Below are 57,671 nucleotides of genomic sequence, written 5' to 3'. Positions count from 1 at the left end.
TATTAAAGCAGTTAATATTGATGAGATTGGGGGAGAGTTGCTAAAAAATGGATTAAAAGAAGTAAAGATTGTTAATGAAAACAATGAGCATAATTTAGAAAGAGCAATCACTTTTGTAGATGGGGTATTAACCATTAATCACAGCCCAATTATGAATGCTGATAAGGTGGAAGAGAAAACGGAAAGAATTGTACACCTTTTAGAAACTCATTTAGAAGAATTTGCAGGAAGCGAAGCTAGTGTTGAAAGTACAGAAAACCCAAATAATATTGTAGGAGGAAAGGTAGATAACACTATAAAATTAAGTTTGCCTCAGTTGCACAATCAATATGTAGCTTTAGCCTTTGAAAAGCAAGATAACTTAGCTGATGTTATTGAAGATTTACCATGGAACTGTGATATGCTTCAGGGTACGGTAACTTATGGTGACCTTACCTTTAAAATGCAAGTATTAGGAACCTACTCTCATAATGAACAATCATGGTTGTGGGCTTGGGCAAATAAACAAAGTGGTATTCCAGAACAATTTTTAGAAGCTTCATTACAAATGAAAGCTCTTGGTGAACGTCATGGAATAGAAGATTTACTATCATCAAAAATAGAAACAGAACACGATCCTGGTCATTATTTCTCATTTGTAGCAACAGGGGTAAATCAAGCAAGTTGCTATGCTCCATTACCTTTTAAAGGGCTAACTGTATATGTATTGCTATACACTGATGTAGTGGATGAAAAAGAGATAAATATTCCGGCTTTAATCTGTTCACACTTCTCAAAAACAATAACTCGTATGGATTTTGAACACAAGCACGCATTGTTTTGCTATTTAGTTCAAAAAGGATATGAGGTTGAGGTATCAGGAAACAATATTGTTGCTAAAAAAGGAGAGGATCAAATTTTAGGAATTTTTGACCTAAAAGGAAGATTACTAAAACTGTCTAACTCAACAGTTCCAGTAGGAGCTTAAAAAAGAAAAAAGTATGTACCAATCTACCACATTATCAGAATTAGAAAAAGAACATCAAGAAGCGTTAAATCAGGCGCAAAATAAAATGATGGAGGATTTGAATCTTGCTCAACAAAATGGTGACAACGATTTAATCCATCAAGCAAGTGTTCATTTTCAAAATATAGCAAAAGAATTAGCAGAACAATACACAAAACGTATTGAAGAAATTAACGAGTTAAACCTTAAAAATGTTACTGAAAACATTCAAGAGGTATACGATAATTCTAGAGCAGAAATTGATTTAAATGCTTTGGTTTATGACGGTGATCGAGATTATGTTTTAAAGTTTCAAGAAGATGAGTTGATTCAAAAAACTTTAGAAAGAATAAAAGAAAACAACCCCGTTTTTAAGTCGAGAAGACACTTGCTAAAATCAAGTTTACGATTAACAAAAATGTTAGCTCCTGTACTTCATGAAATTGGGAATCATTGTAAAGAGGTATTGAAACTAAAAGCAGATATTGAGTTTTTCGTGTATCAAGAAGATAAATTTAATGCATCGTGTTATCCGCCAGATGAAGATAAATTATACATTATTTTAACTTCAGGAATTTTAGAGCGTTTTAGTAAAGACGAATTAGCTTTTGTTATTGGGCATGAAATTGGGCATGTATTATTTGAGCACTTTAACTATCCTGTAAAACATATTTTAGACGAAGGAGCTAACGATTTAGCACCAATTCATGCCATGAAGTTATATGCATGGAATCGTAACGCAGAAATTAGTGCCGATAGAGCAGGTTTATTATGTTGTAAGAGTTTTGAAGCAGCTGCAAGAACATTCTTTAAATTATCATCGGGAGTAACTTCTAATTCTTTAGATTTTAAATTGAACGAATACATTAATCAGTTTTCAGATTTAGAAGAAGTTTTAAATGACGACACGCACGATCCTTCAGATTGGTACAGTAGTCACCCATTCAGTCCACTTCGTATTAAAGCGTTAGAGTTATTCAATAAGAGTAAGACATATGAGTTATTTAATCCAGCAATTAATGGAGAAATAACAGAGGAAGCGATGGAGTTAGAAATACAGCGAATTATGTCGTTGATGGAGCCAGAAGACTTAGGAAATGAAACTGAACATTCAGAAAAAATTCAACGCTTTATGTTCTTAGGAGGTTATATGATTTCAAAGGCAGATGGTGTTGTGGATGACTCTGAAATACAAGCATTGAGTAGTGTTGTGTCACCATCGGTTTTTGCTCAATGTATGTTAACCATTAAAGGATTAACAGAGCAAGACATTATTGATGAAATTATAACGTTAGCGAAAGAGCTAGATATTGTAATTTCTGTAATGCAAAAATTAAATATTCTAAGAGATTTATCTATTATTTCTTATGCTGATGGAAGTATAGATGCTGCTGAAGTTGATGTACTCTACAATTTAGCAAGACAATTATATATAAAAACTGAATTTATTGATAGAATAATCAGCGACGCTCAGGGTGTTGACTAACAATATGATTTTTGTTTATCCATGTTAGCTAAACCATACATATTAACCGTGTATGGTTTGGCTTATGTTATATATTAAAAGTGCCCACCCAACAATTAGTAGTAAACCTCCTAAAGGAGTAATAGGGCCTAAAAACTTCATTTTTTTACCTTTCGCATCTGATAATACTAAGCCATAAATACTAAAGGAGAAAAGTATAATTCCAACTACAAAAGCGTAATATATTGCCGAACTAGGAGCGTCAAAATAACTTCCAACAAATAATAAAACTAATGCGTGGTACATTTGATATTTTACACCTGTTTCAAATGATTTTAATTGCTCTTCATTTAAAACTTTCTTTAAAGCATGTGCTCCAAAAGCACCAAATATTACAGCGAACATACCAAATAAAGCGCCTGTAATTAATACAATTTGTTGTGTCATATTTTTTTAAGAATTAAAAAGAAAAACCAATACTTAAAGCTACTCTGTCTTCTTGTGAGTTTCCTTTAAAGTATGAAATATTAGCTGTGAACAAGTCGATTCCGCTTAACCATAAAGAACCACCATAACTGGTATGCCATTTCTTTGAATTTGGAGAATACGGAGACCATACACGACCATAATCAAATCCGCCAGTAACACCAATTTTCATAGGAATAATTCCTGTTCTAATGCGTCCAAAACGCAAACGTAAATCGTTACTGTGATAAAAACTTTGTGTACCAGAAAAACGTTCTCTATTAAATCCACGTAAACTACGTTCACCACCTAAAGTAGCCGCTTGGTAAACTTCAAAACGATTTCCTACATTAATTTGAGTTCCTACTTCAGAAGCAAAAACTAATGAACGGTTGAATACTAGATTTTGATACATAGCCAAAGAACTCTTAATGTAACCAAAACGTCTGTCGAAATCTTCTAAATTGGCTTTAGCTCCAACAGCTAAATCGAAGTTCATACCTTTGGTAGGGAAACTGCTATTGTCTACTCGGTTGTGATTAAAGTTAAATTCACCACCCCAAAAATAATTAGTATCAAAAATAGCGGTAGGCTGGTTATCAAAATTATTGATAAATCGATTAGGAGTGTCTTCAACTTCTATAGACTCAATAATTCCTGAAATTTTAAAAATGCTTCCACCTCGTAATCGTTTTAATAACGAAGGAGAAAAACTTATTTCTTCTTTTTTAACACGATAGTGATCTAAATCAAAAGTTTGATCGTAAACACTTTCGTTACCCCATCCAAAGAAGTTAAAAGAATAATTATCACTTGTAGCTTTAGCACGTACATGCAGGCTCCAGCTGCCAATTAGTTCAGTGAATTCACCATTGTACTCTAAATCGTAACCACCAGTTGCAGAGTAGTAGTTTGCTGCTAAAGTATGTTGGTTTGCAAAAGGACGTTTTTTGAATCCTTGTTGTGTATATGTTACCGAAGCACCAAAAAAGAAACCATCGTCTGGGTTGCTTCCTAAGCTAGGGAAAACAATAGTTGTATTGTTATTGATGTCGTGTGCGTCGTAGGTGTTTTTTAAATAACTATCCGAACGTAAATCCGCAGTTTCAGAACTCGGATTTATGGTGTTTTTCTTTGATTTAAAATCGTATATTTTAGTTTTCTTTCCCCAACCTGCAACAGATGATTTATCGGTATACACATCGTGATTTTGACCACCTATAATTCGCAATAAAATTCCATCATGTACATCACCAGAAATTAAAAACTCATCATCTCCATTTAAACCATAAATCTGTATTTCTTTAGTTTCTTTTGTTTTGAAAACACGGTTGTAGATTTCATTTTCTTTTCTAAAAACAACAACACTAGTTTCCTCATCATTTAAACGTTTGATGATAAATTTATCATCTTTATCTGTACCAACTACATGTACAACTTTATTTAGTTTTGTGTAGTAACGTTTGGCAATTTCTTTTAATTTATCTCTTCTAGCCTTAATTTTAGCAATGGTTTCTTTTCCATCAATATCATAAATAGCCTTTGGTAATTGTTGAATTGATTTTTCAATTACTTCATCGGTTAAATGTTGTTGAATATATTCAACTTGTTTATTCCAATCACCAAGTGTTAATTGATTTAAAAAGGCAGTATCAAAGAAGCGAGCATAGTTATTGTACCATTTCATATTTTTGATATCGTTATCAAAAGTTTGCATGTTCTTTACTAAGGGCGCAAATTGCTGAAATAGAGGAATCATAACTCCATCAAACTTAGAAAAAGGTTGGTCTCTATCTCTAGGAATTGGACGGTAATATTTTTTACCATTTTCAGTTTTAAAAGAAGCCCAACGCCATTGGTCTTCGTGCCTATCCCAATCACCAATTACCATATCAAACAAACGCGAACGAATTACCCATTCTTGGTCAATTGAATGTTTACCGTTTTTCCTGATTTTTTCTAACACATCAAATGTGCTAATTATATCATCTGAATTTCCGAAGTTGTCTAATTCACTACGGTCTCCAGCAGGTCGTTCTTCTAATAGGTATAACTGCCCTCCAAAGATGTCGTTATGTTTTCCTAAAGCAGGTTGTTTAGGCATGTAATATAGCTTTGGATTGGTATGGTAAATATTTACAGCGTCTGCCATATCAGGAAGTACAAAAGCAGCATATGGGTGAGACATTGTAAAAATATCTTGAACCACATCAACTAAAAACGTTCCTTTTAAAATACCTCCCATAATACGACTTCCGTCTTTTATCATTGAACGTAATACGTACTGTTTACCTTCAGGGTTTTCTAATCGTAACGAATTTGTTTGATTACCACCTCCTCGTCGAATAGGAGTTAAGCCTCCAAAAACATTTTCTAATTCCAATACAGGAACTTTTACTGTTTTTCCGTATTTGTCTCTATTTAAATCTCCCCACATAAATTTATGAAAACCACTAACATCAGTAGCTTCAGGAGGGTAAATAGAGGTTTCTATAAACTTCTTGTGTTCTTCGTATTCAGGAAAATTTGAATAGTTTTTTGTTTGTTTTGGTTTTACAATTTCTTTACTAAACAAGAGTTTATGTCCGTCTTTGGTATTGGCAGCGTAGTATTCAATAACAGCTGAACCGTCTTTGTAATAATTCAATCTAGCATACCCGTGATTACCGTAAGTAAATTGTGCACCATAACCAATTAAGGCTGCCGATTGTTTTGAGCCCGAACCGCTAATTACTTGTTTAAATCCGTCTTGTTCTATGTATTGTAAGTTGTGGTCGTGACCAGAAACAAATACAATATTGTCTGTGAAATCATCAGAGACTGCTTGTATTTGATTAATAAAGTCGCTGTAGTTTTTATTAAAAATATCAGTTTGAATCCCTGCATGAGAGCGTAATGCATTTTTCAATGTACCTAAAATTGGTGCTGGTTTCATGTGGTCTTTTACTGAAAAGCTTCCACCATGAGGACCATTGCTATATAAAGGATGATGCACTGCAACTACAACATTTTTATACCTGTTTTTTTTGAACAAACTAGATAGCTCTTGAATAAAACGTTCACGAGTTTTAATATCGCAATTATCGTTCATTTTAGGCTCTTTATCCCAGTCCATAATAAACCAACGGCTATCAATAAGAATTAAAGTTAGGTCTTCATTAATCTTTACTTTATCCAGTCCGCAACCTCCTTCAGGTAAAAACGAATTTTTACCTAACGCTTTCTCTACCATTTTTTCTTGACGCTTTAAGCCATCAACACCATTGTACCAGTCATGGTTTCCAGGAATAAAAATTGTTTTTCCTTTAAAGTCTTGCAAAGCATCAATTTGCGTTTGTAAACGATGTTCAGCTAAGGCTCTATCTTTGTGTTTTTTACTAGGTATTCCGTATGGATATATATTGTCTCCTAAAAATATGGTGGTAGCATTTTTAGTAGCTTTAGCTAACTTTTCTTGGAAATATTTTAGAGTAGGGGTGGTTTGTCCCATTTCGGCATTACCAGCATCTCCAATTAAATAAAAGGAGTGTACCAATTCTTTATTTGTTTGAATTGTTTTTGGAGAAGTTTTATCTGCGTACTTAGCTTTATAAGATGCACAACCACTAATTATAACAGCTATAGTTAGATACATGCAAAACTTGGTTAAGTTCATGTTTTGTTTTTTGGTTATGTAAAAATAAGGCTTTTTGAGCTAAAATTATTGCTTTATTAAATGCTGATAGTCTTCAGGAGTATCAATGTCTAGTAAGTTTTGATGAGAATTTACTTTAATAACATTATCGTTATGTTGTAATAGAAAATTCTTAGCTCCTTTATCACCTTCTAGATTTAACAAGTCATTAAAATATTTTTTCGGAAAAATGGCAGGGACTCCAACACTACCTTGGTAGTTAGAGGTAATTATTTTAGAAGGGTTCTTTTTTGAAGCTTCAATCAACGAGTTCAAGTACTCAGAAGTAACATGAGGTTGATCTGCTAGCATTATTAAGGCATTGTCAAAGTTATGTTTTTGTAAGAAATCAATTCCTGTTACGATGCTAGTACTTAATCCGCTTTCATAATTAGGATTGTAAATGATTTTAATGGTATTTGAAGTAAGTTGTTTTTCAATAGTATCCTTATTAGCTCCTAATACACAAAATACATTTTTAACTATTGATTTTTGAGCTTGTTGAATAACCCATTCTAGTAACGTAGTGCTTTTATAAGGAAGTAATTGTTTCATTTTTCCCATTCGAGAAGCACTTCCAGCAGCTAATATGAGAATTGCTGTTTTTTGCATTGTATTAATTATGGATTCGCCCAGTAATTTTTTTTAGAGAAAACACTTCTTTGTTACGAATAACTGATAATATTTCTGCTAAGATTGATAATGCAATTTCTTCAGGAGTTTCAGCTCCAATGTTTAAACCAGCTGGTGTATGAATTTTTTCTAAAAAATCATCAGTAATATCGGGTGAAAATTCAAATAGTTCGTTAAATAGTTTTTCTCGTCGTTTAGCAGCACCTAAAATACCAATGTAAACAGGGTTTTGCTCTTGTAATTTAATCAACCAACGTAAATCGTATGTAAAATTATGATTCATAATAACAACTGCAGTATTGTTATTTACATGTGAAAGCTGAATTACTTCTGGAGTTTGTGCAACCACCGATTTAGCACCTGGAAAATCGGCTAACTCTTTTGGGTCTTTTATAGAGGTAACTACATCAACTTCCCATCCTAATTGAGTTGCTTGCATACATAGTTTTACAGCATCATGTTCTCCACCAATAATAAGCAGGCGAAATAGTGGTTGTAAGGTTTGTTTAAAAGTAGTTAAATGGTCTGTTTTTTCAGAATAAAAATCTTTGTTGAAAGAAAATCTTTGTTGGTTGTTAAATTGAATTATAGAACCAAAATTCCCGTATGTTTCATCTTCTTTTAGAAAGAAAGATGTAATGTTATACGACTCTCTTTGAATATTATTTTCTGAGAAAGCTTCTATAAAATCAGTTGAAAGATTAAAAGGTTCTAAAAGAACATATAATATTCCTTCACAACCTAAACGATAACGACCATCATAGGTTATTACTTTAGGTTTGTTGTTTTCAAAAACCGATTGAGCTCTACGTTGTACTTCTTTTTCAACACAGCCTCCACTAATAGCTCCAATTATTTTTCCGTCAGAAGAAAGTAACATTCTAACTCCTGGTTTTCTATAAGAAGAGCCGTCTAAATCTACAACAGTTGCTAAAACATTCTGTAAGCCTTGTTGTTGATTTATGGTGGCTTGTCTTATAATTTCTTTAAGTTCGTGTGTCATTTTGTGTAAAAAAACTCTTTTAAAAATACACTTTTTTATCACTTTATTAAAAATTAATACTGGTTAATAATTTATTATTTTAGCAAAAACCTTTTTCATGAATAGTTTGATACAAGAAACAGAGCAGTTTGTAATTGATTTACTAAGTGAGAAATTAGATAAAAACTTTGTATATCATAATATAGCTCATACACAACGAGTGGTAGAAAAATCACTTGAGTTAATAGAAGGGGAGGACTTTTCAGAAGAACAGCAACAAGTTTTAACTTTAGCAGCATGGTTTCATGATGTTGGTTACACAGTTAATCCTGAAAACCATGAAGAGGAGAGTACAAAAATAGCTGCTGATTTCTTAAAAAATAAAGAGGTTAAAGAAGGTGTTATTGATGAAGTGTCTAAATTAATAGCTTCAACAAAAATGGGAGCTAAGCCTGTGACTAAATTAGAAAAAGTGTTGAGAGATGCTGATTGTTCTCATGTTGGAAGTAAAAATTATACAGATTTTAACGAGTTATTGCGAAAGGAGAGAGAATTGGTATGTGAGAAAAAGATAAAAACTGTTGAGTGGGATGATTCTAATCTTGATTTTTTAACAAAGCATCGTTTTTATACTAGTAAGGCTTCTAAATTATGGGAAAAACAGAAGAGTAAAAATATAGCTCAGCTTTTAAAGAGAAAACAAAAAGAAGTACAAGAAGCGGCTAAACTAAAACAGAAAAAAGAAGAATTAGCGTACAAAAAAAATAAGATTGAATTACCGGAGAGAGGAATTGAAACTATGTTTCGTGTAGCGCTTCGTAATCATATTACGCTAAGTGACATTGCAGATACGAAAGCAAATATTTTACTGTCTGTAAACGCGATTATAATTTCGATGACATTGTCAACGTTAATTCCAAAGTTAGATAACCCGTCAAACCATTACTTAATAACACCTACCATAATTTTTGTGTTTTTCACAGTAATATCAATCGTGTTATCAGTTTTGGCAACGAGACCCAATGTTACCGAAGGGAAGTTTACCAAAGAAGATGTGGCAAATAAAAAAGTAAATTTATTATTCTTCGGAAATTTTCATCAAATGCAGTTGCCTGATTTTGATTGGGCAATGAGTGAAATGATGAAAGACCGCGATTATTTGTATGGTTCTCTTACAAAAGATTTATATTTCTTAGGGTTAGTTTTAAATAGAAAATATAAGTTACTACGAATTACGTATACCGTTTTTATGATTGGTATTTTAGTAAGTGTAGTAGCTTTTGCAATTGCATTTTATATGCAAGAACAAGCATCAAAAGTAGCAGAAGTAGTTTCTGTGTTATTATAAAAACTATTTAAATTCTTGGATAAGCTCGTCAATAGTCATTGTTTTTTCAGTATCAAAGTTTTTATTGTAGATAACCTCTGCACGTAATGCTTTTAATCCTGAAACGCCTTGTAAATCTTCAATATCTAACTTCTCTACATTACCCAATAGGTTTTTAGATTGTAAGTATTTGATGTATTTATAATACTCCTCAGCATCTTTTTCTTGAGAGTATACAATTGCTATTTTACCAGGAACTGTTAGTCGTTCTTCGGTTCCCTTAATGTGAGCTTTATCAATACGTTTTTTAATTATTTCGTAACGAATATTGTATGCACCATCAACATCAAACTGTTTTTCATCCATTCTAAATTTTATTGCTAATGGATTACTATGTACTAAAATTAACGAAGCTACTCTAAGTTTATGCTCCATCTTTTCAGCTGCTTTTAAGGCTACATTCTCCATTTCACACATTACTTGTAACTGCCATAACCTAAGGTTGTATAAGTATAAGTCGTCATATTTTTTCTCTCTTGTTAATGACTGTCCTATGTACATGTTATACTCAACACCATCTGTTTTATAACGTTCAAAATAATGAGGAAACATTTGTTGTGCTTCTTTTTGTCTAGTATCAATAAAAGAAGCCAATTTATCATTTAGCAAAGTAACACTATCTTCATAAGCTTTACGTTTTTCGTATACTACTTGTAAGTTAGGATCTAAACGACTAATATATGATTCGACTAAGGAACTTAAGTCTTTATTAACCGTTTTTATATGATTAAAAACAGGATAGATTTCACGTTTTAAGAAGTCTAAAATAGCTATTTCATCGCCAGCTTTTAATCCTTTTTTTACTTCTGATAAATATTCTTCAACTCTAAATCGTAATTCTTTATAAATAGGAAGGCTTTCAACTTTACAGGCTTCCAATAATACGGAAATAGCTAAAGAAAGTTGAGTGGTTAAATCTTCTTTAATAGCTTTATTTCGGGCAATAGATGACCCTTTAATATCTGATTGACCATACAAAGGGTGTACGTCAGGAAAAACAATATCTTCAATTTTAACCTTTTCTTTAGTTTCATATGATTCTATATGAAATCTTTCAGCAGCCTCATAAAAACGCCATTTTACTGTTGGGTGAATAGAAGTGTAGTTTTCTTGAATTGTGGCTTCTAATATATTTTGATGTTCTTCAGAAAAACGATCAACAGCAATTTTAAATAACGGAATTAAATCTTGTAATTTATTTTGGTTGATTGAGTTTAATTCAAAAGGTCTTGGTGAAGCAAACTCAATAATAGCGAGACTATTTTTAGTGGATGCTTGTATTGGAACTAAAATAATACTACCTATGTTTTTGTCTTTTAAACGTTGGTAAAAATTTTTGTTCTCAGTTTGTTTACCATACTTTTCTACATCAGAAATAGCAAGAGTTTCGTTATTTATAAAAAGCTTTTCTAAAACATAATTACAAAAAATACAATCACAAGAAACATCTTTTTCATAGTTTAAAACAAGGCTTTCTTCTTTGTTTATGTGAGATGAGTTAAAGTTGTTTGAATCTGTTTCGAAAATAGAAAATCCTAATGATAAGTCATTTATTTCAAAGAATCTGCGAAAAATTTCTTGTAATGTAGTAACTAAGTCATCATCCTTTTTTATAAGACTGGTTCTTATTTCTGAAATAATTTCATCGGTTGTAACATCAAATAAATTCATTATCCCAAACCCTTTAAAAATATATGAGTCAGGAGGGAATTTTTCTTTCCAAACATCAATATCATCAAAATTATCGAGTAAAAACTTAATGTCTTCTTCTGTTATTTTTGGAGCGTTTTCGGTTGGTGAAATCTCCATGAAGTCAGCATTAAAAGCAGCACGATAATTCTTTATAGTATTGGTTGTTTTATCAGGAATATCAAAATAGAAAGGACGTTTTACGTTGATAGAGTAGTTGTATACCTCAGTTAATATAATACTACAAGCGTATTTATACATTAAATCACTTTCAAAATTACGAACTTTTAATTCGTAGTCATCTCCAGCATTTTGTAAAATCTTTTCAAATCGACTAGTAAATTTAAAAGATGTAAAAGTAAACGGAATACTAACCGCTTTAATTTCATTCTCTAATAATAATTCAGGGAATAATGGTTCAAGTAACATCTCAATAGTGTCTTGATACTTTTCTAATGTAGATTCATCAGAAAAACCATTAATTAATTCAGGAGCTTTGTTTGCTTCTCGAACTATCTTTTTAGATGATTCATGATATGGATGCTTTTCTTGTTCTTTAGCAGCATATTTTTGAAACAAAGCAACTATCTTCTCAAAACTTATTTTAAGTTTAAAAGGAAGCTCAATATTTTGAATGTCTTTTGTTCGTCTTATGTTCATAGAATGAAAAAAATGAATCTATACAAATTTACAAAATTGTAAGCAAGTAGTCGTTTTTATTGTTGTTACCTTTCAAAAAACAAAAAGCTTACTATTAATAGTAAGCTTTTTGTTTGGTTATCATTGTATCGATTAAAAATGAAAATCGTAATTTTTTATTTTCCCCTTTTTACCTAAGCTATTAAATTTCCAACTAAAGCCTAGCATAAAATATTGTTGTAATACGGTGCTCTCAGAATCCTCTATATAATTTGAAGTAGCTCTTCGTTGAGCATTGGTGTTTTGACTCAATAAATCATAAGCTTTTAAGCTAATAGTACCTTGATCTTTTAAGACCGAATAGGCAAGCGTAGCATTCCAAAACCAAGCAGATTTATTAAATCCAATTACGTTAGGGTTGTATGTGTAACGAATATCATTTCTCCATTCTAATTTTTTAGGAACAGTAGTTTTTGTTCTTATGTTAACAGAATGTCTAGTGAAATTTTGATTTTGATTTGTGTTTATGTCGTATTTAGTATTTGAAAAGGAAATATTATAGTTTCCTTCAATAGAAGCGATCTTATTCCAATCTAAAGTAGCTCTAAAAACAGGACTTATTGAAGTCGTTTTAGCTCCCTCCTTGATGTCATTTAAAATGTTGAAATTTTTACTAGCTCTAATATTTGTACCAGCTCTAAGTTGAAGGCTTACAATAGAATCTAATTTTATTTTTTTACTGTAGCTACCACCTCCCCAAAAGTCATAACCGCCATCTGTATTTTCATAAGTAGTGTTTCTTACTAAATCATCATCAATAAAAGTATTAGTTATTACTTGGTTTTGATAAAGAGTACCACTTAAATAAAACCAAAAACCAGTACGAGCTTGCCAGTTAAATTTGTTAAAGTTGATGTATGCTCTGTGATTTTGAGAGGGTTTTAGATTTGGATTACCTGTAATAATGTTAGAAGGATTGGTTACATCAGAAAAGGGCTGTATTTGATTAATGTTAGGAGCATTGTTATTTAAACGATAATCAAAATAAATAGAAGCTTTAGAGTCAAATCGATATCTAAAACTAGCGTCTAAATCTAAATTATTAAATTCTTTTTTTAAACTTAACTCAGGACGTAATTTATCATTGTTTTCTAATGTTCTGTTTACAAAACCAGTACCAAAATTTAAACGCCATTTTTTAGTTCTGTATACCAATTCTAATGATGGTGTTTTAGTAATATCATTGTATGTAAAGTCAGAACTCAAACCAGTATTAAAATCGCTGTACTGTTGCGTTGTTGAATTGAAGTCAAAGGTGTTTTCCTTGTTTTCTCGCTCATCACGTTGATAACTATATTTAGTATCTAAAAAGAATTTTTTAGCAATCAAAGGGAAACGATAGGTTAAGTTTGTGGTGAGTCCTATCAAGTTGTTTTCAATAGTACTTTTTTGGTCTCTATTTTCGATATCGGGATTGCTACCAAAAGTTTCAATGGTAGACTTGTTAATCTCTTCGGTATCTGCTTTATCGATACGATTAGTTATTGAGGCTTTAATAAATGAACCTTTTGCACCTAATTTTTTAGTAATATCTAATCTGTTTTGAAAATTGTTAGCTTCTGATTTAGAGTAAGCAGAACTCACATAGTTATTAGTAAGGGTATTGTCTTCATCTAAAGATTCTTCTTGTCTAAGACTACTTCCTTCTCTTTTATTAAATACAAAAGTAGGTTTAATGTTGATTAAGAATGTAGAATCTATTTCAATGTCAAAATCAGTGTCAAAACTATGATTGTGATTTTCATCATCAGAAGTAGTAGTGGAATTAGAAAAATACTTCCTGTCTGGAAGCGTGTATTCTCTATTGCTTTTTGATTCATTGTTAGAGTTGCTTCCAGAGTAAAAATAATTAGCATTTACGTCTAAACCTTTACCAAATTCGTCAGCATAAGTTGCACCAGCGGTTTTTGACTTTATAATACCGCTACCACCACCAAAACGCCTTCCGTTAACGCTAAATCCGCCGTCTCCTCCAAACCAAATATTACTACCTCCAAACATTTTTTGAATTTCTCCAAAGCTAAAACCAGGGGAATTAATATTGTTTGTACTGGCTAATACGCTAAATCGTTGGTTGTTGTCAAAACGATTTACCATTGCAGCTCCTTCAAAACGTTTGTCGGTACCAGCACCACCAGATACTCTACCAAACCAACCTTTATTATTTTCTTTTTTTATGGTAAGGTTAATGGTTTTATTATTTGCATCTCCTTTTTCACCAGTAAAAGCTTCTGATTTAGATTTAGTATCGGTAATTTGAACTTTTTCAATAATATCTTTGGTTAAGTTTTTAGTGGTAATGCTTGGGTCGTTTCCAAAGAAAGGCTTTCCGTTAACCAAAATTTTATTGACTTCTTTTCCGTTTACAGTAATTTTTCCATCTTCATCTACTTCAACACCTGGAAGCTTCTTTAAAAGATCTTCAACATTAGCATCTTTTTTAGTTTTAAAAGATTTTACATTAAACTCTAAAGTATCTTTTTTTACTGTAATTGGTGCTCTTGATTGTATAACTACCTCGCTAAGTAAGTTACTTTCTTCCTTTAAAAAAATTGTACCTAAATTAAGGTTAGAGGTTTTGTCTAGTTCTATTGATTTAGAATAACTATCCATACCAACATAAGAAATAAAGAGTTTTACATCTTTGCTAAAAGACTTTCCTTCTAAAGAAAACTTTCCTTTGTCGTTTGAAATGGTATAGGTAACGATAGAGCTATCTCTAGCTTTCTCTACATGAACTGTAGCAGCCTCTATAACGGTTTTGTCTTTTTCAGAGTTAATTGTACCAGTAATTTTAAACGGATAGGATTGAGCAAAAATTGAACTAGTAAGAAATAGGGTAAAAATAAAAAGTAGTTTTTTCATTGTTTATAGCAATATGATTTTCAAAGAGCTACAAATAAAAAGAAAAAACTACTTTCTGATAGTTAAATATTGTTAAAAATTATTTCTGTCTAAAATAAATACTAATAGGCACTCCATTAAAGTTATAATGTTCGCGTAATTGATTTTCAATATAACGTTTGTAAGGGTCTCTAATATATTGAGGTAAATTAGCAAAGAAAGCAAACTGAGGTGTATGTGTTGGCAACTGCATACAGTACTTTATTTTTATAAATTTACCTTTTGTTGCTGGAGGCGGATTATGTTCCATAATCTCCAACATCGTTTCATTTAACTTACTTGTTTGAATACGACGTTTTCTGTTTTCAAAAACTTCAACAGCAGTTTCAATAGCCTTAAAAATACGTTGTTTTGTTAATGCTGAAATAAATACGATAGGAACATCTGTAAAAGGAGCAATAGCTTGACGAACTTTAGCCTCAAAATCACGCATAGTATTGGTTTCTTTTTCAACCAAATCCCATTTATTAACTAAAATGACAATTCCTTTTCGGTTTTTTTCGGCCAACCAAAATATTTTTTCGTCTTGTCCTTCAAAACCACGAGTAGCATCAATAACTAATACAGCAACATCACAATGCTCAACTGCACGCACAGCACGCATTACTGAGTAAAACTCTAAATCTTCTTTTACTTTAGATTTTTTTCTAATTCCAGCTGTGTCGACTAAATTAAATTCGAATCCAAAACGATTATACTTTGTATCGATAGAATCTCTTGTAGTTCCTGCAATATTGGTTACAATATTTCTGTCTTCACCAATTAAAGCATTAATAAATGATGATTTTCCTGCGTTTGGACGTCCAACTACAGCAAAACGAGGTAATTCGTCTTGTTTTTCTTCGTCTTCTTCAGGCTCAGGAATTTCTTCTGCAATAGCGTCTAATAATTCTCCAGTTCCACTTCCATTAATAGAAGAAATAGTATAGTAGTCTCCTAGCCCAAGGTTGTAAAATTCAACAGCATCAGCATCACGCATTGCATTGTCAACTTTATTTACAGCCATAAATAGTGGTTTCTCAACTTGACGTAAAATTTTAGCAACTTCAGCATCCATAGGTGTAATACCTTGTTCAACATCAACTACAAAAACAATAATATCAGCTTCATCAATAGCTAACTGAACTTGTTTACGTATTTCTCCTTCAAAAATATCATCAGAACCAATAATGTAACCACCAGTATCAATTACAGAAAACTCTTTTCCATTCCATTCAGATTTTCCGTAATGACGATCTCTTGTAACTCCGCTAACAGAATCAACAATAGCTTCACGACGTTTTACTAGTCGGTTAAATAAAGTGGATTTACCTACATTTGGTCTTCCTACAATCGCAATAATACTCATTTTGCAAAAAATTTGTGCAAAGATACAATTTAGTATATGATTTGTAATGATTTTTAGATAGTATATAGTTTTTGCTATATTGTTGGCATCTAATCTTTTATTTAATGGATGATAAATTATATAATCAGATTTTTTTAAAACCTCGTTTTCAATTAGAATATGAGATAAGTTCTCAGGTTTTATTAGAAGAAATAAAGAAGCATTTAAACGATGTTTCTAAGTATAAAATGAAGGTTGTAGATAATCATGTAGTAATTGATGTGCCAGAAAAAGAATCACATTTATGGTCACCACAGTTACATATTGAAATAGAAGAGGTTTCAGAAACTTCATCAAACATAAAAGGATTGTTTGGTCCTAAACCTCAAGTTTGGACTTTTTTTATGTTTTTGCACTTTTTGGTTGGGACAGCTTTTGTAATTTTTGCGATTATAGCATATAGTAATTGGTCGTTAAAAAAAATCACCATGTTGCCTATAGTTATGTTGGTTGTTTTACCCATTGTTTGGGTAGCACTGTACTTAGTTGGTAGCTTAGGTAAAGCTACAGGAAAAAAACAAATGGATGAATTGAAAGAATATACTAAACAATTGTTACGAACAATTAAAAAGAGTTAATCTTTATATCCAAATCGTTTTAATTGACGTTCATTAGAACGCCAGTTTTTATTAATTTTTACATGTAAATCTAAGAAAACCTTTTTGTCAAAAAAATGTTGAAGGTCTTTGCGGGCTTCTGTTCCAACACGTTTGATTGCACTTCCTTTATGTCCGATGATAATTCCTTTTTGTGTTTCACGCTCTACCATAATAACAGAACGGATCTTTATAATATTATCTTCTTCAACAAAACTTTCGGTTTCAACTTCTACCGAATAAGGAATCTCTTTTTTATAGTGTTGAAGAATTTTTTCACGAATTTTTTCATTCACAAAAAAGCGTTCAGGTTTATCGGTTAATTGATCTTTTGGGTAAAAAGGAGGGGAGTCTGGTAAAAGCTCAATAATTTTATAAAAAACGGTATCTACATTAAAGTTTTCAAGAGCAGAAATTACATATACAAATGAGTTTGGAACTTTCTTTTTCCAATATTCAATTTTAGCTTCAACTTCTTCTTGAGTCGATTTGTCAACTTTGTTTAGTAGTAAAATAACAGGAATTTTACTGTGGATGATTTTATTGAAAAAAGCTTCATTTTTTAAGGCGGTTTCACCAACCTCTACCATGTAAATAAGTACATCGGCATCTTCAAAAGCAGATTTTACAAAATCCATCATAGATTCTTGTAGCTGATAAGCAGGTTTTATAATTCCTGGAGTATCAGAAAAAATAATTTGATAATCATCTCCATTTACAATACCTAAAATACGATGTCTAGTAGTTTGCGCTTTTGAAGTAATAATAGATAGCTTTTCACCTACTAAGGCATTCATTAAGGTAGATTTACCAACGTTTGGGTTTCCAATAATATTTACAAATCCTGCTTTATGTGTCATAGTGCAAAGATAGGTTGTTTTATGCAAGAAGTGTTTATTTTTTAGCTGCTTGTTATTTAAGTGGATATATTCATGTAAAAATAAAAGCTTTTTTATTTGGGTAGAACAAGAAAAAGAATGTATATTTGCAACCGCAAATCGCGGGATAGAGCAGTAGGTAGCTCGTCGGGCTCATAACCCGAAGGTCACTGGTTCGAGTCCAGTTCCCGCTACTAAGCAAAGGCTTTCAATTTAATTGAAAGCCTTTTTTTGTATTTAGAAATATTAAAATCATCTCTATTTTTTTCTATTAGGATGTCTTCTTCTATTATTTTAGCATAACTTAGCCATAAACATCCTTTATTATATTTCATAAGTAAATGTTTTTTATACCTGTGTTGTAGCTAGCTGAAGCTTTAGGGGGGTATTTCTTGAGTAATGTTGAAATTTTTATTTAGTTTATTAGGGTGTAGTTCCAATTTTAGAATCAAAATAAGGATTATTAACTTTTTATTTGGATAGAACAAAGAAAAAGACGTATCTTTGCAATCGCAAATCGCGGGATAGAGCAGTAGGTAGCTCGTCGGGCTCATAACCCGAAGGTCACTGGTTCGAGTCCAGTTCCCGCTACTAGGAATGACAAGGGTTTCAAGAGATTGAGACCCTTTTTTATTTCTAATGGGTACAGAATAGGTACAGAATTCACAATATATTTTAACTTCATAAAATTTGACCTCAATAGATATCAAATATGATTAGAATGATAGGAGTTGTATAGCCTTCCATTATTAACTGGACGAGTAGTTTCTATCCGCGAGAGTTTGTTGTAATAGACGAGTTTGCCCAAAATTTTGGGTTTAATGTTTTTAAAAAAATTGATTTCTTCTTGTGCGTTTGAAAATCCTTGCTCTAACACATGGGTTTTTAATTCAGATAGTAAACCTTTGAGAAAAACTATCATTTGGTAGGTTTCATCAATAATGTTGTCAGTGGATAGACTCACATTTTTTTCTTTGATTTTGATGCTTTTCAATGCATTTTGGTAAATAAAATCAGACATAGTTAATACATTTTAAGTTAAGTAAATATTTTTCAGTTACTCAACTTAAAAATTATATCTCTTATTAGAGAAATAATTTATTGAAAACACAAAACCTGTGAATAAACCCCTTATAATAGTATTGAAAAGGATTTTATATAGGAGAAAATGATTAGTAGATTTTGATTGAAAACAGAAATGTTTAATCCATTATCAATTTATTTCTGGAAAAGAAATTCAGAAAATACAAGAGTTACGGATATTTTTTGTGATTTTATATGTTAATATTTTTCAATTATACTTTACTTCATCTAAATTCTCCAAGAAATATGTTAAATGTGTCTTATGAGATGCATAATAAATTGTTTAGATGTGAAGAAAAGCGATTGTATAATCGGATTGTTTTAAAAGAACATTTATACTTCTGAGGGTAACACTCCAAACCGCTCTTTAAATTTTTTATTAAAGTAAGCAGATGAATTGATACCTACAGCATACCTAGTCTCTGAAAGAGTAGAATACATTTTATTTTGAAGTAGTGTATAAGCCTTTTGTAATCTTATTTCTAAAATAAATTTTACAGGACTCATTCCTGTATATTGTTTCATAATTCTTGCTAATTGACGTTGGCTATACCCAACATAGTCTGCTAATTCTTTTATTTTAAAATCATCATTATCGATATTGTCAAGAATGTAAGCTTCAATTTTTCGTAATAACTTTTGGTCTGAACTTTCGGTTTTTGATAGTTGATCTGTGTTTTCAAGTTGCCATTTTACACGTGATGCTTTGTTCTTCAAAAGGTTCTTGATGCGAGCAACCAATTCGTTTTTATTGAATGGTTTTACAATATAATCGGCGATACCTAATGAAAATCCTTTTATTTTATCGATTTCCAGTGTCTTCGCAGATATAAAAATAAATGGGGTGTACTTGTATTTGTCTATGGTGTTCATTTTTTCACGTAGTTCAAATCCGTCTATTTTTGGCATCATAATATCTGATGTGACTAACGAATAATTGTTGAATTTTAATAAATTCAAAGCCTCTTCACCATTAAAAGCAACATCACAATTATACGTGTCTTCTAGCAGCTCCTTTATATAGTTAGCCATTTGCGGATTGTCTTCTACAATGAGAATAGTGTCGTTGGTTGTTGATTGGGTTGATTTTGGTTCTTTTTGTGGTGTTAATTTTGATGTTCTATCAATTTTGTCAATGGCGTTTTCTGAAATTTGCAACGGGACTTTCAATGTAAACGTACTGCCTTCTCTGAGGTTGCTCTCAACGGTCAGGCTACCATTTAAAAATTCGGCAAACTCTTTTGAAAGAGCCAACCCAATGCCTATGCCGCCAACTTTACTAGCATTTTCAGACTGGTAAAAACGTTCAAATATTCTTTTTTGCTCGTTGTAGTTAATCCCCTCACCAAAGTCAGTTACTGAAATTGTTAGGTTATTGTTCTTGAACATGTCGCTAACAATAATTTTGGAATTGGAAGGAGCATATTTAATAGCATTTGATAGAAGATTATTTATAATTTTTTCAACCTTGCCAATATCAGTAGCTATAAAAATATTTTTGGATATGTTGGAGTTGTAGCTTATTTCTATTGCTTTTATTTGCGCCATTGAGTGAAACGAAAAAACAATACGTTCTAAAGACGAGCGTAAAGGAACGGTGGTTTTATTTAGCGTCATTTTTTGCCCTTCAAACTTTAATAACTCTAGTATTTCATTAGCATCGTCAGTTATTTTTTTTGTGTTGTCTAAAGCTACTTGAAGGTTTTTTTTAGCTTTGGTTGTATTGTCCAAGTTTTCTAATGCTAAATTTAAGTTTCCAGAAACTAAAGTGAGTGGTGTACGGATTTCGTGGGCTATGTTTCCAAGAAATTTAGTTCGTAATTGATTGATTTCTTGTTCTTTTTCGAGTTTCATTTGCACTTGGTTTTTTTTATGCTTTTGTTTGGATATAAACCAAATAATTATAAATAAACTCAATAACAATGTACCAATACTGCCAAAAATCCATTTGTTGCGCGCATTTTTTTGTTTGGCTATTTCCAATTCTTGTAATGCGATTTCTTTGTCTTTTTCAGCAAGGTTGAACTTGGCATCAAATTCAGCAAAAGTGCTTGTCTTTCGTTGCTGGTAAACAGAATCTGTTATAGCCAAAAGTTCTTGACTAGCTTGTAGCGCTTGCTCTAGCTGATTGTTTTTTTTGTAAGCATCAATCAAAGTTTCAAAGGTGTACTTTTTGTTTAATGGACCAATTACTTCAGATTGTTTGGCTTGTTCTAAATGTTTTATGGCTTGTTTGGTATTGCCTAATTCAAGTTCAGTGTAACCTAATGCTAGTAATGCTTGGTCTCTTGCTATTTCGTAATTGGATTCTTCAGCATATTTATAAGCTTTTTTTGCAGCTAGGTTTCCTTCTTTAAAAAAACCTTTACTAAAGAAAGCTGCCGATTTGTTAAGGTTATAATGAACTAAGTTTTTAACATTGGTAGTATCTAAGTACTGATACGATTTTTTAGAAAAATATGTAATACTATCCAAGTTGCTACTCACTCTAGCCATATTGAGATAGGTAAGCTGTTTTTCAGAGTTTGGTGCATTATGGCGCTCATAAAGATCTAGCGCCTTTAGGTAATATGATTTTGCTTTGGAATCATTATAAGAATTAAAATTGTTTCCTAAATTATTATACACAATACCCATCCTAAAAGAATCTTGCATCTGTTCAGCATACTCCAAAGCTTTGTTATAGTGATTGAAAGAATCATCGCTTTGATCTTTTAAATTAAAAGAATAGCCTTTCATTAAAGCGACTCTGTATTTAAAATATGGGGTTTTTGTTTGCTCTATTAACTGGTCAAAATTCTGTATTTCCTCTAATCCTAAATCAATTTTTCCTTTGTTGAAGATTAAATGATAAGCCTTATTTATGTGAGACATCATTAACAACGAATCGCAATCACAAGTCTTGGCAAGTTTTAAGGCTTCATTAAAATAAATATTTGAGGAATCGATAGCATTTTGTTTTTGTCCTTCACTGTTTAAAAAGACAATCTTTTCTTCAACACTTTTATGTAATAAAGAGTCAGGAATTAGTAGCTGTTGTGACCACATATTATGAAACAGCAACAGACAGATAAACGGAAGTAGTTTTTTTATTTTCATAAAGCTTTGGTAACTCAAATATACTAAAATACAGATGATTGGTGATGAAATGTCCATTTTGAGTCGGTTAATGTCCAAATAAAGTTGTTGTGTCTGCTTTGAGGCATACAATGTCTGATTAAAGAATATTTAGACGTGTTATAGTCAATAATTTTGACTTTTTAAAAACGATTGTCAAATAAAAATATGATTATATGAAAATTAGATACTACCTACTATTAATCACTCTTGTTATAATTATAGGGTGCAGCAAAAGTGATGATACTAGCGTTCCATTACCACAAAACCAAGCACCGCAAGCTTTCAGTCTTTCTAGTTTGCCTAACAATGCGACCAATGCAGATTTAGATCCAACACTTGATTGGATTGAAGCATCAGACCCAGATGGTGATGCTGTAACGTACAGTCTGTATATGGATACGCAAAATCCGCCAACAACGCAGGTGCAAGATAATATTACCGAAACACGATTTGAAATAACAGCGCCTTTAAGTCATTACACAACGTATTATTGGAAGGTTGTAGCAACAGATGGGCAAGCAACCACAGAGAGTTCAAGCGTTTTTAGTTTTACTACACGAGGTGTAAATCTAGCTGTTGAAGCAACTAATAACGCTGGGTTTATTCCTAGGCGTTTTCATCAAGCGGTGTCGTTTAATGATAAGCTTTGGGTTATTGGTGGCGATAACCACAATGGCGAAGACGAAAATGATGTTTGGTCATCTGCAGACGGAGTTACTTGGTCTGAAGTTAATAGCAACGCAGCTTTCGCGGGTCGGTGGGGACATACAGTAACAGTGTTTGATGATAAAATATGGGTTATTGGTGGTTATGATGGTACCAATGAAAGAAATGACGTTTGGTCGTCTCCAGATGGTATCACATGGACAGAAGCAACCAATAATGCAGCTTTTACAGCACGTAGCAAACACCAAAGTTTAGTGTTTAATAACAAACTTTGGGTTATTGGTGGCACCGATATTAATGGTAGAAACAATAGTGTTTGGTCTAGCAGCGATGGTGTTACGTGGACAGAAGTTACGGCATCAGCACAGTTTTCGGGAAGACACTCATTTTCTGCTCTTACCTTTAATGATAAGATGTGGGTCATTTCCGGAAGTGATGGCCACGCAAAAAACGACGTTTGGTCTAGTACAGATGGTGTCACGTGGACAGAGGTTACTTCATCAGCACAGTTTTCACCGAGATTCAGCCAAACGGTAGTCGCTTTTAGTAATAAGCTTTGGGTCATAGGAGGTGATGCTGGTAATAACAAAAACGACCTTTGGTACAGTAACAATGGAGCCGATTGGCATCAAGCCGTAGAACATGCCACTTTTACCGAGCGTTATGGTCACACAGCAACAGTGTTAAATAACAAAATATGGATTATTGGTGGCGATGATGATACTGGTACTGGTTTTCTAGGCGATGTTTGGTTTTTAAACTAAAAATATAAATATACTACTCAATAAAAAACAACAAAAACAAACTGATGAAAACTTATAATAGCAACCTTTTTCTTAAACACTCTAAACTACTTTTAGGGCTAGTTTTTATCCTAACTTTAGCTAACTGTAGTAAAGACGATGATAATCTACACCCAGAACCAGAACCAACTACTAAAGAGAAACTAACTGCTGGTGATGGCAAGTGGTATTTAGAATCTTCTTCTGATAGTCCAACGAACAGCTGTAAGAAAAAATCGTATCATCAATTTTTAGCAGATAATACACTGATAATTAAAAGTTATGGGCCCGATTATCTGGGTAATTGTGTACCCGTTAAAATCTCCTCACCTTATCGAGTAACAAACGACACAATAGTAGAGATTATGGATGGTATAGGAGTTTATAGACCTTTCAAAATTCTTTCTTTGACTAATGATGTATTAGTGCTTCAAGATGAGGTTTTTAACACCAAAACTTTTGACAAAACCGAAGGCTAATCATAGCCTTTTTAAACATTAAATAACACACTTAAACCTATTAAAATAATCATTATGAAAACATATAACAGTACATTTTTTATTAAACACATTAAACTACTTTGTGGGCTATTTTTAGTTTTAACCTTAGCAAACTGCAGTAAAGATGACGACGATCCACAACCAGAACCCACAACTCAAGAATTACTAATGAACGGTAAATGGTATTGGAGTACCATTACTGATTTTAATTTAACTGACTGTAATAAAAATAGCTACTTTTTATTTGCCAAAGATGAATTGACAAAAGAAACTTTTGGTGAAAATAACAACAATAAATGTGTTTCAATGGAACTGTCTAAAAGTAGCTATCAATTAATTAACGAGAAAACATTAGTAATTAATGATAATGGTTCATCAGAAACTTTTACCATAGAAACTATTTCTAAATCTGAGTTAATACTAGCGCAGCACATGAATGGTAAGAGCTATTATATTAATTGTGTAAAAAAATAAAAAATCATGAAAAAAGTAAATTCAATTAACAAAGTACAAAAAGCCAAATTACTCAAAACAATATGCTCACTTATAATACTAGTTATTTTCTCTAGTTGTGGGAGTGACGACGACGGCCCACAACAACCAACAGAACCTACCGTTATGGAAAAACTAATAGCTGGTGATGGGAAATGGTATTTAGAATCTGAACAAAATTCAACTGCATATAATGAATGTGGTAAGCAATCTTACATTCAATTTTTTGAAAATGGAAGCTTTAAAGTAGAAACTTTTAGCGAAAAAAATAATGACTGTGAATCTCTAGGCATAGCAACTGGTTTCTATAACCTTACCAATAACAACACACAATTACACTTAGATTATGGAAATGGAAAAAGTCTCTTAGTAAATATTATATCACTTACCAAAGATAAATTTGTTATTAAAGACACCGATAGTGGCGTTATTGTAACCTACGATAAAACCAAAGGTAATTTTGTACCCAATTCGTTTACAAATAATGTGTATATAACTGGTCTTGCACAAAGTCCAAAAGCCAAGTATGTCGCTATGCTTTGGGAAAATGGAGCGTCACTACCACCACTTACAGACGGAACCAAACATGCAATAGCTTATTCGGTATTTGTTTCTGGTGGAGACATGTATATTGGAGGTAGTAGTCAATATAAAGATAATGTTCTTAATGATGTTGCTACACTTTGGAAAAACGGTGTGCCTCAATATTATTCAGATGGATCTAAGCCAGCTGGTGTTATGTCGGTATTTGTGTCGGGTAAAGATGTATATGCAGCAGGATACGATAATAGTGTGGCAACACTATGGAAAAACGGTGTAGCAACCTCCCTTACTAACGGGACAAATGGTTCAGGGGCTTATGATGTATTTGTTTCAGGTACTGATGTGTATGCAGTAGGGTCTCAAAAAAATGGCTCTAAATATGTGGCAAAAGTTTGGAAAAATAATACTGAGCAAGTACTGACCGATGGATCTGAAAACGCCATTGCCAACTCGGTATTTGTATTGGGTAATGATGTGTATGTAGCCGGACTTAACGGTAAAGTCGCTACACTATGGAAAAATGGTGTCGCAGAACCTCTAAGCGATGGTACCTCCGATGCTGGTGTTAATTCTGTATTTGTAACCGGTACCGATGTCTATGCCGTAGGCTATGATACAGTTAATGCTGTTAAAGTAGCTATGTTATGGAAAAACGGAGTTGGTCAATTTTTAACAAATGGAGCAAATGATGCTACTGCAGAGTCAGTATATGTCTCTGGTAATGATGTTTATGTAGCAGGAAAAGAAAACAACGGTACAAAAAATATAGCCGTATTTTGGAAAAACGGCACATTACATCCCCTTACTGATGGTGCTACTCAAGCAGGGGCTACTTCAGTGTTTGTAGACGATGGTCAGTTGTAAACCATAGAGTTTAATTAATAGCATATAACTATTTTTCGTTTAAAACACTACAGGTAGTCCTCTGTTTGATAGCATATATTTTTTAAGAGAAATATCTAGTCAAAAAAGGATAAAAATAATAATATATCAATGAAAACAATTGTCACCTTTTTATTGCTGTTAATAACGGCAATAGTCTCGGCACAAAGCCCCGAATATTTGAACTACCAGGGGATAGCTAGAGAAACAGACGGGAGTCCCATGGCTAATCAATCTTTGGGAGTACAGCTTACTATTTTAAATAACGGAGCAGCAGAATATACAGAAAAACATCAAGTCACTACCAATACTTATGGGTTATACACGTTGCAAATTGGCACAGGAAATTCTTCAGATCAGTTTTCCATAGTTAATTGGGCAAATACCAATAAGTCTATAAAAATAGAAATAGACCCAACTGGAGGGAATAATTATATTGATATGGGAACAAGTATGTTAAATAGTGTTCCCTATGCATTATATGCGACTTATTCTTCCAATATAGGAGGTAATGCCAGTGGCGATTTGACAGGAACCTATCCCAATCCAACTATAACCAATGATGCTATTACTTCTGCCAAGATACAAGATGGTGAAATAAATACGGTTGACATTGCTAACGATGCAATTGCAACAAACAAAATAGCCGATGGAGGTATAACCGCTGCCAAACTCCACGATATGGGAGCCACCAACGACCAAGTATTAAAATGGAACGGAACGACTTGGGTACCAAGTACAGATCAAAGTGGTGGAAATCCAACGGGAATAGCTGGGGGTGATTTAACAGGAACCTACCCCAACCCAACTATAGCCAATGATGCTGTTACCTCTGCCAAGATACAAGATGGTGAAATAAACACGGTTGACATAGCTAACGATGCAATTGCAACAAACAAAATAGCCGATGCCAGTATAACCGCTACCAAACTCCACGATATGGGAGCTACCAACGATCAAGTATTAAAATGGAACGGAACGACATGGGTACCAAGTACAGACCAAAGCGGTGGAAATCCAACGGGAATAGCTGGGGGTGATTTAACAGGAACCTACCCCAATCCAACTATAGCCAACGATGCTATTACTTCTGCCAAGATACAAGATGGTGAAATAAACACGGTTGATATTGCTAACGATGCAATTGCAACAAACAAAATAGCCGATGCCAGTATTACCGCTGCCAAACTCAACGATATGGGAGCTACCAACGATCAAGTATTAAAATGGAACGGTACGACTTGGGTACCAAGTACAGACCAAAGCGGTGGAAATCCAACGGGAATAGCTGGGGGTGATTTAACGGGAGTCTATCCCAACCCAACTATAGCTAATGATGCTGTTACCTCTGCCAAGATACAAGATGGCGAAGTCAACACAGATGATATCGCTAATAATGCAATTGCAACAAACAAAATAGCTGATGCCAGTATAACCGCTGCCAAACTCCACGATATGGGAGCCACCAACGACCAAGTATTAAAATGGAACGGAACTACATGGATACCAAGTACAGACCAAAGCGGTGGAAATCCAACGGGAATAGCTAGTGGTGATTTAACAGGAACTTATCCCAACCCAACTATAGCTAATGATGCCGTTACCTCTACAAAAATATTGGATGGTGAAGTAAACACAGATGATATAGCCAATAATGCAATTACAACAAACAAAATAGCCGATGCCAGTATAACAGCAACAAAGCTCCACGATATGGGAGCTACCAACGGAGAGGTTTTAAAATGGAACGGAACTACATGGATACCAAGTACAGACCAAAGCGGTGGTAACCCAACGGGAATAGCCGGTGGTGATTTATCAGGAACCTATCCCAATCCAACTATAGCTAATGATGCTGTTACCTCTACAAAAATATTGGATGGTGAAGTAAACACAGATGATATGGCAAACGATGCGGTAACTACCAACAAAATAGCCGATGCCAGTATTACCACAGCGAAACTTCATGATATGGGGGCTACTAATAACCAAGTGTTAAAATGGAATGGTACTGTATGGACACCAAGCAAAGACTACGGTGGGCTTATTGAAGTTACTGAAAACGGAAACACGGGCTATCGTCGTAAAGATGCAGATGCAAATAATTATGGTGATATAGGTCATAGAGCAATCGATTTAAGTTGGTCAGATGGTCCATCTACGGCTAAAGGAGCAACTGGCAATTATGCGATAGCTACTGGACTTAACACAACAGCGTCTGGTTTTTTCTCCACAGCGATGGGACAACTAACAGAGGCATCGGGCTATTTTGCAACAGCTTTAGGTGGTGATGGAACAACTGCTTCAGGTGCATACTCGTTTGCATCTGGGCAAAATTGTACTGCTTCTATTGATGGTAGCACCGCAATGGGTCAGGGTTCAATAGCATCTGGTGTAGCATCTCTCGCAGTAGGCTCTCTAACAACAGCATCAGCAAGTTATGCAATGGCTTTCGGGCAATTGACAGCCGCCTCAGGTATCTACTCGTTTGCATCTGGGGTTGGGAGTCATGCTTCTGGTCTAGCTAGTACTGCGATGGGAGAAAACTCTATAGCTTCTGGGTTTGTAAGCACCGCAATTGGGGATAATGCAATGGCAACTGGGCATTATACAACAGCTTTAGGTCTTGGAGCAAAAGCCGATGCTTATGCTTCTGTAGCTATTGGTACCTATAATGTAGCCGGGGCCATTTCACCAGATTATTTTAATGCAACTGACCCTATTTTTGAAATAGGTATTGGTGCTGATAATTTAAATAGGGCTAATGCTCTAACCGTTACAAAATTAGGTTATGTGGGTATCAGGGGTATTACAGCACCCAGCTATGCGTTGCATTTAGAAAATGCTCTATTTAACGGTCAGGCAATGGCACATTCTTGGTTAACCTATTCTGATGAGCGGGTAAAAAGTAAGCGTAAGGCAATACCTTATGGTTTAAACGAAATAATGCAATTAACGCCTTTAACCTATTTTCATCACGACTCTGAAATACAAAACGGTAGTATTGCCCGTAAAACCACCGGAAAACAAGACATTGGTTTAATTGCACAAGAAGTCTATAAAATTCTCCCCGAGATTGTAAATAAGCCCAAAAACGAAGCCATCCAGCTTTGGGGGATGAATTACGAAAAATTAACACCCGTTTTAATAAAAGCTATTCAGGAACTTAAAGCTGAAAACGACAAGTTAAAAAGCACCAATACGCAATTAGAAAAAAACACGCAAGAACTTGCAGGGAGACTTAGTAAAATTGAAGCTTTGATCGGTATAGGAACGCAACAAGCTACTGTAAATAAAAAGTGAGAGTATTTAAGTAGGATGGAAAAGATAATTGATTGATATATTCTTAATAGCTAATGCTTTGCAACTAAATTATGAAAGTTATAATAAACATTTTAGGGTTTTTATTCCCCGTCATAATGTATGCACAAAACACCATCAACACCGTTGGAGGTAGTGCTAGTATGAGTAATGCCACTTTTGAATGGTCTATAGGTGAAACTACGGTGATAACAACCAACACATCGGCTAACATACACGTCACACATGGTCTTTTGCAGCCCATTAAAACAGTAATGATTAGTTGTATAACTTCTTCTACTCCTCTCAACGGAGAAATAGACGTTCCTGTTGATACTAATATTGAGTGGATTGCAATTGATAATGCTCTTGGTTACTATGTTTCAATAGGTACCACATCAGGAGGAACAGACATTGTTAATAATGAGTTGGTTACAGGTACATCTTATAGTCTTACAAACCATTTTCCTAATGGTAGCACAATTTATATGTCAATTGTTCCATTTAATTCAGTTGGCAATGCCATTGGTTGTTCGGAAATCATTTTTACTACTGAAAAGCTTTATAATGAAACTAAATATGGTATTTCTCCTAATGGAGATGGTATTAATGATTTTTGGATTATTGGTAATATTGAAAAATACCCTGAAAATATCGTGTCGATATACAACCGTTGGGGTGACCTTATTTTCCAGACAAAAGGATATAATAACCAGTCAAAAGTCTTTAATGGCAGAGCCAATAAATTGAATAGTATTGGAGGAGGTGAATTACCTTCGGGAACTTATTTCTTTCTAATTAAAAATATTCCTAAAAATCATCAACTAAAAAAACGACAAGGATTTTTAGTATTAAAACGTTAACATGAAATACTTTAAAATATTCATTATTTCTTTACTATTTATAACGGTTTGTAACGCACAGCAAACCTCCTTATTTCCAGAATATAATTACAACCCGTTTATTATAAACTCGGCTTACACAGGAATGTCAGAGGCTTTAGAAGTTACGCTTAGTAATTATGGGTATATGAATAATATTGAAGGAAGCCCCAAAACATTATCTCTAAGTTTCCACAGCCCTATAGCAAGAAGAAAAATGGGAGTAGGAGGAGCTATTTTAAGAGATAAAATTGGAGTAAGTACCTATACGAATGCATATGCGGCATATTCGTATAAAATATTTTTTGATACTAAGGTTGATAGACCTCACTGGCAACATTATAATGAACATGTAATATCATTTGGTATGACAGCAGGAATTCAACAGTTTCATGAAAATTTATTAGAGCTAGGTATTACAAACGATATTAAGTTTTCTAAAAACATGCATGTAACAGTACCAACTGTAGGTGTTGGTTTTTTGTATAATCATGCAGATTTTTACACGGGAATTTCGTTTCCAAACCTTTTGGGAGACAAATTAGCATCTAGAGATGATTTAGATATATCGGCTCCTGTTTATGGTTATTTCGGGTATCGATTTTTTACCAATCGATTTGAAGAGGTTATGATTAAGCCAAGTATTTTTTTAAAATATGAAGGAGGCGCGCCTTTACAGGTCGATTTGAACATGGCTGTTAATTATAAAAATAAATTTGAAATAGGTACTGGTTATCGAAGCAGTTCATCAATTAATTTCTTAGCAGGTATTTATGCCATAAAGAACTTCAAGTTTGTGTATTTCTATAATGTAGGATTTAACAATTCTGTATTGGGAAACAGCCATGGTATCGTTCTTTCGTATGTTTTTGATAAAAAGCGAAGGAATTAACATAATGTCAAGATCAAAGTAAAACTAGAGGCTTCTTAACCTCTTTCAGATTTTATTATTCTAGCTTGTATATTCCTGTTAGAATTAACGTTGGATAAGTATGAATGTAAGGAGGCTACCATTATTGAGTTATCTTAAGGGATACAGGCATTTATAACAAACGGCACTTCTCTTGTGTAAAATATTGACTTATAGTGTAGTATATAAAATTCCGAATCGAAATTTTAGAATTAATTTGATTTTTATCAGTTATTGGTTGTAACTTGATTTATTCAAAAGTAATAGCAAATAATATTTACCATTATAATAATCCTAAATAAATAGCATGTTTTGTAAGTCCTGCAAGGTTTTTAGCATCCAACTTTATAAGCAAATTTTTCCGGTAGGTTTCAACGGTGTGTTTACTTATAAAGAGTTTATCAGCAATTTCTTTAGTGGTATGTTCGCGTGCTATTAATTCTAAAACCTGTAGTTCTCTTGAACTTAACGGTGTTTGTTTACTTTCTTGTGCTGTAAACAAACTTTCTTTATAGGCATTAATTATGGTGTCGGAAAAATAGTTTTTACCTGCTAAAATAGTTTCTACTGCTTTTAGCAACTCGGCTTTAGAGGCATTTTTTAGTACATAACCATCAACGCCGTTTTGTTTTAATTGATGAAACATATTAGGATTATTATGCATACTCACCATGAGCATCTTTATATGAGGAAAGTCTTTTTTTATATTTTTACTCAAAGTAATACCATCCATTTCAGGCATAGATATATCTGAAATAATTAAATCAATAGTATTTGAGTGTTTTAAAAACTGAATGACTGTTTTTGGTTTATCAGTCTTTAAAACAACATCAATCTCTGGCACATCTTCAAAAATACTCATTAAACCATCTATAAACATTTTATGGTCATCTACTATAATTAGTTTATATATCATTTTGTTGTGGTATTAAGGGTAAAGTAATATTTATTAGTGTGCCATGGTTGGGTCTAGTGTCAACAATCATAGTTCCATTTAAAGTCGTTATACGTTCATTTATATTTTTTAAGCCAATACCTTCTACTTTTTCATTATAAACAAACCCTTTACCGTTATCTTCAAAAAGCAGGTTAATCATTTCTGTATGTGCGTTTAATTGAATTTCAATAGTTGATGCGCTTGCGTGTTTTATGGTATTGTTTATTAGTTCTTGTACTATTTTATATAAATGTGTTTGAATGCTGTTGCTTGTTTTGTTGAGGAGTGTTTCATTAAAAAAAGAGGCTTCAATTTTTAGTTGTGTTGAAGCGGCTATTTTTTCTATGTGCTTTTTTATAAGCTGTGTGAATTCTTTATTTTCAATTTTTTTTGAGAGTAAATCATGTGAAATGTGGCGCACCTGATTATAGGTTTCGTCCAGATGGGTTATTATGCTTGATAGTTTAGGCTCTTTTGAAGACAAATGATCTAGTTGCAATTTAATACCTGCCAAACTGCCGCCAACAGCATCATGTAATTCTTGGGCTATACGTTTTCGTTCCTTTTCTTGTCCTTCTATTGAGGCTTTAATATTTTTAAGTTCTTGCTCTTTTTTAAGGTTTGAAATTTGTTTTACGTTTAACTCCTCTTGTTTTTTAGCCAGCGCTTTTTGGGTTTTTAATTTTTGATAATAAACAAATAATAAGACACTTAATGGGATACTAAAAACAATAAAACCAATGAGATAGGCATTTTTTAATTGTTGCGATTTGCTAGCTTCGGTTTTGGCAAGTTCTCTACTTTTTTTTAGTAGAATGATTTTGTTTTCGTTTTCGCTACGGTCTTTTTGTAATTGAAGAATGGTATTTTGATGTTGTGATGCTTCAAGCTCCTTTTCTAGGTTTAGGGTTTTTAAAGCTTTTTCTTTTTGAGAGAGTTCTAATTCGTTCTTTTTCTTTTGAAGTTTTAAAAGGGTGATTTCTTGTTGTTTCTTTTTGGTTTCGTAAGCTATTTTTAATTCTTCAAATTGCTTGTTTTTTTCTGTGTTAAAGAGGCTGTCTTTAATAGTTGCTACTTTTTTTAAATAAGAGATACTACTTTCATAATCTCCAACGCTTTCATATACCGAAGCGTATATTTTATATAAGTTTAACTGATAGTTTAGAGAAGGCTCTATTTTTAAAAAAGTGTCAGCTTTATTTAAGTGCGGAATTGCTTTTAAGCTTTGTTTTGTTTTATTATAGGCCATAGCTAAATGCAATATAGATGAAGTGGTAAGTAGTTGTGCTCCTAAATTTTCAGAAATCGTATTGGCTTTTTCGTAATAGTCAATAGCTTTATTATAGTTTTTATTTTCAAAAAATAAATTGGCATATCCTATGTAAATATGACATAGAGCAACCTGATTATTGTGTTCTAAAGCCATTTTCTGAGCTTTGTCATACTGTGTTTTTGCTTTGTTTTTTCGGTTTGTTTTTGAATATACTTCTCCTAGATTTAGATAGACTCCCAACTTTAAATCTGGAGTCAAATTTGCATCTAATGTTTTTATAAAATAATTTTCAGCTTCATAATAATCTTCCTTTTCTAGCAACAAAACACCTATTTGGTGCAATATTAAGGCGCTGCTTTTTTTAGAGTATTGTTCAGAGAATTTTAATGCTCTTTGATAATTTTTCATAGCAAGTAAATGCTTTCCTTTATTTTTATATACATCGCCTAGAGCGCGGTAATTGTTCGCATGAAACTTAACTCTCTTTGTACTGTCACAACGGTTTATGAGTGGGATGTTTTTTTGTAAAACTGAGGCGGCTTTGGTAAAGTGTCCCTGAGTATTTAAAGCCACACCCTTTGCATATTTAACTTGGATGAGTAGTGGTAAAGGAGGATTTAATACGGCTGCAGAATCTAGTGCGTTTATGCCTTCTTGATAGTTTTGTTCTTGGTCGATAAGTATCAGACCTTTTTGAAACCACTGTGTTGCTGTTGTAGGTTGTTGAGACCAGCATAGTTGCGTAAGCAAAAAAGCTAGTATGGATAAGTGGATATATTTAAATTGTTGTAACACGAAATACAAGTGTTTTTTGTAGTAAAAAAGCTAATATAAATGAATTATTTTTATTCACAGAGAGCTATGCGGTCTCGATCTCTAACGGGCTTTATGATATAAACACTTCCTTCAAGACACATCAGTGTTTGCCGCTCGTTATTGCTATATGTTATTAGATATAGTTTAATGTTTGTGTTGTTGGTAGCCGTTCTAAAATAAACGTATCTGTTGTTAATCCATACTTTAAGATATTGATGCCCGCTCCATGTTCTAGTTGTTTTAGAGCCCGTTGGGTGTAATGCAAAAACTTGTAATGGGTTTAGACTATTAAGATGGAGTTTGTTTTTTGATTCAAAGACTTTGTTTATCAGTTGTTTTGATGTGTTTTCAAAATAATCCCTTAATGGATGAATGGCTACGGCATGTTTTCTTATAGAATCACGAAAGTTTTTTTGAGGATTAACTTGTGAGAGAATGACTGTACCGTTTCTTGAAACAATCACATCAGTTAGTGGATATATATCAGAAAATTTAGACTTGCTTAAATCCATGAGTTTCTTTTGATTAGTTTTATCCTGAAACCCATTGGCAGCAAACACGAATTGCTCGTTTAAGGTATCTAGCATCACATAAGAGACGTCGTTTTTATTAAAATAACCACCGCCTTTGGTTACTTGCGATAAGTATTTAGATTTAAAAACAAGTTCTATAGTGTAATCTCTAGCTGTAATTTGCTCATTTAAAAGCGGGTATTTTATATTGTATAGTTTTGCAATTAGCTGATTTCCAAAATAGTAAAATAAGGGACTCAAAATAATAATGAGAAAAATATATCTTTTTTTTAATCTCATTTAATAGGGGGTTTTAGTAGTTGATGTATGGGTTTTATTGTTTGTAATAGTCGATTTTGAACCTCTGTTTTTAGACATATTTTCAATTACATTCAAAATTTCTAAAATATTTTCATCGTTTAGTTTTCCATAGAATAGCATCTTATGTTTATTTTCTGATTGATACATCAGCGTTTTACGATCTATACGTTTTAACTTATTGATTGGGAGTGTACTCGTTTCAGCGGTAGCGGTAAGGTGTATTTCTGAATCTTGTTCTACCCATCTGATTTTATAAATATTATTGGTAACTATATTTTTGATGTGTCCGGTACCATTTCTATCTAAAAACAACGCTATTAATGTTGTTGCACCTTGCATATAATGATAGGTTGTATAGGTAAATTGTGATTCAGCTATGTTAATTTTTTTTAGGAATTCACTTTCTTTACGTATTTGCTTTTTAAAAATTTCATAGTGATTGGCAGACATTTTGGTTTGTAAAATTTGCGATTGTATATTTTTAATAGGTTTTCCTTGTTTATCTCCTTGTAAGCTAGAGGTATTGTTACATGAACCAAATAATGCTAAATAGAGTATTATCGTATGTAATTTCACTGTTTTTTAAGTGTGTTTTATTAGTTATAAAAGCTTTGTGAAGCCAATCGACCTCTTCTGTAAGTGCCTAAAACAAACGTATTATTACTTTCAAGTTTTTTATTAAAAATTGCACGAGGTATAACTTCTAGACCTAATTGTAAGTATTCTGTTAGGATAGTACTTCGTGGCTTTGTTCTAATTAACCGTATTAAAACTTTGTTTTTTTGAGGATTATAATTCAAAATAGCAAAACTGTATAATGTAAAATGATTGGTTTCATGTAGCGGTTTGTTAAGTATTTTTAAAGCCTTGATAACGGATTTACACGCTTTAAGTTTTTGCAAATCAATGTTTTTTAAAGTATTGATGTATGCATCGTTTTTTAATGCATTTAGCAATGAGGTTTCATCAACAAGACCTAAAATACTATAAGGTTTTTGCGTTTTTAAGTTTATGGTCTGTATATAGCTATTTTGTACGCTATACCCACCTTGAGGAAAGGCATAAGTGTTTTTTTCATAAGATAAAATAGATCCTACCAACGATAATGGCGTGTAAAATATATCAAAAGTAATGCCCGAATCTTCTTTTTGTAAACGATCTAATTCTTTGTTAGCATTATAAATGACTTTATTTTTATAAATCGCTTTTTGGTAGGTAAGCGTTACATCATCGGCTTTATATAGTAAGGAATCATCTTGAACTTCTTGAGCAATAACACGCATAATAACTACCATAAAACAAGCAATAACTAACCATGTTTTGGGTTTAATAGTTTGCATAAGAAACGGTTGTTAGTTATTCATATATAAATACATGGCTATGGCCCAGGTTTTATTTTTAGTGGTATGTAATGCTTTACTCAAGGCGTTTACTTTTTTACTATCATAATGAAACATCATCGAAAGTTCAATAGATAGGTGCAGGCAACCAGAATCTTCTTCCTTATAAAGAGAAAACGACTTTGAGTCGAATTCAAAATCATCCATACCTAAATCGATACTTGCTTTTTGAATCTGATTTATATAGTTTTGAAATATATCGCCTACATTTTCATCTTCTGTTATTATGCGAGAAGTGTTTATTGACATACGCGCAAGTTCTTTTTCTTCAAAAGCTTTAGAACTGTTTTGACTGTTTGATGTTTGAATAATTGTGAATAATAGAAACCAAATACATACTATTTTGTGATGTGTTTTCATACGATTGTTTTTTTCAAAAGTATGATGGTTTTTAAGCTTTAAAATCCCTGTTTTCAGGGGTTTTCACTTTTTCAGTGTAATTTCCATTATTATTTATCAATGGCTTGTTTGGCACTGTCAATAAGTAACATGTAATCAAAAATTGCTTTTTTAGGATTATTAAACACGCGTGTTCCTTTTTCTTTTGTGATTATTTTTTGGTGTTTCCAGTTTAGAATGTCGTGCGTAACTTTATAGGTTTTGTTCAGTTTTTTGTAATTTAACCCATAGGGTGTTTCTGCAAAAACTTCTTCAGATTCTATAATTTTAATAGGAATATTGTTTGTTAAATACACTGTTGTTTGTATGCTACCGTAAGAAAGTCCTATTACAGCTACTATTTTGGTAATATCATGCCTATGATGCCAGATTTTTAGATGGTATCCACCGTCAAACGTAACTTTTGTTTGTTCAAGCTGGTCTTGCTCAGTTAGTGTGAATGTTGTATCGGCTTCTATTTGCAGTATGTTATTAGAAATTTCTTCTAGGGTTACGTCTTGAGCAAACGTGCTTACACATGCTAGAAGTAGGAGGGTTATGATTGTTTTTCTTATCATTATTAGCTATTGTTTGCTTATAGAAGCTGTGTAAACAAATTTAAAGAGACATAAAAAAAATATTATCCCTGTTTTTAGGGATTCTGGTTATGAAAAAAGATTAGACATTTGACATCGTTTTACAATACAACTCATAATTTATTACTCAAATGAACACACTTTACATAATCTTAGTCTTTGCAGTACTATTTTATTCACTCTACAATGCCATTATTTATCAAAAAAGAAGAAATAGAGACAGCAAAACTGCCAAACAGGCTATAAACACACTTACTTATCACCGAGAACTTACAGAAAAAGAGCGTAAGCTACTAGACGATTTACAAGAGCAAAAAAAGTATAAAAAAACACATAAGCGTCTAGATAATAAGGTGTATTTATTAAAAGGTAAGTTTGATCGTCATGGTATAAAAACTCGTTATAATGAAACATGGCACAATCTTATAGGTGGCCTTGAGGTGCTATTAAATGACAGCGCTCTTGATTTTGTTAAAGAGGAAAATGTAGCAGAGGTCGTTAAAACAGATAAGCTACTCATTGTGCTCACACTAAATAGTACTTTTTCGTTACTACATAGTATTGATGCCGAAAATAAAATAGAAAAAGGAGAAGTAGGGAAAATTGCAGGAAGTGATGTTGAGCTTACTAATAATCGTAAACAAACTAGCCATGAAATTCAAGCTGTTAGAAAACAATGGCATGGTACCATAGGTGCTTTTCTTATGATTCCAGCCTTGTTCTTCATGGCACTCACAGCACTTTGGAATGTAGATGGGTTATATGGAGCAGTCCCTGGAGGACTCTTATTTATAGTTGCCATGTATTATTTATGGCGCAAACCAAAGTTATCAAAACCAGAAGACATTCGTACGCTAAAAGGAGTTGTAACGTATTCAGTAACTATGGATAATTCTCAAAAGATACAACAAGTAAAACCCTTTATGGGAACTATAGAATTGAAATTTGAAAACAGGTATTGGCTCCCGTTTATCTTAGCTGATGAAAAAGATGATGATACGCCTGTTGAAGTAGATGTCACAAAAGATGGCTGGTTAATGCGTTTTGGATCTTATTTATCACTAGAAACCGAAGAAAAGAAGTATCCATCTTTACCTTGGTATCGTCATGTTATTATGACAGTAACGGCTATAATAGCATTGATAGCTACCGTAATTTCGGTTCCACGTTTAATCAATTATTTAGAATGGTATCACACGAGAGACGAAGTATCTATTGTTTATGAAATTTATACCTATGCACCCTTATTATTTTTAATCTTAAATGTTGTTTTTATAATCATTCATGCGCCATTAACATACAAAAGTTATCACTATAACAAGAAGCGAAAAAAGAATATTAAGAAATACTATGAAAATCTAATTCCTCTTACAGAATAAAACCTAACTTAAACCTATTAAATTTTTTAACGCTTAATTGAATATTATGAACACAGATAAAATAAAGCGATTACATGATAAAAAATATAGTATAATTGGTAAACTGACACCTCAAGAGATTATCAACTATTTTATAGACAGTGAGAACGAAGCTCTAAAATACCAATTTCAAGGTCATTTTTATCCGATGTGGCATTATGAAATTAAAGATGTGTTATCAAAGACTTTAAAAGGCATGGAAGCCGAAAAAATGATTGATACTTACTTTCATTTAGCTAGATTAAATAAATTTATAAAAGTGAAAGAAAACAATTACTCTTATTTATTAAAGGGGGTTGAAAAGAGCTTACATTTATTAGGAAAAGGGTATCATATAAGTACATCAAAGCCAAGTACTATATTTCTTCTATTTGGAGTTACGAGTAGTAATACTTCAGCTAAATTGTACGATACAGACTATACCGAATATTTGAATGCTTTTAACTTTTTTACAAAAATTAATTCGTACACAAGTTATCCTAGTTTGCGAAAAAAATTAAAGCCTGAATTATACTTAAAAGATTCACTGCTTTTAAAAAGAGCCCAAAAAATGACTTCTTTTTTTAATGATTTTGATTTTAATACAGCAGGAGCATTGGTGTTATTATTAGCCGATACTTCAATATCTTCAAAACAAGTGCTTTTAAAGTATCACACTACTGATTTAGATAGAAATATTGTTTGGCTTATTGGAAGTTTTTATAAAGATTTTAATACTACTGAAGCTAATGCACAACTTTTAAAAAACTTGTATAATCATTACCCTTCAGAATGGGTAGATGACTATGAATATCATTACTAAAAGAATGATGCCGATATTCGATTATCCACAAAAAACGATGTGTCATGTGAAAGTTAAACAAAACAATATATGACTTGTTTATGAGTCATTAAAGTTAATCAAGTGAGGTTGTTTGATGTTGTAGTTTAGTGAAATTAGCCGCTACTTAGATTTTAAAAATTTGTAGCGGCGTGTTGTTTATAAACTTAGAGCCTAAATAATTAAACGTAAACTTCTCTAACGACAACCATTCATAACTGTTTAATATAAAAGCTTATTTAAAACTCTTTGGGTTACGATTTATTTGTAGGTCGTTAATGGTGGCGTTTTCCCATTGTTTATTGTCTAATCCTAAGGCGGTATTAATTTGTTTTAATTTTTCAAGACCTTCAAGTTGATTGTCTTTTTTACAAGGAAATCCAAATTCAAACACCAATTGATTCTGTTGGTAAAATCCAAAGAGATAGGTTTTATAACCACAACTTACCCAATAAACAGCTGCTTTATACTTGCTATTCTTTTCATATAAAAATGTTTCAGATAAACTAGCTGTATAAACTTCATTAGAGGCATTGACACCAGAAAATATAATATTGCCTCGTTCGCTATAATAATCTTTTAAAAATAATTCGGTTGGTTGGTATAACAGCATACCATACATAAACGACTCACCCCAAAGCGTGTCTTTAAAAATGACAGTTTCCTCTTCATATATATTGGCATGTTCTTTACTGGTGTCTTTTTTGAAATCATTAAACTTTCCCATAAATGGAAATACTTGTTCAAGATTAGTAAATACATAGCTGTCATCATTGTTATCAATAATCCACTCGTTATTAAAAGGTGCTTTTTGTAACCAGCCTTTTAAGTTTTTGTTAGTAAGGTTTGCAACATCATCATCCCATTCCAATGGCTTTTTTGTGTTGCAAGACATAAAAGTGACTGTTATTATAAAAAGTAATATTACGGTTTTAGTGTTCATCTGTTTATATATTTTATGTGATTTATTTATTATGTATTGTAGTATCGTTTTTTTAGTTGTTAAAAACACCTTGTTTTTTGTGAATCCAGTTTTTAAAGTGTAGGTTATTGGTGTTGGTAATTTTGTTTCCTGTTTTTGGTATGCTAACCTTAAATGTAGTTTTTACCCATTCTTGAAAGTCTGGGTTTACAGATTCGTCGTCATCCTCATCATTCCATTGGGTTGCAGTTTTTGTCATATCAGCATTTCCTATTTCATCGTAGCCAATGGCAAGCAAGCATAAAAAATCAATAAATGTATTTGCTAGGATGAACAGCGCATCGCCTTCAGAGCCTAAATGCACAATTTTTTGACTGCCATCATCATCTATCCAAAAGGCATAAATGGAACCATCTGGACCGAACCCAAATACACCAAAACGGTCTGAAATAGCTGCATCATCAAACCAGCTCTTTATGCTATCTCCATCATCTTCTTGAAGTTCAAAACGGCCGCTGATAGGATAGCCGTTTTTATCAACCCAATCACACAATAATTTTAGTTCTGGTGGTAGTGTTATAGTTTTAGGAATTTCTTTATTAATGCGGGTGTATGTATCCATTTTTATAACGATTCATATTATTTTGAGTTCAAAATTAAGGAGGAAATGAAGCCTGTATATCCCTAAAAACAGTGATTTTAGTTATTGTAATTTCAAAGTTGAAATGCTAATAAATAACTTATATTTACACTAATAAAATTAATTTTTAATCCTGAAGCACACAGAGAATAATGAGAAATTCACTGGAAAATTACCTTACAGAAAGTGCGTTGTTAACACCTAAAGAAATAAGGGACTCTCTGTCTTTATTTGAAACAAAACAACTTAAAAAGAATGATTTTTTTGTGAGAACAGGCGAGGTGTGTAATTATATTGCTTTTATAAATAAAGGCGCTGTTAAAACATTTTCTTCAAACACTTTAGGCGATGAAACCATAACGTGTTTTAAGTTTGAAAATCAATTTATGACCTCTTATGAGAGCTTCATGGCTAGAACCCTGTCACACAAAAACATTCAAGCTATAGAGAATTGTGACTTACAGCTTATTTCTTATAAAAATTTCAAACAATTATTAGAGCGTATCCCTTCTTGGAAAACCTTGATAAGCGAACTACTAGAACAAGAATATTTAGAAAAGGAACGCTACCTCATGCATTTTAATAACCAAACGGCAAAGGCAAAATACATACAGTTGCTTGAAGCCAATCCAAAACTTATTTCGCGAACTAAAGTAGATGACTTAGCATCGTATTTAGGTGTTACTCAACGTACACTTACTAGAGTCAAGAAAGATATTTTTCAAGAAGTCAAATAGGACAAATGTCCTTATTCTGATAGTTTACTTGCCATACTTTTGCTAAAAAAACTTAACTAAATGAAAGCCGTAGCAAAAGATGTGTATCATATTCCGTTAATGCCTAGAAATGGTATAAATTGTTATATAATTGAAGGGGTGCTGATTGATTCGGGGATAAGGAGTTCTTATAAAAAAATAGCCAAAAGTGTCACTGATGTCCCGATACATTTGCATGCACTTACCCATGCTCATGCCGACCATCAGGGGTGTAGTAATGAAATTTGTAGTCAATTTAAAGTGCCCTTATATTGCCATGAAAAAGAAGTTGACAGAGCAGAGACTGGCTTAGCGACAAAAGATTATCCCGCAAGTCAAGGTATGATTGCAAAATTTCAACAAAAATATTGGGCAGGTAGAGGACAATTAGTTTCAAAAACACTCAAAGAAAACGATTACATTGAAAATTTTAGAGTAATTGAAACCCCAGGACATGCTGATGGACATCTCTCTTTTTTTAGGGAAAAGGATGGCGTGTTAATTCTAGGCGATGTCGCAACTAATATGAATTTATTAACCACCTTTACAGGGTTGCATTTACCACCAAGCATATTTACAACAAATCAAGAAGTTAACATCAATTCGTTGAAAAAATTAAAAGCATTACACCCTCAAATTATCTGTTTTGGGCATGGTCCTGTCTTGGCTAACAAAAATAAGCAATTTGAAACCTTTGTAGATAAACTTACCACCTGATTTGGTGGTAAGTTTTTTTATTCCATACGGGGTTTAATACCCCGAGGTTTCATTAGTAAGTGTTTAAAGCTTGAAAACGTGTTCTCATAAAATGCTCCGTGAGCTTGCTCTGAAGAAATTTACTATGTAACTCCAATGCTTTCTCATGTTCTTTATTGCTGGTATATTCATCGTCTTTTTTGGTATAGTTTAATAGCTTCATTTATAGGTTCTTAATTAATTGTGTGTTCATTTTTACCATTCTTACCAAAGCTATGAGGGTCTCACAGTTGTTGAGATTACTGTTTTTTGTTAAGAATTTCAATAATTATCATTTAACAATACTCTTATCAGCCTCTATATAGTCACAAATTTTTTCAAAGTTTAGCCATTGTTGCTGTTTACCATCATCGCCTATGATACTTTCTACTAATACTGGTTTAATCACACTTTTATAAGGCAGCGCTTTTTCATCTTGCCAATGACAATTTTTTTTGGCTTGGTAGTTTGATATTTGAAACCCCCAATAATCATCTGTAAGCAATACATTGGTGTGTAGGCTTTTAGCTTTTATGCTGCCGTGATTGTAGTAGGCTATAAAGTTGTTTGCGACGTATATGTTTTTGGCTACATAGATTTCACTACCCGAACAAATAAAATTTTTAGCATATACGTTTCCTAATACCACTAATGAGGTATTAACGTCTATTTCTGCATTAAGCAAAAGTGTATTTACTTTTAAATCGCCATTAATCACCAATGCATTTTCTGAAATGGCATCGAGATTTAACCTATCAAAAACAACATCGTGATTGTAATACAATGCTGTGGGTTCAGTGGCTTTAAAAATTGCATGACAAGAGGTGACATCTTGTGTGTTTTCGACAGGAAGTAAGTTTGCCATTTCACGAAGCATGTCTTCCATTTCTTTTCTTGCTTTTGGGCTACTGTTATGCTTATAGCCTTCAACTAGCGAAAGTGTTGGGAAGTTCGGGATTTCCTCCGTTAGTTTCACAAGATTTTCTATCTTCACTTCATTCTGTTTATTCTATGGTTAGTGAATAAATTATTTTAATTCATGCAATGCCCGTCAAGTATATCTTGCAAGCTAGGATTAAATGCATTTCTTTTAGCAGAAAAATGTATCGTTTCATTGCTTTGAGTTAGAAATGGGGTAAGAGCGCAAAAATCGTTTAATTCTTTATTGAGGTATATTTTTATTTCAGAACTATTCATGAGATTTTCAAGTGCATCAATATTAGTTAAACTGCTATTGCTAGCCACCAATAACTGTTTCACAGAATTTAGCTTGTTTAATCCGTTTATATTAGCCAAGTTTGGATTGCCTATTATAGAAAGTTGATTGCCAACCGACATCACGTTTTTAAGGCTAGCAATGTTGGAAAGGCTTAGATTGTCATTAATGTTTAAGGTTTCTGTAACCTCTGATAAATATTCCAGACCGTCTAACGATGTCAGTTCAAGATTGCTGTGTATTTGCAGGTTTTTTAAGGTTGTAATTTGTTCTAACCCATGAAGCGATTTTAAGGCATCATTATAATGTATGAGAATGCTGCCTTGTACGCGTTTTAAATGAGCTAACTCACTTAAATCTTCAACATCATCAGTATAGTGAATCACGAGGTTTCCACCAATAGATGTGTAGTTTTTTAAATCAGGATTATTTAAGTCTGCTTGAGAGCGAATTTCTAAATTGCCTTCTAAATGCGAATTGGTATTGATGGTGTCATCATCAGTACTACATGATATAAAAGCGATTATTGAAACAAGACATAGTAGGTGTTTTGACATTTTATTGAGTTTTAAGTGTAACTCAAAAATATGGTAAACACACATGTTAAAACTCCCTGAAAACAGGGATTTTTATAGCATTTTGTGTGTTACATTTTTTATGTATTTGTCAATGTAGTATCAAAATTACATTAATACATCTGTTTGCCAATTTTGGCTCGTATGGTCTTAACGTCATGTTCTGAAATTCCGTTTTCTTGAAGTTGTTTTAATACGCGTTGCTCATGTTCTTTAGTAAACTCCATGTCTAGATGGGGATCTAATAACCTCACCAACCTGATGTTTATGAAATTTTAAAGCATCTTGTTGGGTTTCTAAATGTATAGAAAGTCTAATAGTATTATTATGATTCATAAAAGTTTCTTGAATATTTAACGCTTTATCACAGTAGGTCTTAGAAATCCAATAGACGAGAGGCTTTAAATGATTGTCTATCTCACTTGTTCCCTAGTTTGATGCGCTTGGTGTTTTTGATATGTTTTGTCGGTTGAAGTTACCAATTTTTGTTAAATTTTAACAAGGAAATAAGCTGTTTATATATTGTCAATTAAAGTAATCTTATCAATGTTTTTAGGGTGCTTCATGCTAGTAGTTTTATTTAATTTTTTCGTAAAAATCATAGATTAAAAGAACGCTAGATCTAGGTGTTAAATCAAGACGTTTTAATGATAAAAGCTGTTGTTCGTTATAGTCTTTATAAAGTGTAGGCTTTATTGCTGTATGTGAAATTAACTGTAAGTCTTGGTTATATATTTTAATTGATACAGTGTTGTTTTGTTTGCTTAACAAAAAATATTGTTCTGATTCAAATCTAGTCATGCCGCTTAACCAAACCTCACCTTTTTGTAAATCACCATCTTTAAACACAGCTTTGTATTTTGGTTTGTTGTTGTGGTATTTAATGACCTCTCCATGTAACTGATCATATTTTTCTGAATATGATAGTAGTTTATTGTCTTTTAAATTATAAACAATAACCTCCTTTGTTGTTTTATCCTTGTATGTGGTAATGGTTTTAATGGTTTGGTAAGTATTGTTATGCGTTTTTACATCTGTATAGTTTGTTTCTTTAACTATGGTTCCGTTTTTATATACTTTTTCACCGTTAAATTTGTTAACAGCAACACCCTCAAAAGGCTTATCGTTTTTATATAAAAGGCGATAAGTTTTATTGGTTTTCTCATTATAGCTTGTTGCATAACCTTCTCGCTTTCCGTTTTTGTATAATACTTCTGAAATTTCTTTGCCTTCTTTGTTGTATTTAATCGTGTAGCCATCACGCGCACCGTGTTTATAGTTTTCTTCTTTTTGCTTAATATTTTTTGACTCATAAGACGTTCGGATGCCTCCCCATGTAATGAATTTTCCGTGTTTTTCCCCGTTTTTATAATACCCTTGTTTATGGATGGTTTTTTCATCTCCTGTATAATCTATATAAATACCGTGTTTTTTCCCATCTTTGACTTGAATTTTTCTATTGTTTTTATAATCATACACTGTACCAAACCACGGTTTTCCATTTTTAAAAATAGCTTTACACAATACATCTCCTTGTTTGGAATAAAAAGTTGATTCGCCATTGGCATTAACATCCTCACGAAGTACATTTACATATGTTTTTAAGCTTCTGTCATACACTCGCTGATATCGTTTTCCAGCAATGAATTGTCCATTTCTTTGCTTGCTAATCTCTTTAATAGCATCTGAATTTTCATAAAATTCATAAAAAGTCCCGGTGCTTGTTAAATAATTAAATGTTGAAATTTGCTCTCCGTTTTTATTATAAAAAACGCCTTTTTCTTTTTCAGCAGTATTTGGATTATAAAATAGTTCATATTGTTTGTTACCGTTGCTAAAATAAAACGTGTACTTTAGGGGGGCTTCGTTTTCGTCATATAGTATATGTTGCTTAAAACGCTTATCCTTTATGTAATCAAAAGTTGTTTTTTGTGTTTTTTTATAGTTTTTAAAAGTGGTTTTACCTGCAATTCGTTGTTTAAGGTCTTGAGTTACCAAAGTCCCTTCAATAGGCAATGGTGTATATTCGCCAGTTTCTAGTCTGTCTGGAAAATATCTACCTTTTCTTAAGCCTACTTTTAAGGTTGCAATGGGGTTGCCAAGGGTATCGTGGTAGGTAATTACTGAATCTTTTAGGGTAGAGAACAGCTTCCTAGAGTTTATATAAGGGATGGTTGCCTTTATAGGAAAACCATTTTTATAGGTAATAATTTGATTGTATTTATTACGAACGGTACCATTTAATTCGTTGCCTTTTTTGGTGAATTCACCTATTTTTTTGCCATCATCAGTATAGCTGATGGTTTTAACAATCTCGAAATCGTCATAAAAATTTTCACGGATTAATACGCCACCATTATATTCTTCGTCTTTTATAAGATATTGATTATCGTAAGTTTCAATTTTTTCAATTGTTTTTCCGTCAGGGTAGAATGTATATCGCTTTCCGTGAAAATAAAGCAACCTGTCTAGCTCACCTTCATATCGTAGTTTACCCATGACTTTGCCTTTTTCATTATAATAGGTTTTAACTTTTTGAATGGTGTCAAAATTGCTACGCTTTTTTCCGTTAGGGTAATATGCATGAGCGTACAGAGGGTAGCCGTTTTTTACTGTAGTCACTACTTTAGGACGCATGGGTTTGTTGTAATAGCTAACATCTATACCATGCTCGTTGCCATTGTTAGACAGATGATAAGAACCCAATTGCTTACCGTTAGTATCGTAATACTTTTTTTTATGAATACTCCCTTTCTTATAATAACTTTCTTTACGTGCGCCTTTTTTGTTGGTGTCATATAGTATTTCTTTTATGTGATGGTTATCCTTATAAGTAATCTCACGGATGTTATAAATGCAATCATCATCAGCACCAGCTTCTTTAATATATTTAACCCCAGCTACTGTTTCATTAGTATTGTTATCGTCGCAATCGTCATATCTATAATAGGTGCTTACACCGTTTAGCTTGTTGTTTTTATAAGTTTCTGTTTGCATTACTTTACCATCAGGTTGATACCAAGTAGCAGTACCTTCTAAATGCACAGAATCTTTAAATTTTGAAAGCCCTGTCATTTGTAAGTTACCGTTTATATAGTAATCATTTATGCGGTATAGGTTGCGTTTTTCTTTTTTTGCAGGCGGCCTGTAAAAATGGGCTTTGTCTTTTGTTGTTTTGTTCCATCCGCCATCAAACCATAAGGTGTCTTGCTGTGCAAAAGAGGTGGCAGTAAAAAGTGTTATTAGGAGGGTTGTTATAGGTAATTTCATATATGTAGATTCAAAATAAATAATTAGTTTAATATTACGATGTTATTCGCATATAAGCTGTTGTAAAGTTCATTAAACAGTTTTACAGCCCAAAAATAGCGTTCGGGTTGATTGCTTAATATGAGTTCCATCTCATCGTTTTTTTTTGAAAAGAACACCAGATAACCTGCTGAATATGATTTGTAATAAAACATATCAAGACCAACTTTTATGCCTAACATTGGGAATATATCTTCTTTTACATTTTCTTGATTAAGATGACGTACATAAAACTCAAAAGGTTGACTAGGGAATTTATGCGCCTCTTCATACGAGCAGGTAGCAAACCAATCGTCGCTTATAATTTTACGAAGTTTTTTATGATTGATTTGCGGGTAATAAAACTCTAAATTTTCTAGTCCTCTTAAGGTGCGTTCCCACATACGTTGTAACGGATTATCTGGTTTTAAGAGCAAACTGCTGTAATTACTGTTATTAATAAAATGTTGATGTGTTTCTTGTTCTTTACATTTGCTATCAGTGGCTAGGGTATATTGTATAAAAAGTTCATTCGGCTTGTTTCCGTCCCATAGAAGTGAACTTTCTTCATCCTTGTTTTTGATTTCTATTAAGTAGGTTTTTTTGGGCTTGCTAAAAAGTCGTTTTAGCGGATTTCTATATGCGTCTTTATCATCTTTTAAAACTTCTACGAGTTCTTCTAAATTATTATAAAACCAGTAATTAGTGCGGTTTTGTAATAGATAGCTGTTTAAAATTCTAAAAAAGTTGTTGTAGCTAATAAATCTATCTAAAAAAATACTAGGTGCTTTATTTTGCTTTTCTTGATAGCGTAGAGGAAGTAGTTGAAAGGAATCTTTTATAGGAATAGAGGTATCTTCTATTACATCAGAAACTTTAAAATAGGGCTGCTTTAAGCATAAACTGTGTAGCTCTGTTAAATCACTAAAAGCTACGGGTAAAAATACGATATCGTCACCATTAGTATTAATAACCAGCACTTTTTGTTGGTGTGTTTCAAACAATGTGTTTAGGTAATCATAAACAACCGTTTCATCAGGCTCTTGGTCATACTCGTTATCACTATAAGAAACTTTCTCTTGATGAAAAAAGGTGTAAATATCTAATGAATCATAGTAATCAAGCGTATAATTGTTTATATGAATAAGTTCTAATTCTTCAAGCTTTTCTATAATAAAACAAGTGATTTTTTCAGATCTTGTTAGCTTCCACTCAGGGTATTCTATTTCAAGAGTACATTTTTTTCTGTTATAAAAAATGGCTTCTAAATCATTCATTAAATCTGAGGTAAACTGTGACTTAAAAAGAAGTCTGCAAATGCTATTTAGCGAATTCAAGTGCTCTTTTATAGTGTTCATTAAACCAATCATTTAATATCAAAAGCAAAAATGAAGCAAATAATTGACCTGTATATCCCTGTTTATAGGGAAATGATTAGAACGTGATTTTAGTTTGTAGCCAATTATAATATGTGTGCATAAATTTTTTCTTAACACTAAAAAGCTTCAGTCTTACAGGGATGCATATCTTGATTGTTACGGTTCTTTTACCGTAAAAAGACCTTTTGTACTGTAAAGATGATAGGTACAGACTCTTGAAAGAAGATAGAATTAAAGACATTTTGAGGTGGAACGTGTTCGAACGTTAACTTTTTCATTTATAAAGAAATAATACAAAATATCGTTAATGTTGACTTTTGATTATCATTATTGTTTTTCCCAAATATTCAGTTAGCATCTTACTTAATAATTGACAAATTCAAGATTTTTATTCTATATACTATTGAACAGAAGCCTTGTATTTCAAATCAATACGATGATTACTATAGGATACATTCATACAATATTTCCGAAAAATAAACGTCGCAAAATATTTTTCGGAAAAGGGACGGCATAAAGCTACTTCTTTTCCCTCTGCTGTTTATTCCGTTTCCTTTCCGCTCCAAAATTTTGTCTTCCGTTTGGGCTATGCTCAAATATTGTTTAATCTAAAATTTCATTATCATGGAAACAAAAGCAAAATCAAACGGAACGGTAAAAAAAGTAAATGCTACCGTTAAAAAGGAAGTACAAAAGAAGCTGACCAATGAAGCTATTGGAAAAACCGCTACCAAAGAGAAAAATGCAATCATTGAAAATCCTGTTGTTAACTTGGACGACCGTATCCAAAAATTTGAGAAGCTTCGAGGATTGGCCAATCAACGTGAAAGACTTACTGAAACCTTGAACGAGCTGACGAAATTCAATTACAACCAAGACGGCTCAAATTCCTTTTACATTAGGGATTCTCGTAACTTGGAATTCAAGACCACCAACTCTAATCTTATCAAGTTAGTGACTAATCATTTACAATCCACTCTGGAACAGCGTAAATCGGAAATCGAGGAACAGATTGTACAATTTGAACTTTAATGAGACCAATGCTCTCAAATGTGAAAGCCTGCTCGCAAGAGTAGGCTTTCTTTTTTTTGCAATCCTTAAGTCAAGTCATCCACTGTGGCCTCAGGAGCATTTTTCTTGACCGATGCAATACCATTTTCCATGGCACTGTTTGAGGAATACATCTCACTGGTACCGATAACTTGTCCATTGGAGGCTTTTAGGTTAAAGTAAGGTTTTCCGCTTTTGGACTCCATCCGTTCATATTTGCTGTCGTCTTGGGAGTTCTTTCTAACGGATTCAATACCGTTGGTACAGCCGGTCTTGGCCTTATAGCCTTCACTGGCCAAAACATTCTGACCGTTGGCAGCTTTTAGACGAAAACGGAATTCACCGCCCTTGTCCGTGTAAATCTCAAATTTTTGCATAAGTAATGGTTTTGTGATTAATGCTAAAAAGGTATCAAAAAAATTCGACCTATACCAATCGGACATAATCTATGGATACCTTGGGAGACGAACGGTTTTATCAAAAAGATGGATGAACAGGATGATAAATAATTTGCCTTCTATACTCTATTAACAATAAGATATTAACGAAAACACCTCAGGTTTAGAACATTTAGTTTTATTTGGGCGCGCCACTCGCTATATGCTGTCCGAAAATTGGTAGTTTAAAAGGTAAACCCATTTTCATAACCCGTTCAGCACATTCCCCTACATTCCGACAAGCTACACTCCGGGAAAAGAGCTGCACTCAAAAAAGGTCTTGGACACACCCTAATCCCTGTCCCTCCCGTTATGTTCCTTCCGTTCCGTACACTGGAACGGAACACTCCACTTGCCACTACGGGAATCGAGGCAAGTCCGCTTTAAATCGGAAGGTCAAAGCCCCGGTTTTCTTAACAGCATTCACGGCAAAGTCTACTTAGGGCTTTGCTCGCTCATACTTAAAAACCGAACCTTTGCCCCACACATTTTAAGGGGTTTATAATGGATATAGCCTTTGTTGTTTTTCGGGGCATCGAAAAACAGGTAGTGCATAACCAATTCTAATATAACCCCATTTGCTTTTCTCGCTTAACTGCCTGTACGCTCGAACACAAACGGGCTTAAAAGAATCGCTAATGCCCTTATGGAACTTGTCAAGACTGTACAAAGTTTCAGTGAAAAATAAGGTTTCTACTTCCTTGAAAACCCAAGGGTTTTACTACGTCGCAGACACTCCTGATTTATTCCCTGAAAATCTTGACAAAACCCACTCCATCCATTGTGCTATGCACGAAAGAAATCAAACAAACACCCCTTAAAATTCAATTGAATTCAAATCCAAAGGGGATTTATTAACCCTGTCTGCCGATAAGGCGGACTTTTAAAACAATGTATTATGAGTACTATTAAAAATCACGTACAGTTAATCGGAAATGTTGGACAGGAACCAACCATTACGAACCTTGAAAGCGGTAAAAAAGTAGCTCGCTTATCCTTGGCTACCAACGAAAACTACAAAAACACCAATGGTGAAAAGCAAACGGACACCAATTGGCACACTGTTGTTGCTTGGGGCAAAACCGCTGACATCATCGAAAAATATGCCGAAAAAGGCAAGGAAATAGGCATCGTGGGCAAGTTAAAGACACGTACCTACACCACAAATGATGGTAACCAACGCTATGTTACCGAAGTGGTAGCCGATGAAATCCTATTAATGGGCAACAAGTAAACAAAAACAAAGAGGGCACTAAAACCAGTTTTCAATTAGTGCGTGCCCTCTTTTTTCATCATTAACCCTAAATAGAAAAACAATGAAATACAAAGTTAACGAAATACAGATAAGTTATCGCGAAAAGGTAAGTACATTGAAATCCGACCCAATTAAAAGCTCGGAGCATGCTGCAAAACTACTTTATAAGAATTGGGACAAAAACACCATTGGACTGCACGAAACCTTTAAAATCCTGTTATTAAACAACTCCAACAGGGTCAAAGGGATATATCCTCTTTCGACCGGGGGCATCACAGGTACTTTGGTGGATGTGCGCATCCTATTTGCCATTGTACTGAAGACTCTTTCCGTTGGGATTTTGCTTGCCCATTGCCACCCCTCGGGTAAATTGAAACCCAGTGAAGCAGACAAAAGGCTTACCGATAAGATAAAACAGGTGGCACAGCTTTTTGATGTTTCGGTACTCGACCATATCATCCTTGCACCTGACGGAAGCTATTACAGTTTTGCGGATAATGGCGAACTATAAAACACATATGATGAAAGATACGGAAAAAACAGCGTTTGAAATCTGGTTGGATGACGGGCAGGACCTCGGGGATTACCCCGATGGTTTCAATCCCGATTTATACGACCTATAACACTTTGAAAAATGATACATCTCAATTATAACAACCTCGACGATGAGACCCAACAACGGTTGCTATCGCTGTCAAAAAAAGACATTGAAAAGCGCTTTGGGGAGCAACTTAGGAACTATGCGAGGGAACACGTAGTAAATTACGATTCTCTATTGGAAGAAGAAGCGATACGGAATCTATACAATTATAAGTATGTTTTCAAAATCTGAACAACAAATAGCACCAATCAAGCCCACCAAATATGATGGGCTTTTTTTATGTGTGATTCCTTTAAAATTGTATCTTTAGGAAGCAGTAACTCACTGTTTTTGGTCATTGTTTTATTCTGATTTGACTTTCCTATAATGACCATTTCATAAATAAAAACTTGGCATCCGACCTTGGTGGGATGTCTGAAAATTTTGGTTCGCCTTGGGCGAACGAAATCGAAGAGCAAGAGGGTAACACGCAGAGCGGTGTTACGGGTGTTTGTTTGTATATAAAGTGTTGTTAATCAGTGGCTTATAAATAGGTAAGTAATTGATACTCAATAACTTTTACAGTAAATACCGCCGGAACGCCCATAAACAGGCAGTTTTTTACAGTAAAAATGGAAGACCATTATCAAAAATATCGGTTTTCCGCTATCAGTATCAAAAAAGAGATAGCGGTACGTTTCCGGAAATTTTCCCGGGAGATTTCCCAGTCGCATACAGAGACCTTGGAAGACATGCTCAACTTTTTTGAATGGAACAGCCTTTCTCCTAAAGACAATCTCGGAGTGAAATCCGATGGTACAAAAAAACGTATCAATGCCCTGATTGCTATTGTTAGAAATATCGAAAAACAACAGACCCTACCCACCAAAGCGATGCTGGATATTCTTTTTCAGGAAATATCCCAAATGGAAAATGACGAAGAAAGAGAACTTGAAGAAGATTTTGATTTTGAAATGCCTGAGGCTTTTACACGGGACAAGGAATTGGAACATTACCGGAACCGTTACGAGGAGATGCAACAACAGCTTAGTCGGTATAAAAACCTAGTGATGGAATTGTTGGAACAACTAACCTATGTAAAGGGAACTTTTGGTAAAGGGCACTATAGGCTGGATATGGACAAGAAGGAATTTGAAAATTTTAAAAAAGGATTGAACAATGTACATCACCATCACCGCGCAAAAAACTGAAGGGAACTATGCCCAAAGTGCCACCGATTTTGTGGACTATCTCGAAAAGGAAAACGAGGGAAAACCGCTTCCCGAGATGGAACATTTCTTTGACCAGTATGAAGATAATATTTCCGCTGAAGAAGTTGTCAAGGAAATTGATGGGAACACGGCCAAACTCAAAAAGAAAGAGCCTAAGTTCTATTCCATTACCCTGAATCCAAGCCAAAGGGAACTGAGAGCCATTGGGGATTCTCCCGAAGCCCTGAGACGCTATACCCGCGAAACGATGAAAGAATATGCCAAGGCTTTTAACCGTGAAATTGATGGAAAACCTGTAAATGTAGATGATATTAAGTATTACGCTAAGGTGGAACGGCAACGCACCTTTAAGGGGACGGATAAACAGATACGGGAAAACCAACCTTATGCCACCAAAATTTTGGAATTGAAACAAGATATCCGAAATATTGAGGGTGAGGAACGTACCGGAAACATCAAAAAACTGAAAAAGGAAATCCAACGTTTGGAAAAAGAAGCCCCACACCAACTTGACGGGAAACGTATTGTTAGGGGAATGGCCAAACCCGGACCACAGAGCCATATCCATATTATCGTGAGCCGTAAGGATGCATCCAACCGTTACAGCCTCTCTCCGGGGAGCAAGCACAAAGCTTCAAAAGTGGAAATGCATGGTAAAATAGTTAAACGTGGCTTTGATCGGGACACCTTTGTTAAAAATGCGGAAAAAAGCTTTGACAAGATGTTCGGATACAAACGGAACTATGTGGAGACCTATAAAGCCCGAAAAACATTTTTAAAAGATCCTAAACTTTATTTTTCCATGATAACAAAGTTACCAACCAACAAAAAGGCTGTAGCCTTTAAATTACTTCAAAAGTCTGGAGTAAATACCACCTTGTTGAGTATTCCAACAAATAAACTTCAACTTACTATTAAAGCTATTAATAAACTGAAAAAAGGTATCGGTAAAGCCATTGAATCTGGCTCCATTGGAATATGAACTGGCAGCTCGAACATATCATTTTGTATATAGTGATACCCATATTGTTTGTGGGGACGGTATTGTATGGACTGCTGAGTGGTGATAAAGCGGTACAATCGGATAAGAAATACAAGGTGCATTTCAAACTAAAGAACGGCAGCTTCAAAGTGGACAATATCCGCAGGGGTGCTTCGGTCATCGGTTCGGCGGGAAGCGGCAAAACCGAAAGCGTGGTGTATAATTATTTGCAGCATTTTAGCAAATATGGTTTTTGCGGTGTCATCCACGATTATAAGAATTTTGAGCTAACCGAAATTGCTTATCCTTTGTTCAAGGAGAGTAAGGTCAAGTTTTATGTTATTGCCTTTGACGATATCCATTACCGGGTGAACCCCATTGCCCCAAAATACCTACCCAACGAGGAAAGTGTCAATGAAGTGTCCCGGGTGTTGATGGAAAACTTGTTAGAACATAACCTCTCCGAAAATACCGGTAGCAACAAATTCTTTTCCGATGCCGTGGAAGGGTTGTTGAGCGGTATGATCTGGAAAATGAAGACCGCTTATCCCGATTACTGTACCTTACCCCATATCATTGCACTTTTTCAATCACTCAATACAAAAAAACTGGTCGCTTTTTTGAAATCGGATTTGACTTCCCAAAGTATGGCGAGTGCCTTTATCAATGGGATAGAATCGGAAAAGCAGACCGCTGGTGTGAAAAGTACCCTTGCCAACGCCTTTAAAAAAATCAGTTCCCAAAAACTGTTCTACGTACTGTCAAAGGACGAAGTCCCCCTAGATATCAATAACCCGGAACATCCTGCGGTTATTTCTTTGGTCAACAACCCGAAATACGATTCGGCATATTCCCCTGTGATAGCTATGGTCATGCATACCATCATCAAACAGATGAGCGTTCGTAATCGAAAATCTTCATTTCTGCTAATGGAAGAAGCTCCGACCCTGAAACTCCCCAATATGCACCGAATACCTGCTACGCTCCGTAGTTATGATATTTGTACTGTATATGTGATGCAAGACAAGGTGCAAAATGATTTGCTGTACGGAGACAAAGCCAGTAAGGCCATTTTGAGCAATCTTTCTTATCAGTTTTTCGGGAAGGTCAATGACCCGGACACCGCCAAATACTACGAACGCTTTTTTGAGATCATCAAGACTCCGACCAAGAGCATCAGTAAAAGCAGTGGTATGAGTTTTGAAAGTCGTATTACCAAAGGAGAACGTGAAGTGTCTAAACGCAGAGCGGATATATTTTTTAAGTTAAAACAGGGGGAGTTTATCGCTTTTGCAGATGGAAAAGATAAAAAGATAAGGTTTAGGTTGCAGCCTATTCAAAAGGAGAGACCCAAACAGGAAAATCATTTTTCAGTTACAGATCTCTCTGTACATTTTCAACAGGTCCATAGAAAAGTACAATCAGTACTTAAAGTATCCTAAATTTTTATTTTGTTAGTGGAGGTCATCTCTGAATTTTTTACTATAGTCATTTGAACCTAAGCTAATTTCATCATACCTTCTTTAAGATATTTATTTTCTATTGAGTATTTTCATATTAAATGGTTATTGTTTTAATTTGCCTATTCTTTAAGTAAGAATATCTTTATTTCAAAATTATTTAAATATTATGGCTTCAGGTTTTTTTGCAATTCTCGATGATATCTCAGCTTTGATGGATGATGTAGCTTCTATGAGTAAAATCGCTACTAAAAAAACTGCTGGTATTTTGGGAGACGATCTGGCAGTAAATGCACAGAAAGCAACTGGTTTTCTGGCTAACAGGGAATTGCCGGTGCTTTTGGCTATTACAAAAGGTTCTTTTTTAAACAAACTCATTATTCTCCCGATAGCCTTTTTGTTAAGTGCTTATCTGCCTGCTGCAATTACGGTTATTTTAATTCTCGGTGGAATTTATCTGGCTTATGAAGGTGTTGAAAAAATTTATGAATATATATTTCCTCATCACGATACACAACATGAAAAGTTAATCACTTCTGTTTCCGAAGCAGAGCTTCCACAACTAGAAAAACAACGAGTTAAGCAAGCTGTTTTAACTGATTTTATTCTGTCTATTGAAATTGTAATTATCGCTTTAGGGACAGTCATTAAAGAGCCTCTTATAGATAGGATTTTGGTGGTTACTATTGTTGCTATTATTGCTACCATAGGGGTTTACGGTATAGTAGCATTAATTGTAAGAATGGACGATTTTGGTTATAAATTAATCTGGCTTAACGACCATGAACATAGCTTTTCTGATAAAATAGGTAGATTTCTGGTTCAAGCCCTTCCTATAGTAATTAAAATATTGTCTGTTGTTGGAACTTTGGCATTATTGCTGGTCTCGGGTGGAATTTTTAGTCACAACATTGAATATTTTCATCATTTATTCCCAGGCACACCCCAAGTAATAAAGGATTTTATTTTTGGGATAGTTGTTGGGTTTATAGCATTGATATTGATGATGTTGTTTAAGAAAATCTTTTTAAAAAAATAAAACTCATTTTTAGAGTTTTATTACAGGGGGGCATTTCGAGTTTAATACATATCTTGTATCTATTCAAAGTATAATTTTTATTTTAGGTATAATATTTGATATAGCTTCAAATAAAAAATAAATGTTCGAAAAGTTTAAATGGAGGGTGACAAATGAAATTATTTCTCTTGAAAATTTGGATCCCATATACCAAAAAATATTACTGAACTATGATAATGAAATAAAATTGGAATATTGTGTCAGTAAACTCTTTAGGGTAAAGCATGATTTAAAAAGAACAGCTTCTTCAAAAGAAAAGAAGTACCTGAAAGAATTGGAAAAATCACTAGATAAAGAAATTCAGATTTTAAAGACTGAAATAGTCAATTAATCCTTTTAAAAACTTTTTGCATTTTTCGTTTAAAAAGTCAGGTTATATTAGCTGTAATTAAAAATACGTAGACTGTCTGGATAGTATTTATACTCTGCATTATTGTCTTTATAGTCCTCGACCTAGGGGTGTTTAATAAGAACCCACATGTTATATTTTCGGATAGCATTTTGAACTTTATAGATAATTCAAAATTCAATTTTTTCTTTATCAAATACTTTTTGAAGTTCACCCAAAATAGGGGAAAAATATGAGGTTTCTTTATTTTTTACCTCTAAATAAATTAATTCCCCTTACTGACATTCCATTTTTTAGTTGTTCCTTGGATTTTTCAATTCTCTTATTTATTAGGTATTGTTTTGGTGTTAAAGCATAATGTTTTT

Annotated in this window: 48 protein-coding genes and 2 tRNA genes (1 of these 50 running past the window's edge); 25 read left to right on the top strand and 25 right to left on the bottom strand. The window is 33.4% G+C overall.

From position 1 onward, the window contains the following. Both LCI24_RS12920 and LCI24_RS12915 read left to right on the top strand, forming a co-directional pair. On the top strand, positions 1–967 hold the 3' portion of the coding sequence (locus LCI24_RS12920; RefSeq protein ID WP_274640754.1) for a DUF6882 domain-containing protein. The gene continues 194 nt to the left of window position 1, outside the view; only the last 967 of its 1,161 coding nucleotides appear in the window; its start codon lies off the left edge, out of view; its stop codon occupies positions 965–967. 13 nt (positions 968–980) lie between these two features. After that, a complete protein-coding gene (locus tag LCI24_RS12915) occupies positions 981–2,471 on the top strand; it encodes a M48 family metalloprotease (RefSeq protein WP_274640753.1) in 1,491 nt (496 codons plus the stop codon). A gap of 42 nt (positions 2,472–2,513) precedes the next feature. Here the strand turns inward: LCI24_RS12915 and LCI24_RS12910 are convergent, their stop codons facing one another. The 4 genes from LCI24_RS12910 to LCI24_RS12895 all read right to left on the bottom strand — a co-directional run bounded on the left by LCI24_RS12910 (position 2,514) and on the right by LCI24_RS12895 (position 8,224). Further along, positions 2,514–2,897, bottom strand: a complete 384-nt coding sequence (locus tag LCI24_RS12910; RefSeq protein WP_121146215.1) for a DUF423 domain-containing protein — start codon at positions 2,895–2,897, stop codon at positions 2,514–2,516. Between the two features lie 13 nt (positions 2,898–2,910). After that, positions 2,911–6,549, bottom strand: coding sequence for a ShlB/FhaC/HecB family hemolysin secretion/activation protein (locus tag LCI24_RS12905; RefSeq protein ID WP_274640752.1), 3,639 nt, complete (start codon positions 6,547–6,549; stop codon positions 2,911–2,913). Positions 6,550–6,615: 66 nt separating this feature from the next. Beyond that, positions 6,616–7,200: a nucleotidyltransferase family protein gene (locus tag LCI24_RS12900; RefSeq protein WP_274640751.1), complete on the bottom strand. Its 585-nt coding sequence runs from the start codon at positions 7,198–7,200 to the stop codon at positions 6,616–6,618. Between the two features lie 4 nt (positions 7,201–7,204). Then, entirely contained in the window at positions 7,205–8,224 is a 1,020-nt protein-coding gene (locus LCI24_RS12895) for an XdhC family protein (protein ID WP_274640750.1), read from the bottom strand. A 97-nt stretch (positions 8,225–8,321) separates the two neighbouring features. Between LCI24_RS12895 and LCI24_RS12890 the strand changes: the two genes are divergently transcribed. Next, entirely contained in the window at positions 8,322–9,551 is a 1,230-nt protein-coding gene (locus tag LCI24_RS12890; RefSeq protein WP_274640749.1) for a Pycsar system effector family protein, read from the top strand. A 3-nt stretch (positions 9,552–9,554) separates the two neighbouring features. On the opposite strand, the gene LCI24_RS12885 is transcribed toward LCI24_RS12890, so the two are convergent. The 3 genes from LCI24_RS12885 to der form a co-directional block, all read right to left on the bottom strand. Continuing rightward, complete coding sequence (locus LCI24_RS12885; protein WP_274640748.1) at positions 9,555–11,939, bottom strand: GAF domain-containing protein; 2,385 nt, start codon at positions 11,937–11,939, stop codon at positions 9,555–9,557. 132 nt (positions 11,940–12,071) lie between these two features. Further along, entirely contained in the window at positions 12,072–14,843 is a 2,772-nt protein-coding gene (locus LCI24_RS12880; RefSeq protein WP_274640747.1) for an outer membrane beta-barrel protein, read from the bottom strand. 79 nt (positions 14,844–14,922) lie between these two features. Further along, a complete protein-coding gene (gene der, locus LCI24_RS12875) occupies positions 14,923–16,230 on the bottom strand; it encodes a ribosome biogenesis GTPase Der (protein WP_274640746.1) in 1,308 nt (435 codons plus the stop codon). A gap of 104 nt (positions 16,231–16,334) precedes the next feature. On the opposite strand from der, the gene LCI24_RS12870 reads away from it, so the two are divergent. Then, positions 16,335–16,847 (top strand): GTP-binding protein, encoded by a 513-nt coding sequence (locus LCI24_RS12870; RefSeq protein WP_274640745.1) that lies wholly within the window; start codon positions 16,335–16,337, stop codon positions 16,845–16,847. On the opposite strand, the gene era is transcribed toward LCI24_RS12870, so the two are convergent. Next, positions 16,844–17,752, bottom strand: coding sequence for a GTPase Era (gene era, locus LCI24_RS12865; protein ID WP_274640744.1), 909 nt, complete (start codon positions 17,750–17,752; stop codon positions 16,844–16,846). The two genes, LCI24_RS12870 and era, sit on opposite strands and share 4 nt — an antisense overlap. 112 nt (positions 17,753–17,864) lie before the next feature. Here era and LCI24_RS12860 point away from each other — a divergent pair. Next, a tRNA-Met gene (locus LCI24_RS12860) sits at positions 17,865–17,937 on the top strand. On the opposite strand, the gene LCI24_RS12855 is transcribed toward LCI24_RS12860, so the two are convergent. Then, complete coding sequence (locus LCI24_RS12855; RefSeq protein WP_274640743.1) at positions 17,938–18,078, bottom strand: hypothetical protein; 141 nt, start codon at positions 18,076–18,078, stop codon at positions 17,938–17,940. It abuts the tRNA gene before it with no gap. Positions 18,079–18,261: 183 nt separating this feature from the next. Here LCI24_RS12855 and LCI24_RS12850 point away from each other — a divergent pair. Then, a tRNA-Met gene (locus tag LCI24_RS12850) sits at positions 18,262–18,334 on the top strand. A 115-nt stretch (positions 18,335–18,449) separates the two neighbouring features. Here LCI24_RS12850 and LCI24_RS12845 read toward each other — a convergent pair. Next, positions 18,450–18,764, bottom strand: coding sequence for an RteC domain-containing protein (locus LCI24_RS12845; RefSeq protein ID WP_274640742.1), 315 nt, complete (start codon positions 18,762–18,764; stop codon positions 18,450–18,452). Between the two features lie 395 nt (positions 18,765–19,159). After that, positions 19,160–21,874, bottom strand: a complete 2,715-nt coding sequence (locus LCI24_RS12840; protein WP_274640741.1) for a hybrid sensor histidine kinase/response regulator transcription factor — start codon at positions 21,872–21,874, stop codon at positions 19,160–19,162. Between the two features lie 245 nt (positions 21,875–22,119). Here LCI24_RS12840 and LCI24_RS12835 point away from each other — a divergent pair, with 245 nt between their 5' ends. From LCI24_RS12835 to LCI24_RS12805, 7 genes are all read left to right on the top strand, one after another. After that, positions 22,120–23,376: a Kelch repeat-containing protein gene (locus LCI24_RS12835; protein WP_274640740.1), complete on the top strand. Its 1,257-nt coding sequence runs from the start codon at positions 22,120–22,122 to the stop codon at positions 23,374–23,376. A gap of 44 nt (positions 23,377–23,420) precedes the next feature. Then, positions 23,421–23,873, top strand: coding sequence for a hypothetical protein (locus tag LCI24_RS12830; RefSeq protein WP_274640739.1), 453 nt, complete (start codon positions 23,421–23,423; stop codon positions 23,871–23,873). Between the two features lie 54 nt (positions 23,874–23,927). Continuing rightward, positions 23,928–24,368: a lipocalin-like domain-containing protein gene (locus LCI24_RS12825; protein ID WP_274640738.1), complete on the top strand. Its 441-nt coding sequence runs from the start codon at positions 23,928–23,930 to the stop codon at positions 24,366–24,368. Positions 24,369–24,374: 6 nt separating this feature from the next. Next, positions 24,375–25,793 (top strand): lipocalin-like domain-containing protein, encoded by a 1,419-nt coding sequence (locus LCI24_RS12820; RefSeq protein ID WP_274640737.1) that lies wholly within the window; start codon positions 24,375–24,377, stop codon positions 25,791–25,793. A 129-nt stretch (positions 25,794–25,922) separates the two neighbouring features. Beyond that, complete coding sequence (locus LCI24_RS12815; protein ID WP_274640736.1) at positions 25,923–29,114, top strand: tail fiber domain-containing protein; 3,192 nt, start codon at positions 25,923–25,925, stop codon at positions 29,112–29,114. Positions 29,115–29,185: 71 nt separating this feature from the next. Then, complete coding sequence (locus LCI24_RS12810; RefSeq protein ID WP_274640735.1) at positions 29,186–29,974, top strand: T9SS type B sorting domain-containing protein; 789 nt, start codon at positions 29,186–29,188, stop codon at positions 29,972–29,974. Between the two features lies 1 nt (position 29,975). Continuing rightward, the gene (locus tag LCI24_RS12805) at positions 29,976–30,884 is read left to right on the top strand and encodes a PorP/SprF family type IX secretion system membrane protein (RefSeq protein ID WP_274640734.1); all 909 of its coding nucleotides are present in this window, start codon (positions 29,976–29,978) and stop codon (positions 30,882–30,884) included. A 301-nt stretch (positions 30,885–31,185) separates the two neighbouring features. On the opposite strand, the gene LCI24_RS12800 is transcribed toward LCI24_RS12805, so the two are convergent. The 7 genes from LCI24_RS12800 to LCI24_RS12770 all read right to left on the bottom strand — a co-directional run bounded on the left by LCI24_RS12800 (position 31,186) and on the right by LCI24_RS12770 (position 37,117). Beyond that, positions 31,186–31,818: a response regulator gene (locus LCI24_RS12800; protein ID WP_274640733.1), complete on the bottom strand. Its 633-nt coding sequence runs from the start codon at positions 31,816–31,818 to the stop codon at positions 31,186–31,188. Continuing rightward, on the bottom strand, positions 31,808–33,907 hold the full coding sequence (locus LCI24_RS12795) for a tetratricopeptide repeat-containing sensor histidine kinase (RefSeq protein WP_274640732.1): 2,100 nt from the start codon (positions 33,905–33,907) through the stop codon (positions 31,808–31,810). The genes LCI24_RS12800 and LCI24_RS12795 overlap by 11 nt, the downstream gene beginning before the upstream one ends. A 50-nt stretch (positions 33,908–33,957) precedes the next feature. Next, positions 33,958–34,740 carry a hypothetical protein gene (locus LCI24_RS12790; protein ID WP_274640731.1) on the bottom strand — a complete coding sequence of 261 codons (783 nt, stop codon included), beginning with the start codon at positions 34,738–34,740 and terminating at the stop codon, positions 33,958–33,960. After that, the gene (locus LCI24_RS12785; RefSeq protein ID WP_274640730.1) at positions 34,741–35,337 is read right to left on the bottom strand and encodes a hypothetical protein; all 597 of its coding nucleotides are present in this window, start codon (positions 35,335–35,337) and stop codon (positions 34,741–34,743) included. A gap of 20 nt (positions 35,338–35,357) precedes the next feature. Beyond that, positions 35,358–36,101, bottom strand: coding sequence for a hypothetical protein (locus tag LCI24_RS12780; RefSeq protein ID WP_274640729.1), 744 nt, complete (start codon positions 36,099–36,101; stop codon positions 35,358–35,360). A gap of 12 nt (positions 36,102–36,113) precedes the next feature. Beyond that, positions 36,114–36,521 carry a hypothetical protein gene (locus LCI24_RS12775; RefSeq protein WP_274640728.1) on the bottom strand — a complete coding sequence of 136 codons (408 nt, stop codon included), beginning with the start codon at positions 36,519–36,521 and terminating at the stop codon, positions 36,114–36,116. An 89-nt stretch (positions 36,522–36,610) separates the two neighbouring features. Continuing rightward, positions 36,611–37,117, bottom strand: a complete 507-nt coding sequence (locus LCI24_RS12770; RefSeq protein ID WP_274640727.1) for a hypothetical protein — start codon at positions 37,115–37,117, stop codon at positions 36,611–36,613. A gap of 149 nt (positions 37,118–37,266) precedes the next feature. Between LCI24_RS12770 and LCI24_RS12765 the strand changes: the two genes are divergently transcribed. Beyond that, the gene (locus tag LCI24_RS12765) at positions 37,267–38,514 is read left to right on the top strand and encodes an IgaA/UmoB family intracellular growth attenuator (protein ID WP_274640726.1); all 1,248 of its coding nucleotides are present in this window, start codon (positions 37,267–37,269) and stop codon (positions 38,512–38,514) included. A 46-nt stretch (positions 38,515–38,560) separates the two neighbouring features. Further along, positions 38,561–39,355: a hypothetical protein gene (locus LCI24_RS12760; RefSeq protein ID WP_274640725.1), complete on the top strand. Its 795-nt coding sequence runs from the start codon at positions 38,561–38,563 to the stop codon at positions 39,353–39,355. Between the two features lie 253 nt (positions 39,356–39,608). Here LCI24_RS12760 and LCI24_RS12755 read toward each other — a convergent pair whose 3' ends face one another. Continuing rightward, a complete protein-coding gene (locus tag LCI24_RS12755) occupies positions 39,609–40,268 on the bottom strand; it encodes a hypothetical protein (RefSeq protein ID WP_274640724.1) in 660 nt (219 codons plus the stop codon). A gap of 100 nt (positions 40,269–40,368) precedes the next feature. Then, on the bottom strand, positions 40,369–40,917 hold the full coding sequence (locus tag LCI24_RS12750) for an SMI1/KNR4 family protein (RefSeq protein WP_274640723.1): 549 nt from the start codon (positions 40,915–40,917) through the stop codon (positions 40,369–40,371). 170 nt (positions 40,918–41,087) lie between these two features. Between LCI24_RS12750 and LCI24_RS12745 the strand changes: the two genes are divergently transcribed. Together LCI24_RS12745 and LCI24_RS12740 are read left to right on the top strand one after the other, a co-directional pair. Then, on the top strand, positions 41,088–41,672 hold the full coding sequence (locus LCI24_RS12745) for a Crp/Fnr family transcriptional regulator (protein ID WP_274640722.1): 585 nt from the start codon (positions 41,088–41,090) through the stop codon (positions 41,670–41,672). 60 nt (positions 41,673–41,732) lie between these two features. Further along, complete coding sequence (locus tag LCI24_RS12740) at positions 41,733–42,407, top strand: MBL fold metallo-hydrolase (RefSeq protein WP_274640721.1); 675 nt, start codon at positions 41,733–41,735, stop codon at positions 42,405–42,407. Positions 42,408–42,717: 310 nt separating this feature from the next. Here LCI24_RS12740 and LCI24_RS12735 read toward each other — a convergent pair whose 3' ends face one another. The 4 genes from LCI24_RS12735 to LCI24_RS12720 form a co-directional block, all read right to left on the bottom strand. Next, complete coding sequence (locus LCI24_RS12735) at positions 42,718–43,419, bottom strand: hypothetical protein (protein ID WP_274640720.1); 702 nt, start codon at positions 43,417–43,419, stop codon at positions 42,718–42,720. A gap of 38 nt (positions 43,420–43,457) precedes the next feature. Next, complete coding sequence (locus tag LCI24_RS12730) at positions 43,458–44,198, bottom strand: hypothetical protein (protein ID WP_274640719.1); 741 nt, start codon at positions 44,196–44,198, stop codon at positions 43,458–43,460. A 594-nt stretch (positions 44,199–44,792) separates the two neighbouring features. Continuing rightward, a complete protein-coding gene (locus LCI24_RS12725; protein ID WP_274640718.1) occupies positions 44,793–47,486 on the bottom strand; it encodes a toxin-antitoxin system YwqK family antitoxin in 2,694 nt (897 codons plus the stop codon). 23 nt (positions 47,487–47,509) lie between these two features. Continuing rightward, positions 47,510–48,781: a hypothetical protein gene (locus tag LCI24_RS12720; RefSeq protein WP_274640717.1), complete on the bottom strand. Its 1,272-nt coding sequence runs from the start codon at positions 48,779–48,781 to the stop codon at positions 47,510–47,512. A 726-nt stretch (positions 48,782–49,507) separates the two neighbouring features. Here LCI24_RS12720 and LCI24_RS12715 point away from each other — a divergent pair. Continuing rightward, entirely contained in the window at positions 49,508–49,915 is a 408-nt protein-coding gene (locus LCI24_RS12715; RefSeq protein WP_274640716.1) for a hypothetical protein, read from the top strand. A 65-nt stretch (positions 49,916–49,980) separates the two neighbouring features. Here LCI24_RS12715 and LCI24_RS12710 read toward each other — a convergent pair whose 3' ends face one another. After that, positions 49,981–50,310, bottom strand: a complete 330-nt coding sequence (locus LCI24_RS12710; RefSeq protein WP_274640715.1) for a YegP family protein — start codon at positions 50,308–50,310, stop codon at positions 49,981–49,983. Between the two features lie 958 nt (positions 50,311–51,268). On the opposite strand from LCI24_RS12710, the gene LCI24_RS12705 reads away from it, so the two are divergent. From LCI24_RS12705 to LCI24_RS12670, 7 genes are all read left to right on the top strand, one after another. Beyond that, entirely contained in the window at positions 51,269–51,604 is a 336-nt protein-coding gene (locus LCI24_RS12705) for a single-stranded DNA-binding protein (protein WP_274640714.1), read from the top strand. Positions 51,605–51,686: 82 nt separating this feature from the next. Then, positions 51,687–52,136, top strand: coding sequence for a JAB domain-containing protein (locus tag LCI24_RS12700; RefSeq protein WP_274640713.1), 450 nt, complete (start codon positions 51,687–51,689; stop codon positions 52,134–52,136). A 701-nt stretch (positions 52,137–52,837) separates the two neighbouring features. Continuing rightward, positions 52,838–53,416, top strand: a complete 579-nt coding sequence (locus LCI24_RS12690) for a BfmA/BtgA family mobilization protein (RefSeq protein WP_274640711.1) — start codon at positions 52,838–52,840, stop codon at positions 53,414–53,416. After that, the gene (mobB, locus tag LCI24_RS12685; RefSeq protein ID WP_274640710.1) at positions 53,385–54,419 is read left to right on the top strand and encodes a MobB family relaxase; all 1,035 of its coding nucleotides are present in this window, start codon (positions 53,385–53,387) and stop codon (positions 54,417–54,419) included. Before LCI24_RS12690 ends, mobB begins: the two co-directional genes overlap by 32 nt. Then, positions 54,416–55,861, top strand: a complete 1,446-nt coding sequence (locus LCI24_RS12680; RefSeq protein ID WP_274640709.1) for a type IV secretory system conjugative DNA transfer family protein — start codon at positions 54,416–54,418, stop codon at positions 55,859–55,861. Before mobB ends, LCI24_RS12680 begins: the two co-directional genes overlap by 4 nt. Before the next feature lie 187 nt (positions 55,862–56,048). Continuing rightward, a complete protein-coding gene (locus LCI24_RS12675; RefSeq protein WP_274640708.1) occupies positions 56,049–56,918 on the top strand; it encodes a DUF808 domain-containing protein in 870 nt (289 codons plus the stop codon). A gap of 121 nt (positions 56,919–57,039) precedes the next feature. Next, positions 57,040–57,288, top strand: coding sequence for a hypothetical protein (locus LCI24_RS12670; protein WP_274640707.1), 249 nt, complete (start codon positions 57,040–57,042; stop codon positions 57,286–57,288). Positions 57,289–57,671 lie beyond the last annotated feature (383 nt).

The sequence above is a fragment of the Tenacibaculum larymnensis genome, from assembly GCF_028829235.1.
In the GTDB taxonomy this organism is placed as follows: Bacteria; Bacteroidota; Bacteroidia; order Flavobacteriales; family Flavobacteriaceae; genus Polaribacter; species Polaribacter larymnensis.
The sequence above is the reverse complement of the archived record's forward strand: the minus strand, read 5'-3'. Positions and strand labels throughout refer to the sequence as shown.

Excerpts from the sequence above, each read along its gene's own strand:
- LCI24_RS12720 (WP_274640717.1), bottom strand. The coding sequence starts at position 48,781 with ATGAATGATTTAGAAGCCATTTTTTATAACAGAAAAAAATGTACTCTT.
- LCI24_RS12790 (WP_274640731.1), bottom strand. The coding sequence starts at position 34,740 with ATGAGATTAAAAAAAAGATATATTTTTCTCATTATTATTTTGAGTCCC.
- LCI24_RS12745 (WP_274640722.1), top strand. The coding sequence starts at position 41,088 with ATGAGAAATTCACTGGAAAATTACCTTACAGAAAGTGCGTTGTTAACA.
- LCI24_RS12755 (WP_274640724.1), bottom strand. The coding sequence starts at position 40,268 with ATGTCTTGCAACACAAAAAAGCCATTGGAATGGGATGATGATGTTGCA.
- LCI24_RS12915 (WP_274640753.1), top strand. The coding sequence starts at position 981 with ATGTACCAATCTACCACATTATCAGAATTAGAAAAAGAACATCAAGAA.
- mobB (WP_274640710.1), top strand. The coding sequence starts at position 53,385 with ATGTACATCACCATCACCGCGCAAAAAACTGAAGGGAACTATGCCCAA.
- LCI24_RS12675 (WP_274640708.1), top strand. The coding sequence starts at position 56,049 with ATGGCTTCAGGTTTTTTTGCAATTCTCGATGATATCTCAGCTTTGATG.
- LCI24_RS12885 (WP_274640748.1), bottom strand. The coding sequence starts at position 11,939 with ATGAACATAAGACGAACAAAAGACATTCAAAATATTGAGCTTCCTTTT.
- LCI24_RS12820 (WP_274640737.1), top strand. The coding sequence starts at position 24,375 with ATGAAAAAAGTAAATTCAATTAACAAAGTACAAAAAGCCAAATTACTC.
- LCI24_RS12680 (WP_274640709.1), top strand. The coding sequence starts at position 54,416 with ATGAACTGGCAGCTCGAACATATCATTTTGTATATAGTGATACCCATA.
- LCI24_RS12670 (WP_274640707.1), top strand. The coding sequence starts at position 57,040 with ATGTTCGAAAAGTTTAAATGGAGGGTGACAAATGAAATTATTTCTCTT.
- LCI24_RS12780 (WP_274640729.1), bottom strand. The coding sequence starts at position 36,101 with ATGCAAACTATTAAACCCAAAACATGGTTAGTTATTGCTTGTTTTATG.
- LCI24_RS12890 (WP_274640749.1), top strand. The coding sequence starts at position 8,322 with ATGAATAGTTTGATACAAGAAACAGAGCAGTTTGTAATTGATTTACTA.
- LCI24_RS12815 (WP_274640736.1), top strand. The coding sequence starts at position 25,923 with ATGAAAACAATTGTCACCTTTTTATTGCTGTTAATAACGGCAATAGTC.
- LCI24_RS12840 (WP_274640741.1), bottom strand. The coding sequence starts at position 21,874 with ATGTGGTCACAACAGCTACTAATTCCTGACTCTTTATTACATAAAAGT.
- LCI24_RS12910 (WP_121146215.1), bottom strand. The coding sequence starts at position 2,897 with ATGACACAACAAATTGTATTAATTACAGGCGCTTTATTTGGTATGTTC.
- LCI24_RS12770 (WP_274640727.1), bottom strand. The coding sequence starts at position 37,117 with ATGATAAGAAAAACAATCATAACCCTCCTACTTCTAGCATGTGTAAGC.
- LCI24_RS12710 (WP_274640715.1), bottom strand. The coding sequence starts at position 50,310 with ATGCAAAAATTTGAGATTTACACGGACAAGGGCGGTGAATTCCGTTTT.
- LCI24_RS12705 (WP_274640714.1), top strand. The coding sequence starts at position 51,269 with ATGAGTACTATTAAAAATCACGTACAGTTAATCGGAAATGTTGGACAG.
- LCI24_RS12900 (WP_274640751.1), bottom strand. The coding sequence starts at position 7,200 with ATGCAAAAAACAGCAATTCTCATATTAGCTGCTGGAAGTGCTTCTCGA.
- LCI24_RS12845 (WP_274640742.1), bottom strand. The coding sequence starts at position 18,764 with ATGTCTGATTTTATTTACCAAAATGCATTGAAAAGCATCAAAATCAAA.
- LCI24_RS12905 (WP_274640752.1), bottom strand. The coding sequence starts at position 6,549 with ATGTATCTAACTATAGCTGTTATAATTAGTGGTTGTGCATCTTATAAA.
- LCI24_RS12700 (WP_274640713.1), top strand. The coding sequence starts at position 51,687 with ATGAAATACAAAGTTAACGAAATACAGATAAGTTATCGCGAAAAGGTA.
- LCI24_RS12825 (WP_274640738.1), top strand. The coding sequence starts at position 23,928 with ATGAAAACATATAACAGTACATTTTTTATTAAACACATTAAACTACTT.
- LCI24_RS12895 (WP_274640750.1), bottom strand. The coding sequence starts at position 8,224 with ATGACACACGAACTTAAAGAAATTATAAGACAAGCCACCATAAATCAA.
- LCI24_RS12870 (WP_274640745.1), top strand. The coding sequence starts at position 16,335 with ATGGATGATAAATTATATAATCAGATTTTTTTAAAACCTCGTTTTCAA.
- LCI24_RS12715 (WP_274640716.1), top strand. The coding sequence starts at position 49,508 with ATGGAAACAAAAGCAAAATCAAACGGAACGGTAAAAAAAGTAAATGCT.
- LCI24_RS12750 (WP_274640723.1), bottom strand. The coding sequence starts at position 40,917 with ATGGATACATACACCCGCATTAATAAAGAAATTCCTAAAACTATAACA.
- LCI24_RS12805 (WP_274640734.1), top strand. The coding sequence starts at position 29,976 with ATGAAATACTTTAAAATATTCATTATTTCTTTACTATTTATAACGGTT.
- LCI24_RS12740 (WP_274640721.1), top strand. The coding sequence starts at position 41,733 with ATGAAAGCCGTAGCAAAAGATGTGTATCATATTCCGTTAATGCCTAGA.
- LCI24_RS12765 (WP_274640726.1), top strand. The coding sequence starts at position 37,267 with ATGAACACACTTTACATAATCTTAGTCTTTGCAGTACTATTTTATTCA.
- LCI24_RS12880 (WP_274640747.1), bottom strand. The coding sequence starts at position 14,843 with ATGAAAAAACTACTTTTTATTTTTACCCTATTTCTTACTAGTTCAATT.
- LCI24_RS12810 (WP_274640735.1), top strand. The coding sequence starts at position 29,186 with ATGAAAGTTATAATAAACATTTTAGGGTTTTTATTCCCCGTCATAATG.
- LCI24_RS12725 (WP_274640718.1), bottom strand. The coding sequence starts at position 47,486 with ATGAAATTACCTATAACAACCCTCCTAATAACACTTTTTACTGCCACC.
- LCI24_RS12760 (WP_274640725.1), top strand. The coding sequence starts at position 38,561 with ATGAACACAGATAAAATAAAGCGATTACATGATAAAAAATATAGTATA.
- LCI24_RS12690 (WP_274640711.1), top strand. The coding sequence starts at position 52,838 with ATGGAAGACCATTATCAAAAATATCGGTTTTCCGCTATCAGTATCAAA.
- LCI24_RS12830 (WP_274640739.1), top strand. The coding sequence starts at position 23,421 with ATGAAAACTTATAATAGCAACCTTTTTCTTAAACACTCTAAACTACTT.
- LCI24_RS12835 (WP_274640740.1), top strand. The coding sequence starts at position 22,120 with ATGAAAATTAGATACTACCTACTATTAATCACTCTTGTTATAATTATA.
- LCI24_RS12800 (WP_274640733.1), bottom strand. The coding sequence starts at position 31,818 with ATGATATATAAACTAATTATAGTAGATGACCATAAAATGTTTATAGAT.
- LCI24_RS12775 (WP_274640728.1), bottom strand. The coding sequence starts at position 36,521 with ATGAAAACACATCACAAAATAGTATGTATTTGGTTTCTATTATTCACA.
- der (WP_274640746.1), bottom strand. The coding sequence starts at position 16,230 with ATGAGTATTATTGCGATTGTAGGAAGACCAAATGTAGGTAAATCCACT.
- LCI24_RS12730 (WP_274640719.1), bottom strand. The coding sequence starts at position 44,198 with ATGTCAAAACACCTACTATGTCTTGTTTCAATAATCGCTTTTATATCA.
- LCI24_RS12855 (WP_274640743.1), bottom strand. The coding sequence starts at position 18,078 with ATGAAATATAATAAAGGATGTTTATGGCTAAGTTATGCTAAAATAATA.